Raw genomic sequence first — 55,777 nt, 5'->3', positions numbered from 1 at the left:
CGAGTTCACGAAGGCGCTGGCCAAGGCGCTCAGCAGGCCGGCGCTGGTCAAGCTGCCGTCGTTCCTGATCCGGCCGGCGGCCGGCGACCTCGCCCCGGAGCTGCTCGGCTCGGTGCGGGCCGTCCCCGCGGCACTGCTGGACAGCGGCTACTCCTTCGCCCACCCGGACATCACGGACACCGTCGCGGCCGCCCTCGCTGCCGGATGAGCGGAGGCCCGAGCCGCCTCACGCCTGGCTGACCGCCGCCACCCGCCACCGCCCTGCCGCGCGACGCAGCTCGACGAGGCGCGTGCTGGTCGAGTCCCTGGGCAGCGCCCGGGACCGCTCGGCGTCGTCGGCCACGCCGCCGGCGAGCCGCTCGGTCACCTGGAGGCGTACGACAGCCGGGTCGAGGTGGCGCACCCGTGCGTCCAGCACCTGCATCCGCAGGCCGCGGACCACGAGCCCACGGCCGAGGTAGGCCCGGAGCATCGCCACGTCGCGGGCGCCCGCCGGCGCGTCGTCGACGTAGAGGCCCCGCAGCCCCTCGACGTCACCGGCCGCCCACGCGCGGGAGCGCGCGGCGTCCCAGCGGTGGAGCACGTCCAGCGCACCCGACGCGTCGTGCGCCGTCCCGCCGGGTGGCCGGACCGCCGCCCCGTGGGAGTCGCCGGCCGCTCCGGCGTCGGTCCGCCCCGCCAGCACGAGGTACGTCCCGAGCAGCAGCGAGACGCCGCCGAGGGCCACCAGCCCCCACCACCGCCACCCGGTCTCGCTCATGGCGTCCACTGTGCCGCCACCGCGCCGGCCCGAACGCGTTATCCACAGGCGTACTGTCGCTGTCGTGGACGTGATCGACCTCGGCATACTGGACTACCGCGCCGCCTGGGACCGCCAGCGCGAGGAGCACGAGGAGGTCGTCTCCGGCGGCCCCGACCGGCTGCTGCTCGTCGAGCACCCGCCGGTCTACACCTGCGGCAAGCGCACCGACGCCTCCGAGCTGCCCACCGACACCGGTGGCGCAGAGGTCATCGACGTCGACCGCGGAGGCAAGATCACCTTCCACGGGCCCGGCCAGCTGGTCGGCTACCCGATCGTCCGGCTCCCCGACCACGTCAAGGTCGTCGACTACGTCCGACGGGTCGAGGAGGCGCTGATCGGCGTGTGCCGCGACCTCGGCGTCACGACCGCGCGGGTCCCGGGTCGCAGCGGCGTCTGGCTGCGGGCCGGCGAGGGCCGACCCGAGCGCAAGATTGCCGCGCTCGGGATCCGGGTCAGCCGCGGCGTGACCATGCACGGCTTCGCGCTCAACGCCGACGTCGACCTCGGCTGGTACGACCGGTTCGTCCCCTGCGGCATCGCCGACGCGGGCGTGACGTCGCTCAGCGCCGAGCTCGGTCGTGACGTGCCGGTGGCCGAGACCGTTCCGCTCGTACGACGTCACCTGGAGCGGCTGCTGGCCTGGACGTCGTACGACGCGACGCCGGACTACGAGCCCCGTCCCGAGCCCGGCCGCGGACCGCGGGTGCCGGTGCTCGGTGCCCGCTCCTGAACAGCGAGCGAACAACCGGTCCGATTTAGCCGGAATCCCTGTCCAACGGACCGTTCGGTGACCTACGCTTCAGCGGACGTCATCGGGTGCGGCTGCCCCGCCTCGGGGACGGTCGTCCCACCATCCGATGCAAGCCGCCTGGGAGCCTCATGTCACCCCGAACGGTCCGTACCTTCACCACCGGCGCCGTCGCCTCGGTCGCGCTCGCTGTGACGGGTACGGCGGTCGTCTCCGCCAACCAGGACGACCCCACGCGAACCATCCAGGCGACCTCGGAGCGACAGGCACCGGCCACCGTCGGCACGGACCGCGCCGCCAGCACCGCTCCGCGCGGACAGGCCGTCAGCGCGGGGCTGCGCGACAAGGCACTGCGGACCGCGTCGTTGACCGACATCCCCCCGGCCGCACTGGCCGCCTACCAGCGTGCCGCCGACTCGATGGCCTCGGCCTCTCCCGGCTGCCACCTGACCTGGCCCCTCCTCGCCGCGGTCGGTCAGGTCGAGTCCGACCACGGCCGCACCAGCGCACGCAACGCCAAGGGCATCGTCGGGGTGCCCCTGGACGGCAAGGGCGTGAAGCTGGTCGCCGACACCGACGCCGGCCAGCTCGACGGCGACAGCACGCACGACCGGGCCGTCGGTCCGATGCAGATCCTGCCCAGCACCTGGGCGACCATCGCGGTCGACGGCGACGGCGACGGCAAGCGGGACCCGCAGGACATCGACGACGCGGCCCTCGCCGCGGCGGTCTACCTGTGCGGCAACGGCGACGACCTCGCCACCGACGCCGGCACGAAGGCGGCGGTGCGCTCGTACAACAACTCCGCGTCGTACGTCGCCCTCGTCATGGCCGTCGCGCAGGCCTACGCCAAGGACCAGTCGGCGACCTACGCCGTCGGCGCGACGTCGAGCGGTCTGCTCGACTTCCGCTCGGCCGGGTCGTCGTACGCCGGGGCCGGCGCCAACGACGCCGACCGGCTGCCGGTCGCCAAGCCCACACACACGTCCAAGGCCAGGACCAGCACGACCGGGGCGGTCACGCAGGCACCCCAGCGTCCGAGCGCGCCCAAGCCGGGCAGCACGCCGCCCGTCGGCAACCACCCGACACCCGGCAACCCCGCGCCCGGCACGCCGAAGCCGCCGGTGTGGAAGACGCCTCGGGTGCCGGACGTCACGGCGCTGGAGGCGGAGAAGGCTCTGGAGAAGCTGAAGGCAGCCGGTTACCCCGGGGCGCGCACCGACGTCTACGACCCCACGACCATCGGACAGGTCATCACACAGAGTGTCGCGGCCGGTGCGCGAGCGAACCGCGGTACGACCGTCACCGTGACCGTGTCGTTGGGGCCGGTGCCGGACGTCGTCGGCCTGTCGTACGCCGCCGCCCTCGCAGCGCTACAGGGCAAGGGCCTCGTCGTGGCGGTGGACCCCGACGGGGTGACCGCGACCGACACAGCGGTGGTCACTGCGCAGACGCCGGACCAGAGCAGCACGAGGGTGGCCCAGGGAAGCACCGTCACGCTGACGCTGGAGGCTCCTCCCGCCGGCTGAGCGGGGCCCACGAGCGCAACCGCCGCGGCGTACGCTGGTCGGTGTGACTGCGACACCGGACACGTCCACCAGCCCCGCCCCCGAGGGTCGCAAGATGCTGCGGCTCGAGGTGCGCAACGCCGAGACGCCGATCGAGCGCAAACCGGCCTGGATCAAGACCAAGGCGTCGATGGGGCCGCAGTACAACGAGCTGCAGGCGCTGGTGAAGTCCGAGGGTCTGCACACGGTCTGCCAGGAGGCGGGCTGCCCCAACATCTTCGAGTGCTGGGAGGACCGCGAGGCGACCTTCCTCATCGGCGGCGAGCAGTGCACGCGGCGCTGCGACTTCTGCCAGATCGACACGGGCAAGCCCTCGCCGCTGGACCGCGACGAGCCGCGCCGGGTGGCGGAGTCGGTGCAGAAGATGCAGCTGCGCTACTCCACGATCACCGGCGTCGCGCGCGACGACCTGCCCGACGGCGGGGCCTGGCTCTACGCCGAGACCGTGCGCAAGATCCACGAGCTCAACCCCGACACCGGGGTGGAGAACCTCATCCCCGACTTCAACGGCAAGCCGGACCTGCTGCGCGAGGTGTTCGAGTCGCGGCCCGAGGTGCTCGCGCACAACGTCGAGACGGTGCCGCGGATCTTCAAGCGGATCCGGCCGGCGTTCACGTACGAGCGCTCGCTGGACGTGATCACCCAGGCCCGCGACTTCGGGCTGGTGACCAAGTCGAACCTGATCCTCGGCATGGGCGAGACCCGCGAGGAGATCAGCCAGGCGCTGCGCGACCTGCACGGCGCCGGCTGCGAGCTGATCACCATCACGCAGTACCTGCGTCCGACCAAGCGTCACCACCCCGTCGAGCGCTGGGTCAAGCCCGAGGAGTTCGTCGAGCTGCGCGACGAGGCCGACGAGATCGGGTTCGCGGGCGTGATGAGCGGGCCGCTGGTGCGCTCGTCGTACCGCGCGGGGCGGCTGTACAAGCAGGCGATCGAGGCCCGCGAGCAGACCGTTTCGGCCGAGCAGGCCGTCTGAGGGATACTCCACCCCGTGGCACGTGAGAAGACGAAGAAGCAGAAGTTGGTCAAGGACCCGAACAAGCCGGGGCGCGTCGCGCAGATCAAGCAGACCTACGACCTGACCAAGAAGACCGACCCCAACATCGGGCGGCTGCTGCTGGCGATCTTCGTCGTGGTCGGCGTGGTCGTCGGTGCGCTGTACTGGTTCTTCCTCGACAGCATCGTCTTCGCGGTGATCGTCGGGATCCTGGTCGGTCTGCTGGCCGCGATGATCGTCTTCGGTCGGCGCGGCCAGCGCTCGGCGATCTCGCAGATCGAGGGCAAGCCCGGCGCCGCCGCGGCCGTCCTCGGGATGCTCAAGCGGGGCTGGAAGACCGAGCCCGGCATCGCGTTCAACAAGCAGCAGGACGTCGTCACCCGCCTCGTCGGCCCACCCGGCATCGTGCTGATCGGCGAGGGCAACCCGAACCGGCTGCGCGGCCTGCTGACCGCCGAGCGCCGCAAGCACGAGCGGGTCGCCCGCGACACCACGATCACCGAGCTGGTCGTCGGCGACGGCGAGGGACAGGTGCCTCTCGGTCGGCTCACCAAGCACGTCACGAAGCTCAAGAAGACCCAGAAGCCGGCCGAGATGACCGACGTGCTCAACCGGCTCAAGGCGCTCGACGCGAGCGGCAGCAAGGTCCCGCTGCCCAAGGGCCCCGTGCCGACGAACATGAAGGGCATGCGGCAGAACATGAAGGGCCGCTAGGCCCGCCATATTTCTGAGCCGAGTCGCCGCAGTTGCGCTCCGCCGAGCGGAGCGAGGCCGTTGGCAAGTGCGACGACTCGGCGAGCGGGAGAGCAACGGCGAGGGCCGCTTGAGCCCCAGCCACCCGCCGTGGTTTCGACGTCCTCCCTCGCTGGCGCTCGTTCGGGCTCAACCACCGGCGGTCGAGCCCGATGCGAGCGCAGCGAGCGAGGCGGTGTCCTGAGCAGCGACCGAGGAACGAGGGCGCGCGTCGAAGGGACGTCGAGACCACCCACCACCCACGCACCTGCGCATCCCACCGATAGGTTCGACCCCGTGGAGACGATCGAGCACACGGCCTCCTGGCCGCGCCGGATGCTGGCGATCCTCGTCGACTGGGTCGCCTGCTCGCTGGTGGCGCTGCTGATCCTCGGGACGGACTCCTTCGGGAAGTCGACGTACTCCTGGGTGGTGCTCGGGATCTTCTGGCTCGAGTCGTCGGTGGGTACGGCTCTCGCCGGCGGCTCGTTCGGTCAGCTGGCCACCCGGCTGCGCGTGCTGACCACGAGCTACTCCCCCGTCCCCCTCATCGCGGCGGTCGTGCGTCAGCTGCTGATCTGCGTGGTCATCCCGCCGCTGGTGTTCCGCCCGGACGGGCGCGGCCTGCACGACCTCGCGGTGGGCTCGGCGACGTACGACCTCAAGGCGCTCGAGGCGCGCTGACCGCGGTCGTACCGCACCAGACGTAACACGTCTGAAACAAACCAGATACGGTCGGGAAACCGGTCCTTCCTAGGTTCACAGTGCCGTGATCGAGGGGTCCGGTCCGGCAGTGCCCATCACCACAAGACGACAAGTCGTCGGTCGCGCGCAGCGGCCAAGGAGGACGGATGTTCCAGAACAGCGACGAGCTGCTGAAGTACGTCAAGGACGAGGGCATCGAGATGGTCGATGTCCGCTTCTGCGACCTGCCGGGGGTGATGCAGCACTTCACCGTGCCGGTGTCCTCCTTCGACCAGTCGGTCTTCGACGACGGCCTCGGCTTCGACGGGTCGTCGATCCGCGGCTTCCAGGCCATCAACGAGTCGGACATGCAGCTCTACCCGGACCCGACGACCGCGTACGTCGACCCCTTCCGCACCGCGAAGACGCTGAACGTCAACTTCTTCATCCACGACCCGATCACCGGTGAGGCGTACTCCCGCGACCCGCGCAACATCGCCCGCAAGGCGCTGGCCCACCTGGCCAGCACCGGCGTCGGCGACACCGCGTTCTTCGCCCCCGAGGCGGAGTTCTACATCTTCGACTCGGTGCGCTACTCCACCGACGTCAACGCCGGCTTCTACGAGATCGACTCGGTCGAGGGCTGGTGGAACTCCGGCAAGGAGGGCGACGACAACCTCGGCTACAAGACCCGCCTCAAGGGCGGCTACTTCCCGGTCGAGCCGTACGACCACTACTCCGACCTGCGCGCGGAGATGGTCAAGAACCTCGAGCTGTGCGGCCTGACCGTGGAGCGCGCGCACCACGAGGTCGGCACCGCCGGGCAGGCGGAGATCAACTACAAGTTCGACACCCTGCTCAAGGCCGCCGACGACGTGATGAAGTTCAAGTACCTCATCAAGAACACCGCCTGGCAGGCCGGCAAGTCGGTCACCTTCATGCCGAAGCCGATCTTCGGCGACAACGGCTCGGGCATGCACGTGCACCAGTCGATCTGGAACGAGGGCGAGCCCCTGTTCTACGACGAGACCGGGTACGGCGGCCTGTCCGACATGGCCCGCTGGTACATCGGCGGCATCCTCAAGCACGCCCCCTCGCTGCTGGCCTTCACCAACCCGACGGTGAACTCCTACCACCGCCTGGTGCCCGGCTTCGAGGCGCCGATCTCGCTGGTCTACTCCTCGCGCAACCGCTCCGCCTCGGTCCGCATCCCGATCACCGGGACCAACCCGAAGGCCAAGCGCATCGAGACCCGGTTCCCCGACCCGTCGGCGAACCCGTACCTCGCGTTCTCCGCACTGCTCCTCGCGGGCCTGGACGGCATCCAGAACAAGATCGAGCCGGCCGACCCGATCGATAAGGACATCTACGAGCTGCCGCCGGACGAGATGGCCGAGATCGACCAGGTGCCGACCTCGCTCGGCGCCGTGCTCGACTCGCTCGAGGCCGACCACGAGTTCCTCACCAAGGGCAACGTGTTCACCCCCGACCTGATCGAGACCTGGATCGACTTCAAGCGAACCAACGAGATCGCGCCGGTGCAGCTGCGCCCGCACCCGCACGAGTTCGAGCTCTACTACGACATCTGACTCGTCGGTGGTTGGGCCGCGACCGAGCGCCAGCGAGGCGGTGCCCTGAGCAGCGCCTGAGGCACGAAGGCGCGCGTCGAAGGGGAGCGCGACGAAACCACCGCCACAGTCGTACGACGGCCCGCCGACGCCACCGGTGTCGGCGGGTCGTTCGTCGTCAGATCGATGTCGCCGATCTCCCGAACATTTCTCCGCCACCGCAGCGACGCGCCAGCACGCTCTGCAAGACGGACAGGAGTCACCTGGACGAGGCGACCAGGAACGTCAAGGTCGTGGCCGAGGAGCCGTTCACGCTGGGGTCGCCGACCTCGCCTTCGACGTGACCCGTCCGACGGCCCAGCTGCCGCGGGTGAACGGTGCCGACTGGCGAGCTACTGCAGGACCGCCCACGCGATCAGTGAGTCGAGGCGCCGGATGTCGGTCCCCTTTCCGACCTTGATCTTGATGTGCCCCGCCCTCGTCCACAGCTCGATCTCGGCGTTGACGTCGAGCAGCCGCCCGGCGTTCTCCGATGACCACATGTCGATGCGGCTGTACGGCAGCGAGTAGATCTCCACCTTCTTGCCGGTGATGCCCTGTGCGTCTCGCACAATCAGGCGCTTCGTCGTGAAGACGGCGCTGTCGCGGAAGGTCTTGAATGCCGCCACCGGTGTCTCCCCCTGCGTCATCAGGTCGGCGACATCGGCAGGGACCGGGATCTCCTGCATGAACGTCCACGCAGTGATCGAGGTCGTCTCCATTCCGCGATGCTCACACAGAATCGAAAGGACCGCCGCGATTGTTCGGTTCTTCCGTTGACGAACAGCGCCGGGGACTCGCAGAACTCGCGCGCACCCGACCGGTTCGGTCAACTGCCGTACGACGAGTGCCTATCCTTCGTGCTACCGGACGCGACGGGTCTCCGGCGACAGGACGATCGAGGAGATGGCGATGACGGTAGTGGTCGGGGTCGACACGAGCGAGACGGCAGGACGGGCGGCGAAGACCGCCGCCAGGCTGGCGGCCGGGCTGGGCACCGACCTCGTGGTGGTGTGCGCGGCGTCGTCGACGAACCGCACGGGGCCCTCGGTCCCCGACCGGCGGATGACGACGCCGGAGAAGGCGCTCGAGGTGGCCAAGGAGGCGGCCGAGACGCTCGGCAAGGACCACCCCGACCTGACCATCGAGGCCGACGCGAAGGAAGGCAAGCCGGCCGACGTGCTGATCGAGGCCGCGCAGGCGTACGCCGCCGAGGTCATCGTGGTCGGCAACCGCAACGCCCAGGGCGTCACCCGCGTCCTCGGCAGCGTCGCCAAGGACGTCGTCGGCAAGGCGCCGTGCGACGTCTACGTCGCCTACACCAAGTGAGCCGAGGGCTCCTCAGCTGACGCTGCGGCCGTCGGCGGTGACCGGGTTGTCCTCGTTGATCGCCAGGACGGCGTCGCTCGGGCCGGGCTCGACACCGGGCCGGGGGTCGAGGTGGATGCCGGCGATCATGCAGCGCACGGACCCTCCCGCGAGCTCGATCGTCGGGATGTCGACGGAGACGATCTCGCAGCTGCGCTCGATCACCTCGACCTGGTCGCTCCGCAGGCTGCGACGGGCGCGCTCGGACATCGCCAGGACCCGTCGCTGGCGGCCGTCGGGGTGGTGCCCGGTGAGCTCCACCGCGTTGCCGGCGAACTCGCGCACCTGCTCCTCGGTCAGCTCGACGACCGCGCGGCCGTGGACGCTGAGGCGCTCGCGCACCTGCTCACGTCGCACGACGTCGGGGATCAGGTCCAGCGCGAACAGCGCCAGCTCGGTGCCGACGCAGGCCATCACGTTGGTGTGGTAGATCGGCACTCCCCCGGCGTCGACGGCGTCGAAGACCATCGGCTCGTAGGTGAAGTCGGTGCAGAACCGCTCGAGGACGGCGGCGTCGGCGCGGTGGCTGCGGGCGACGTACGCCACCCGTGACTCGTTGTCGAGCACCATCGCGCCGGTGCCCTCGAGGAAGATCCCGTCCGGCTCCAGGCCGGAGTAGTCGACGATCGTCTGCACCCGGTAGTGCGACTTCAGCATCTCCAGGACGTCGCCGCGCCGCTCGTGACGCCGGTTGGAGGCGTACATCGGGAAGATGCCGACGACTCCCCCGGCGTGGGTGGAGATCCAGTTGTTCGGGAAGACGCTGTCGGGGCGGGTGTGGTCGGCGTCGTCGAAGACGTGGACGCGGACGCCGACCGCCCGCAGCGCCGCGGCCACGGCGTCCATCTCCATCGTGGCCCGCGCGGACAGCTCGGCCGCTCCCTGAGCGTCATCACCGCCGGGGGCGGCGGACTGGAACGCGTTGTCGGCGGCGGTCGCCGGGTTGGGCAGGAATCGGGTCGCTCGGATCAACAGCACGGACGAGGGGGCTTGGGCACTCACGGCGGGCCAATCTATCGGTGACGCACGCGCGCCTCAGGACATGTCGGCGTACGCCAGCCCCGTCCCGCAGTGGCGGCAGCGGAAGAGATAGGCCGAGAGGTCACCGTCCGCCCGCATCTGGTCGACGTCCGTCTCGTCCCAGCCGGCCGCGACGAGGGAGTCCACGGCGCCCGGGGTCGATCGCAGCTCGCGGGCGCCGGCGATGGTCAGGTACACGGCCGCGTCGCCACAGTGCGTCAACCAGCGCGGGGACTGCCAGGTCGAGACCCCGGGGGTGCGGTGCAGGATCTCCTCCCTGACCTCGGCCGGCACTCCGCGCAGCGCCGCGTCGCCGTCGTCGGTGAACTCGAGGTCGTGACGGGCGGCGGCACTCCCGTCGGCGATGCACCACGGACACAGCTCCTCGATGTCGGCGACGCCGAAGATCGGGCCGACGTAGAGATGCCCCCTCGTCCGCTCACAGGACTCGCACGCAGCATCGGACGGTACGACCGAGCCACTGGCGACCGGGTCGGGGTGGTAGGTGAACGTCGGGAGCGAGACCATGAACTCAGGATCCGGCCCCCGTCAAGGGGAGCTCAGCGGGTCGGAGGACAGCAGGCCGTGCAGGTGCTCGTCGTACGCCCGGCCGTCGCCGTAGACGTACCCCTCGCGCAGGGTCCCCTCGAGGGCGAAGCCCGCGCGCTCGGCGACACGGCACGACGCGGGGTTGGCGACGGCGTGGTAGAGCATCACGCGGCGCAGACCGAGCTCGCCGAAGGCGACGGCGCAGGCGGCGCGCACGGCGGCCGTACCCACGCCGCGCCCGCGCGCGTCGGGGTGGACGCGGTAGCCGAGCTCGACGGTGCCCTGCTCGTGGTCGACGTCGAACAGCGCGATCGTGCCCAGCAGCACGTCGGAGGCGTCGGTGATCGCGAAGGTGCGCGTGACCCCGTCGGCGATCTTGGCCCGCCAGGCGACCGGGTCGTCGGCGGGCTTGAACGGGTTCCACAGCCGGGTCCCCGGGTCGGCCGCCGTCTGGAGGATGCGTGGGTCGTCGGCCTCGGTGAAGTCGCGCAGCAGGACGGGCACGACACCGACCGTAGGCGCCGACCGGGCGCGCACGCTCGTCCTTTGCCCGTCACCGCGGCGTCACGTCGTCGTGGCCGGCACGTTCACCTCGCCCGGGACGCTGCGAGCATGGACGCGATCCAGGTGGCCCACCGCGGAGCGAGTGCCGTGGCCCCGGAGAACACCCTCGCCGCCGTACGTCGTGCCGTCGCCGACGGAGCGGACCTGGTCGAGGTCGACGTACGCCGCACCGCCGACGGCGCGCTGGTGCTGATGCACGACGCCAGCGTGCGGCGCACCACCGGCGCCGGCGGCTGCGTCTCGGAGCTGACCTTCGCACGGGTACGCACGCTCGACGCCGGCCTCGGTCAGCTCGTGCCCAGCCTGGACGAGGCGGCCGCGCTCGCGCCGCTGCTGATCGACGTCAAGGACGCGGCAGCCGACGGGATGGTCGAGGACCTCGCGGCCCAGGTGCCGTACGGGGCAATGGTCCAGGCCCGTGACTGGGGCGCCATGCGTGCGCTGAAGCAGCGTCGGGCCGACCTGACGGTCTGCGTCCTCGGGCGACCGACCGGCACCACGCTGACGGACGTCGCGTCCTGGGCGGACGGGGTGCACCCGCACCACTCCCGGTTGAGCCGCCGGTACGTCGACGCCGTGCACGCTCACGGGCTGCACTGCCTCACCTGGACGGTGAACCCACCGCTGCTCCAGGCGCGGGCCGTACGCCTCGGCGTGGACGGGGTGATCACCGACCGCGTCGGCGGCGTCGGAGCGAGTGCGAGGGCGACGCTGACACCCGGCTCGCCGTGGCCGGTCTCGACGACCGCTCCCTCGCTGGCGCTCGGTCACTGCTCGACCTCCGGTGGCGGCCCGGCTCTGCAGCCCTGACCGACCACCCCCGGGCAGCTCCGAGCAAGTGCGAGCCCGGCGCTGCCACCCACCTCACCGTGGCCGGTCTCGACGACTGCTCCCTCACTGGCGCTCGGTCACTCCTCGACCTCCGGTGGCGGCCCGGCACTGCGGCCGTGACCGACCGAGCTGTCACGTGCGGACTCGTACGGGCATGAGGGCAGCCTTTGCTTTGTTGAACTGATCCAGAAAAGCAGGCATCGTCTTTCCTGTCGTCAGTACGCACCACCCTCAGGAGGGTTTGCTCATGAGCACCACCAAGACCCCGTCCGACCTCGCCACCACCGCGGAGACCGCCGCCGGCGTCGCCCAGTTCCTCGCTCCGGTCGTCATCGACCTCGAGGCGCTCGTCGTCCAGGGCAAGCAGGCCCACTGGCACGTCCGCGGCACCGCGTTCGACGAGGTGCACCGCCAGCTCGACCAGATCGTGGCCAACGCCCAGGACTTCGCCGACACCGCCGCCGAGCGGATCGTGGCCCTCGGCCTCCCGCTCGACTCGCGGCTCGCGACCGTCGCCGAGAAGAACACCCTTCCGGGCCTCCCCGACGGCTTCTCCGGCTGGGAGGAGACGGTCGCGAACGTGACCGCTCAGCTCGACGCCGCCCTGGTCACCATCCGCACCGCCGTCGCCGAGCTGGAGACGATCGACATGTCCAGCCAGGACGTGGCCATCGAGATCGAGCGCGGCGTGACGAAGGACCGTTGGCTGCTGCAGGCGCACGTCGCCGGCTGAGGCACCGAGCGCACCGCGAGAGGGGGCGGCCCGTCGAGGGCAGCCCCCTCTTTGTGTGCCACACCTCTGGCAATACAGGTAAGGCTTACCTATAGTCGTACGCATGAGTCGCCGCCGCGCCCCGCTCGAGCACGTCCTGATCGCCGGGGACTCCTCCGAGATCGACGCTATCCGCGCGCTGCTGGCTCTGCTGCCGTCGACGACGTACGGACAGGTCTACGTCGAGACCATCTCCGGCACCGTCCTGCCCGAGATCTCGGCCCCCCGACGGGTCACCGTCACTATGCTCCCCCGCGACGCGGCCGACCTCGCGGGAGAGCGACTCGCCTCCGCCGTCGACGGCTGGCTGGCCGAGTGGATCCCCGAGGAGCCCGAGCCGGACCGCGACCTCACCATCTGGCTCGGCGAGGTCGCCGGCGCACGGGTCGAGACGTCGGCCACCTGCCTCGAGCGGCTCTGACGGGCTCTCTCGCGCGCGACGAGCCGGGTCAGCCGGCCCGCGGGGCGTGGTGCCCGAAGGGGACGTCCTCGGCGTAGCCGAGTGCCGCGAGCACGCTCGGGAGGATCGCCTTCGCGGTGCGCTTGTACCCCTCCGACGAGGGGTGGAAGCGGTCCACGGCGAACATCGAGTCGGGCTGGCTGAGGAAGAACGGACCGACCACGTCCGAGAGGGACACCGCCCGCGCGCCGAGGCGCAGCGCCTCGCGCTGCTGGGCGGTGGCGAGGCGGCGCGAGGACGTACCGGCCAGGGAGCGCAGCGGTTGCGGCAGCGCCGCCAGCGCGGACAGGTCGGGGCAGGTGCCGACGACGACCACGCAGCCGCTCTCCTGCAGCGCCTCGACCGCCTCACCGAGGTAGCGCACCGAGTCCGCGACAGGCACCCGGTGCGTCACGTCGTTGCCTCCGACGACGAGCACCGCCACGTCCGGGCGGTACGACGCCGGCAGCCCGGCCAGCTGCGCCAGCAGGGCGGAGCTCTCGGAGCCGACGACCGCGGCCGTGTGCAGGCGTACGGCGCGCTCAGTACGCCGCCCGAGCCGGCGGGCCAGCTGAGCGCCGAGCGTGTGCTTGGGCTTGGTGGCCCCCAGGCCCGCCGCGATCGAGTCTCCGAGGAGCAGCAGCTCGATCCGGTCACCGTGCTTCTTGCGCCAGGTCCGGTCGGCGGCCAGCGCCTCCTCCCCCAGCGGCTTGCCGATGACCGCCCGGGCAGCCGCGGCCTGGTGGGCGAGGCCCCAGCGCGCGCCCGCAGCAGCCGCGGCGAGAGCGCCGCCCGCAGCAGCCGCGACGAGGAGCAGCCGTCTCACGCGACCCGCTCGGCGGGGCGCAGCGCGACGGCGTCGTAGTGCTCGACGAGCTCGCCGACGACGGCGTCCCAGGTACGCCCGGCGACGCGGGCCCGACCCGCGGCAGCGATCTGCTGCCGGCACGCGGGGTCCGCGACCAGCGCAGCGACGTGCGCGCGGAACGACGCCGGCCGGGTCGGCTCGTGCAGCATCCCGCTCACGCCGTGCTCGACGAGGTCGACAGGGCCGCCGACGCCGGGCGCGACCACCGCGACACCGCTGGCCTGCGCCTCCTGGACGGTCTGGCAGAACGTCTCGGCCTCGCCGGTGTGGCAGAACACGTCCAGCGTGGCGAAGGCACGGGCGAGGTCGGTGCCACCGAGCATCCCGGTGAACACCGCGCCCGGCAGCAGCCGCTCCAGCTCGGGCCGCGCCGGGCCGTCGCCGACGACCACCAGACGACTGCCGGGGACGTCGGCGAGCTCGGCGAGGCGGTGCACCTGCTTCTCGTGGGCGAGGCGGCCGACGTACCCGACCAGCGCCTCGCCGTGCGGCGCCCACTCGGCGTGCAGCGCCTCGTCACGACGCGAGGGGTCGAACAGGTCCAGTCGGACGCCCCGCCCCCAGCGGTGCACGTCGCTCACGCCGAGGTCCGCGAGCTGGGCGGCGGACGCAGCCGACGGCACCAGGTTGCGGTGCGCGCGGCGGTGGATCTTCCCGATCCAGCGCGACAGCGGGACGTCGGCGTGGAACGGGTACTGCTTGGAGAACCCGACGACGTCGGTCTGGTAGACCGCCACCTGCGGCACCCCGAGCCGGCGTGCCGCGCGCTGCCCGACCTTGCCCAGCGCGATCGGCGAGGCAAGATGGACGACGTCGGGGGCGAACCGCGCCATCTCCCGCTCGAGCGCCCGGTCCGGCAGCCCGATCGGAAAGGTCGTGTAGCCCGGCAGGGCCACGCTGCGCACCCGCACCACCGGCACCCCGTGGTGCTCCAGCGGCCCTGGTCCGGGAGCGATCACCTGCACCTGGTGCCCGCCCCTGGTGAGCACCTCGACGACGTGCCGCACGGAGTTCGAGACCCCGTTCACCTGCGGCAGGAAGGACTCGGTCACCACGCTGATCCGCATGGCACCGAGGTTCCCGACGCCGCGTGAACAGACGTCGACAGGTGCGGCCGTGTCGGGTGGCCCGTGGACGAATGCCTCGACGGCGCCGTCGCCGCCCGTTCACCTGCGGTTGGGACCGTGCCCGCCGCGGTCGGTCCTCCCTAGAAGTCGTGGCCGCCGTCGCCCACACCCGGGAGGTCGGGGTGGATGCGCTGGAGATGGACCCGGCGGACCAGCCGGATCACCGGGCGGACCAGCATCTCGATGCTGCCGACGACGAAGAGCCACGTGCCGGCGTACGTCGTGGACTCCCCGAAGAACAAGAAGCTGCCCACCAGGAACCACACCCCGATGAGGACGTCGTTGACGATGCTGAGCGTCTCGTAGCGCTGCCGGATCACCAGCTCCTCGTGGCCGAGGTGGAGGGTCAGCGTCCGGGAGTCCTGCGTCGTCACGACGCCGATCATAGGATCGTCTGCGTGAGCGTCCTTCCCGTGCAGGACCCGTGGGCCGACGAGGTGTACGACGCCCGTCTCGAGCCCCGTCCACGCGGTCCGGTCCGCCGGGTCCTCGTGACCGCGCTGGACCTGTGGTGCGCCAACAACGGCGGCACGATGGAGCTCACGAGGGCGGCCGACGTCGTCGTCCGGCGCCGGTACGACGGCGTCGCCGAGCTGCGGATCCGGGTCCGGGCCGCCGACGACGCGCCACGGGTGCTCCACCGGGTGCGTCAGGACCTGCTCGACCTCGACCCCCAGGAGTTCCGCCAGGTCTGGTTCACGCCCTCCGGCTGAGTCTCAGGACCCGCTCGTGGCGACCAACCGCTGCAGGAACGCCGGCATCCGGTCCGGGTCGGAGTAGTCGTAGAACCGCGCCCAGGTCGGACGGATCGCGATCCGGGCCTGCTGGTCGAAGACGGTACGCACGTGGGCCTCGAAGTCCGCGGCGCTCTCCTCGCCCATCGTCCGGCGCGCGGCCATCAAGTACTCCGGCACGATCCCCTCGACGACCGTGATCTCCACGCGGCCCCGGACCGACAGCGCCTGCGCGCTCTCGGGGGTGTCGCCGGCCTCGACGGACAGCGCGACGTCGGGCCGCTCGCGCAGCGCGGCGACCTTCGGCGCCTCGGGTGCGGTGGAGACCACGAACTCCTCGCCGGTCCACCAGAAGCCGACAGGGACCGTCCGCGGTGTGCCGTCCGCAGCCACGTAGCCGAGGTGCGCGGCGGCCGTCGCGGCGAGCAGGTCGCGGGCGGCGTCGATCTCGGTCGCGATGTCGTCGGGCTGCACGGCGTCTCCTCGGGGTAGGGACCCGACGCTACGTCGGATCTCGAGCTGTCGACACCCGCCCAGCCGTGCCGACGACCTCAGCCGATCCGGGGACAAGCAGCGCGAGGCGAGACGAGGATGCCGCCATGATCCGTTTCGAGGCGCTCCTGGGCGTCGTCTCCCTGGCGCTGGCGATCTACTGCCTGATCGACGTCATCCGCACCCCCGACGCCGTCGCCCAGCACCTGCCGAAGATCGGCTGGTTGCTGCTGGTGCTGTTCTTCCCGTTCGTCGGTTCGGTGGCCTGGCTGGTCGCCGGCCGGCCCCGACCGACCACCCAGCCGCGCTCGACCTCGGCGTTCCCGGAGTACGACCGCCCGGGCCGGATGGTCGCCGCCGACCCCGAGGCCGACGACGCCTTCCTGCGGCAGGTGCGCGAGCGCGCGGAGGAGCAGCGTCGCCGCTACCGAGAGCAGCAGCGCCGCCGGGAGCAGGACGGCGCCTGAGGGACTCGGCTCAGTAGCCGCCCGACCGACGCAGCGGCGCCGGTCGCCCGTCCGGGTCGTGCAGCCAGAGGTACGCCGGCCACGCCAGCAGCCGCCGGTGCCAGGCCAGGTCCGGGGGCGACAGCCGGCGCAGCCGACCCGGCGGACGCTCCCCGGTCCGGCCGCCGCGGTGCCAGTCCTCCAGCGCCTGCGCCGTGCGGGCGAAGGTGTCGTACATCGCGACGGGGTCGACGCAGTCGGCCATCACCGACAGCAGCGAGTCCTCGTCGGTGGCGTCCACCTCGGGGTCGAACGGACGGTCGAGGTGCTCCGCGGCCAGCGCGAGACGCAGCCGCAGCGCGTACGTGCTCCGGTCGGCGGCGTTGCCGTCGTCGGGCCCCCTGTCCCGGTCGACGACGACCGCCGATAGCTCGGAGTCGTGCGTCCACGACCGGCGGTTGAAGTTGTCGGACCCGATGGTGGCCCACTGGTCGTCGACGACGCAGGTCTTCGCGTGGACGTAGACCGGCGTGCCCGCGTGGTTCTCGATGCCGTAGACGGCGACCCGGTCCGGCGCGACCGCCAGCATGTCGCGGATCGCGCGGTAGCGGCCCAGCACCTGCGCGGTGCGCGAGTAGCCCTCGACGTCGGGGTACATCGGGATCACCGCCATCACGTGCAGGTCGGGCTGCTCGCGCAGCGCGTCGGTGAAGACGTTCCCCACGTGGTGGCCCCAGAGGTACTGGTCCTCGACGTAGACCAGGTGCCGCGCCCGAGAGATCGCCTTGCTGTAGCCGCGGGCGACGCTGCGCTCACCGCCGCGGGCGAACGGGAAGTCCCGGCCGTGCCGCAGGTTCGGGTACGTCCGCAGCAGCTGCACCGCGTGCGTGCCGCCCTCCGAGTCCGCGACCTGCGGCGGGGGCGGCGCCTGGACGGGCAGCGGGTCGGGCGTGAGGTCCATGCCGCGCACCCGGTCGGCGACGACGTGCAGCTTGTTGCGGCTCAACGGCGTCGGGTCCTCCCAGCGCTCCCGGAACACCGTCTCCACGTCGTGCACCGCGGGCCCAGAGATCGCGGCCTGGATGTCGTGCCAGGGCGGGGTCGCGCCGTACTCCTGCGCCATGTCGAGGGCCTGCGGGTCGCCGCCGTGGTCGATGTCGTCGCGGCGGGAGTGGCACAGGTCGATACCGCCGACGTACGCGATGTCGCGGGCGGGGTCGTCGCGGTAGCGGATCACGACCATCTTCTGGTGGTGGGAGCCGCCGGTGCGCACGCGCATGTCCAGCAGCGCCTCGGCGCCGCGACGCTGCAGGGTACGGCCCAGCCGGCGGTTGCTGCCCGCGGTGAACCCGATCGCCTCGACGTGGGAGCGCCAGACCAGGCCGCGCACGTCGACGCCGCGCTCGTCGGCGCGGGCCAGCACCTCGGCCACCTCGCTGCCCGGCTCGCCGGTCAGACGCTCGTCGGCGTCGCCCTGCCAGTCCGTGAACAGCACCAGGTCGCCCGGGCGCGTGGCCTCGAGACGTTCGTACAGCTCGGCGAAGTACGTCGCGCCGTGCACCAGCGGGCGGACCAGGTTCCCCTCGGACCAGGCCACGTCCGGGTGGGCGGCGTCGATGCTCGTCCGCGGGTTGCCGCGCTCCTCACGGGTCAGGAACCAGTCCGTCGGCTCGCCCGTGCCCGCCCCGTTGCCCTGCCCCACTCGCCGGAGCGTACGCCCGCGCGGGGCGGCCACTGCCGGGCGGTCTGCGGCCGCCCTAGTTCCAGAACACCCGGTCCACGACGGCCGCCGCCTGACGCGCCCTGCGCTGGTAGTCGTTGAGCATCTCGTCGGTCTCCCCGGCGGAGTAGCGCAGCACCTGGGCGACCGCGGCCCGCTCACGGAGGTCGTGCGGGAGCTGGTCGGAGGGACGGCCGCGCACCTGGACGGTCGCGTTGCGGGCGCGGCTGGCCGCCAGCCAGGCCGCGGAGAGCACCTCGGAGTCCTCGGCGGAGAGCAGGTCCGCCGCCACCGCGGCGGCCAGCGCCTGCAGCGTCTTCGGCGTCCGGAGGCCGGGAACCGCGTGCGCGTGCCGCATCTGCAGCAGCTGCACCGTCCACTCCACGTCGGCGATGCCGCCGCGCCCGAGCTTGAAGTGGGTCGCCGGGTCGGCCCCGCGCGGCAGCCGCTCGGCGTCGACGCGCGCCTTGATCCGGCGGATCTCGACCACGTCGTCCTCGCTGAGCCCGTCGGCCGGGTAGCGCAGCGGGTCGATCAGCTGACGGAACCGCTCGCACAGGTCCCGGTCGCCGACGACCGGGTCGGCGCGCAGCAGCGCCTGGGCCTCCCAGACCTGGGACCACTTGGCGTAGTAGGCGGCGTACGAGCCGATCGTGCGCACCATCGGGCCGCCGCTGCCCTCGGGCCGCAACCCCGCGTCGACCTCGAGCGCGGGGTCGCTGGCCGGCAGCGAGAGCAGCCGTCGCAGCTCGGCCACCACCGCCTTGGCGTACGACGACGCCACCTCGGCCTCGGCGTCCGGCAGCGGGTCGTGCACGAAGATCACGTCGGCGTCGGAGCCGTAGCCGAGCTCGCCGCCGCCGTACCTGCCCATCGCGACCACGGCCATCCGCGTCGGCACCTCGATGCCGCGCGCCGTGGCGACCGCCCGCATGGCCACGCGCAGCGCCACCTCGAGCGTCGCGTCGGTGACGTCGGTCAGGGAGTAGCCGACCTCCGCGATCCCGAACGGCTCGGTCAGGTCGGCGACCGAGATGCGCAGCAGCTCCCGGCGTCGGACGGCGCGCACCGACCGGATCGCGTCCTCGGGGTCCTCGCGACGGTCGGCAGCGGCGACCATCTCCTTCTCGATGGCCTCACGGGTCAGCGGGGTCAGCGCACCGTCGCCGCCGAGGATCCGCACACCCTCGGGCTCGCGCTGCAGCAGGTCGGTGGCGTAGCGGGAGGTGGCCAGCACCTGCGCCAGCCGCTGGGCGGCACGGCCCTCGTCGCGCAGCATCCCGAGGTACCACGTCGTCTTGCCCAGCGCCTCGGAGATCCGCCGGAAGCCGAGCAGACCCATGTCGGGGTCGGGCGCGTCGGCGAACCAGCCCAGCAGCACCGGCAGCAGCGCCCGCTGGATCGACGCGGTCCGCGAGACCCCCTTGGTGAGGGCCTCGAGGTGGCGCAGCGCCGCCTGCGGGTCCTCGTACCCGAGCGCCTTGAGGCGCTCCACGGCCGCCTCCGGGGACATGATGTCGCCGTCCGGGACCTTGGCGACGGCGGCCAGCAGCGGGCGGTAGAAGAGCTTCTCGTGCAGCCGGCGCACCTCGCGGCGCTGCCGCTTCCACTCGGCGTCCAGCTCCTCGACGGGGCGCTTCATGAAGCCGAGCGAGCGGCCGAGGCGGCGCAGCGACTCCTCGTCCTCGGGCAGCACGTGGGTGCGCCGCAGGTCGAAGAGCTGGATGCGGTGCTCGAGGGAGCGCAGGAAGGCGTACGCCCGGTGCAGCGACTCGCCGTCCTCGCGGCCGACGTACCCGTACCGGATCAGCTGGGCCAGTGCGCTCAGCGTGGTGGGCGCACGCACCCGCTCGTCGCTGCGCCCGTGCACCAGCTGCAGCATCTGCACGGCGAACTCGACGTCGCGCAGCCCTCCGGAGCCGAGCTTGATCTGCCGGTCGGCCTCGTGCGCGGGGATGTGCTCGACGACACGGCGCCGCATCGCCTGCACGTCGCCGACGAAGCCCTCGCGGGTCGAGGCCGACCAGACGAACGGCTGCACGACCTCGCGGTACGCCTCCCCCACCTCCGCGTCCCCCGCGACCGGACGCGCCTTGAGCAGGGCCTGGAACTCCCACGTCTTGGCCCAGCGCTCGTAGTAGCCCTCGTGGCTGGCCAGGGTCCGCACCAGGGGCCCCTGCTTGCCCTCGGGCCGGAGCGCGGCGTCAACGGGCCAGATCGTCCCCTCGCGGGTGTGGTCGCTGCAGACCTGCATCGTCGTCGAGGCCAGCTTGGTGGCCACGCGCTGCGACCGCTGCTCGTCGGCGCCTTCGGCCGGCTCGGCGACGAAGATGACGTCGACGTCCGAGACGTAGTTGAGCTCGTGCCCGCCGCACTTGCCCATCGCCACCACCGCCAGCCGCGTCGACAGCGAGTCGTCGCCGACCTGGGCCCGAGCCACGGCGAGGCCGGCCTCCAGCGTCCCGGCCGCGAGGTCGGCCAGCTCGGCGGCGAGGTCGTCGACGCCGACCTCGTGGGCGAGGTCGCGCGCGGCGATCCGCAGCAGCAGCCGGCGGTACTCCACGCGCAGCGCGTCGGCGGCCTCCGCCGGCTCGAGGGTCGCCACCGGGGAGTGGTACGTCGGCGCCGCCCCGACGGCGCGGAGCAGGCTCGCGCGCACGGCGTAGGCGGCCGGTCGCGTGCAGCCCATCGTCGGGTCGGTGAGCTCGCGCCACTGCTCGGGGTGGCGTACGAGGTGCTCGCCGAGCGCGCGGCTGGCGCCGAGCACGCACAGCAGGCGCATCGCGGTGCCCTCGTCCTCCACGAGCTCCTCGAGCATGGCCTCCCGCTCCTCCAGCCGGTCGGCCAGGGCGCACAGCCCGGCCAGGGCCAGGTCGGGGTCGGCCGTCCGCGCCAGCAGGGGCACGAGCGGACCTGCCGCCGCTCCGAGCTCGGCGGCGTGCCGCTGCGCCTCGGCTCCGTCGAGGAACCCGGCGCGGACCAGCTGTGCGGACGTCGGGGTGGAGCCGGTGCCGCTCGGGGCCTGCGAGGGTGCAGGGTCGGAGGCCATCGGGTCAGGTTAGGCGAGACGGAGCGACGGTGATGCGCAGCCCTACAGCGTCGAGAGCATCTGGTCGCGCTCGTACGCGCTGACCTGCCCGCGGTAGGCCTCCCACTCGGCGCGCTTGTTGCGCAGGAAGAAGTCGTACACGTGCTCGCCGAGGGTGTCGGCGAGCAGCTCGGACTCCTCGGCCACCACGATCGCCTCCTTCAGCGTGAGCGGCAGCTGCTTGAGCCCCAGCGCGCGCCGCTCGGCCTCGGTCAGCGACCAGACGTCGTCCTCGGTCTCGCGCGGGAGCTCGTACTCCTCCTCCAGGCCCTTCATGCCGGCGCCGAGGATGGTCGCGAACGCGAGGTACGGATTCGCCGCGGCGTCCAGGCTGCGCACCTCGACGCGCGTGGACTGCCCCTTGTTGGGCTTGTACATCGGGACCCGCACCATCGCGCTGCGGTTGTTGTGGCCCCAGGAGACGTACGACGGCGCCTCGCCGCCGCCGATCAGCCGCTTGTAGGAGTTGACCCACTGGTTCGTGACCACGCTGATCTCGGCCGAGTGCCGCAGGATGCCGGCGATGAAGTGCCGGGCGGTCTTGGAGAGCTGGTACTCCGCGCCGGCCTCGAAGAACGCGTTGCGGTCGCCCTCGAAGAGCGAGACGTGCGTGTGCATCCCCGAGCCGGGGTGGGTGGTGAACGGCTTGGGCATGAAGGTCGCCCAGATGTCCTGGCTCAGCGCCACCTCGCGCACGACGGTGCGGAAGGTCATGATGTTGTCGGCCGTCGAGAGCGCGTCGGCGTAGCGCAGGTCGATCTCCTGCTGCCCCGGGCCGCCCTCGTGGTGGCTGAACTCGACCGAGATGCCCATCGACTCCAGCATCGTGATCGCCTCGCGGCGGAAGTCCGAGCCCATCGACTGCGCGGTGTGGTCGAAGAAGCCCGAGCGGTCCACCGGCACCGGCTCCTCGCCGTGCCCGGGCTTGCCGTTGAAGAGGTAGAACTCGATCTCGGGGTGGGTGTAGAAGGTGAACCCCTTCTCCGCCGCCATCGACAGGGTGCGCTTGAGCACGAACCGCGGGTCGGCGTACGACGCGGAGCCGTCGGGCATCGTGATGTCGCAGAACATCCGGGCCGTCGCGGGCGACTCTCCGCGCCACGGGAGGATCTGGAACGTCGCGGGGTCCGGCTGCAGCAGCATGTCCGCCTCGGTGACACGGGCCAGGCCCTCGATCGCCGAGCCGTCGAACCCGATGCCCTCGCTGAAGGCGCCCTCGAGCTCCTGGGGCGCCACGGCCACCGACTTCAGGTAGCCCAGCACGTCGGTGAACCACAGGCGTACGAACCGGACGTCGCGCTCCTCGAGCGCGCGGAGCACGAAGTCTTCCTGCTTGCCCATGCCGCGAGCCTAGGGCCTGACCTCGCCCAGCGCGCCCTGCGCCTCGCGCAGCGACGGACCCAGCGCCGCGCGCAGCCCGCGCAGGGCGCCGCCGAGCCGCTGGTACGTCTCGTGCCGCGCCGGGTCGGGGCTCGTCGGCGCCGTTCTCGGCACCATGGCCGCGACCGCCTCGGCGAACCCCGCGAAGACGCCGGTGCCGACGCCGGCGCAGATGGCCGCACCCCGGCCGGCGGCGCTGTCCGTGGCGTCACCGACGTGGACGGGGAGCCCCGTGACGTCGGCGACCACCTGCCGCATCACCGCCGAGCGCGCACCACCCCCGGTGAGCAGCACACGACGCAGCGGACGCTCCAGCTCGCGCGCCATGGCCGCGACGTGGTCGCCCATCGTCATCGCCAGCCCCTCGAGGAGCGAGCGGTGCAGGTGGCCCGCGCCGTGGCGGGCGTCGAGGCCGACGAACGCTCCCCGTCGGTGCGGCTCGTCGGGCGGCGCGAGCCAGTCCGGCACCGTCAGCAGGCCTTCGGCGCCCGGCGGGACCCGCGCGGCCTCGACCTCCAGCCGCTCCTCCCAGGACCCGTCTCCGGCGCCGAGCGAGGGCCCGACGAGGGCGCTCAGCCACGTGACGGTGCCCATCCCCTGCCGTACGCCGTGGCTCTCGTGGAGGTAGCGGCCGGGCTCGGACCCGAAGTTCGTCCAGGACGCGGTCAGCTCCGGCCGGTCGCGCTCGCCGGTGACCATCGCCGCGACGTACGTGCCCAGCGAGAGCAGGACGTCCTCCGGCTCGCGCAGCCCGGCGCCGAGCGCCTCGACGGCCTTGTCGTTCGAGGTCGCCACGACCGGCACGCCCGCCGGCAGGCCCGTGGCCCCCGCCGCCTCGGTGGTGACGGTGCCGAGCACCGCGCCCGGCGCGACGAGCGTGGGCAGCTGCGCGCGGCGCAGGCCGTACGACGCCACGACCTCGTCGTCGCGCGACCAGTCCCACCGGTCGGTGTCGACCGGCCACTGGCCGCGGCACGAGCCCGCCGCGTCCCGGGTCTCGCCGGTGAGCCGGCGGGTGAGGTGGCCCGACGCCGCGCAGACCGTCGCCGCCTCGCGCACCGGGTCGTGCGGCCGCGAGACGCGCTCGTCCATCCAGCTCATCACCGGGGCGCTCAGCCGGCCGTCCGACCCGACCAGCGCCCGACAGAAGCGGACGCCGCACAGGCCGACCGCGGCGATGTCGCCGCGCGCGTCCCCGAGACCGGACACCGCCTCCCGGCAGGCCGCCGCCGTCGCGTCCCACAGGTCGTCGTCGGGGTGCTCGGCGACCCCGGGCACGGGGCGGGCGAGGGGTCGCAGCGCCCGCCGTCCCTGCGCGACGACGCCGCCGGTGCTGTCGTGGACGACGACCTTCGCGCTCTGCGTGCCCAGGTCGATCCCGAGCAGCAGCGGGCCGCGCCGGGTCACCGCGGCCAGACGGTGCCGGGGTTCATCACGCCGTGGGGGTCGAAGACCTCCTTGAGCCCGGCCAGCAGGCGCCAGGAGGAGCCGTGCTCGGCCTCGACCCACGGCGTGCGGTACTTGCCCACCCCGTGGTGGTGCACCATCGAACCGCCGACCCGCAGCGCCTCCTCGACGATGATCGCGTTGAGCGGCTGGTGGTACTGCACGATCTCCTCGCGCGGCTCGCACCTGATGTCGTAGTCGTAGACGAAGTAGAGGTTCGTGCCGGTCTGGTAGCTGTGCGAGGAGTGCGCGCCGAGCATCGTCAGGTCGGCCACGTGCGGGAACTCCTCACGCACCCGGCGCAGCACGGACCCGTGCAGCTCGGCGACGCGCGACCACGCCACGGACACCTCGGTCGTGTAGCCGAGGTGGGCCCGGGTGCGCATCGCCTCCTTCTCGGCCTCGATCTTCTCCGGGCCCCAGTTCAGCGCGCCGAACCACTGCTCGACCAGCGCGGGGTCGACGCTCTCGGCGCCCGCCTCCAGGGCCAGCCGCTGCACCTCGGCGGCGGTGGCCGCCACGATCCCCCGCGGCCCCTCGGCGACGACGACGAGCACGCTGCGGTCGTTCCAGCCGGGCCACCCGGCGAAGTGCTGGGCGGCGTCGCCGGCGTCGTACACCCGGCACACCGAGGGCCGGAAGCCCGCCGTGACCACCTGCCGCAGGACGTCGGCCCCGGCGGCGAGGTCGTCGACGAAGTAGCCGAGGAACCGGCGCGTCTCGGGCAGCGGGTAGACCTGCACCGTCACCTCGGTGACGAAGCACAGCCCGCCCTCGTTGCCGATCACGACGTGCCGGACGTCCGGGCCCGCCGCGCGCCGCGGGACGTCGCGCACCCGCACCACCGCGCCGCCGGGCAGCACGGCCTCCAGGCCGGTGACCATGTCCTCGATGCCGCCGTACAGCGTCGAGAGCTGACCGATCGACCGGGTCGCCACGAGTCCGCCCATCATCGCCAGCGGCTGCGACTGCGGGGAGTGGCCGGTGGTCAGGCCCTCCGCGTTGAGCGCGACCTCCAGGTCCGCGAGGCGTACGCCGCACTGGACGGTCGCCTGCATGTCCACGGCGTCGATCGCGAGCACCCGGTCCATCGCGGAGCCGTCGAGCACGATGCTGCCCTCGACGACGACCTCCAGGCCCCCCTCCGTGCCCGTGCCGCCCGTGCGCGGCACCACCGGCACGCGCCGCTCGTCGGCCAGCGCGAGAACGGCGGAGACCTGCTCGGTGGAGCCGGCGCGCACGATGGCCGCGGGCTGCGGGCCGTCGTAGATGCCGTGCACGGACTGGTACTTCTTGAACCTGTCCTGGCTCATCTCGCGCAGGTGTGCCGGGTCGGTGTCGACCGCGGCGGCGCCGACGATCTCGGTGAGGCGGTCCAGCAGGTCGCTCACGGGTGCTCCTGGGGTCTGGTCGGTCATCGGACGAGGTAGCCGCCGTCGACGGTCAGGACGTGCCCGTTGACGTAGTCGGAGGCGCGCGAGCACAAGAACACCAGCGCGCCCATGAGGTCCTCCGGCTCGCCCCAGCGGCCGGCGGGCACGTGCGCGCGCACGGCGCTCTCGGCCTCGGGGTCGGCGCGGGTGCCGGCGGTCAGCGCGGTGGCGACGTACCCGGGCGCGAGGGCGTTGACCTGGACGCCGCTGCCGGCCAGCTCGTCCGCGTACGCCTTGGTGAAGCCGACCAGACCGTGCTTGGTGGCGGCGTACGCCGGCGACCCCCGCCCACCGAGGAACGAGAACACCGAGGCGATGTTGACGATCTTGCCGGCCCCCTGGCCGACCATCGGCACCGCAGCCTCGTGCGCGAGCTCGAAGGCGGCGGTGAGGTTGAGCGCGACCATCGCGTCCCAGGCGGGCCGCCCGAAGTCGCTCCAGGGGGCGACCACGTTGAGGCCGGCGCAGTTCACCAGCACGTCCAGGCGACCGAGCTGCGCGAGGCAGCCCTCGACGACCTCGCGAGGGGCGCCGGCGGCGGTGAGGTCGACGCGCACCTCGTCGTAGCGGCGACCGTGCGCCTCCACCAGCGCCCGGGTCCGCCCGCCGTCGTCGGCGAGGGTCGGCACCCACACGTCGGCGCCGGCCGCGGCCAGCGCCACGCTGAACGCCTGCCCGAGACCGCCGTTGCCGCCGGTCACGACGGCGACCTTCCCCGTCAGCGAGAACCAGTCGGTCGAGAAGTCCCCCACACCCACGTCGTCAGCGTGGCAGATCGGTGGCGCCGCTCGCGAGCCCGACCAGCGCCCGGGCCAGCGGCCGCCAGTCGCGAGCCAGCTCGTCGTGCCGCAGGGCGACCGCGGCGCTCATCGCCGCACGCTCCTGGGCCCCGGGTCGGTCGGCCTCGGCGGCGGCCCAGCCCGCGGTGATCGCCTCGTGCGCCTCGGGGTGGGCCTGCACGCCCCAGACGGTCGGCGCGAGGCGTGCGGCCTGCACCTCCCCGCGCGGGGCGCGCGCCAGCACCGTCGCGCCGGGCGGCAGCGCCTCGACGACGTCGCCGTTCCAGTGCACGACACCGGCAGCGGCACTCACCGGCCCCAGCAGCGGGTCCTCGGTCGCCTCGTCCGACCAGCCCACCGGCAGCACGCCGAGCTGACGGCCGAGGGGGTTGCGGTGGACGCGGCCGCCGAGCGCCACGGCGCAGACCTGGTGGCCCAGGCAGATCCCGAGCGTCGGCACCTCCTCCGCGGCGGCCGTGCGCACCAGTGCCGTCGCGGTGTGCACGTCAGGGTGGTCGTCGTACGCCGCCGGGAAGCCGCCCAGCACCACGACGGCGTCGTGCTCGGCCAGCGTGGCCGGGGGCGTCTCGCCGCGGTCGAGGTGGCGCACGTCGAGCACGGCACCCTCCTCGACCAGCCACTCGCCCAGCCAGCCGACGGGGGCGTCGTCCTGGAACTGGACCACCAGGACGCGAGGACTCGGGCCGCTCACCGCTCGGGCACCTTCTCGAGGTCGGCCAGCCACGCTGCGGCGTTGCCGTCGCTCGGCGCACGCCAGTCGCCGCGCGGGGACAGCGAGCCGCCCGCGGAGACCTTCGGCCCGTTGGGGATGGCGGAGCGCTTGAACTGGCTGAACCCGAAGAACCGCCGGCAGAACGACTCCAGCCAGTGCCGGATCGTGCCCAGGTCGTACGCCGGCCGCTCACCCTCGGGGTAGCCCGGCGGCCACTCCCCCTGCGCGGCGTCGGCCCAGGCGTGCTCGGCAAGGAACGCGATCCGGCTCGGGCGGGCACCGCGGCGCAGCACGTGGAAGAGCGTGAAGTCGGCGAGGGCGTACGGGCCGATCGCGTCCTCGGTGGACTGCGGCCGCTCCCCCTCGGCCACGGGCACCAGCTCGGGGCTGATCTCCGCGCCGACGATCTCCAGCAGCACCTCGTCGGTGGCTGCGTCGAACTGGTCGGTGGAGACCGCCCAGCGGATGAGGTGCTGGATCAGCGTCTTCGGCACCCCGGAGTTCACCGTGTAGTGCGACATCTGGTCGCCGACGCCGTACGTGCACCAGCCCAGCGCGAGCTCGGAGAGGTCGCCGGTGCCGAGCACGATCCCGCCGCGGTGGTTCGCGAGCCGGAACAGGTAGTCGGTGCGCAGCCCCGCCTGGACGTTCTCGAACGTGACGTCGTAGGTCGGCTCCCCGTCGGCGAACGGGTGGTCCAGGTCGCGCAGCAGCTGCTCGGCCGCGGGCCGGATGTCGATCTCCTCGAAGCTCACGCCCAGCGAGGTGGCCAGCCGCGTCGCGCGGTCCTTGGACTCCCCGCCGGTCGCGAAGCCGGGCATCGTGTAGGCGAGGATCTCCGAGCGGGGCCGGCCCAGCCGGTCCATGGCCTTGGCCGCGACGATCAGCGCGTGGGTGGAGTCCAGCCCGCCGGAGACGCCGATGACGACCTTCGGCTGGCCGATCGCGGTGAGCCGCTGGACGAGTCCGGCGACCTGGATGTTGTACGCCTCGTAGCAGTCGAGCGCGAGCCGGTCGGCGTCGTCGGGCACGAACGGGAAGCGGTCGACCTTGCGCCGCAGCCCGATGTCGCCGGCGGGCGGGTCGAGGGTGAGGTCGACCCGGCGGGCCGGCGGCGCTGCGGCCACCCGGCGGTTGTCCTCGAACGTGCCCTGGCGCAACCGCTCCTGGCGCAGCCGGTCCAGGTCGACGTCGACGACGGTGCGTCGCGGCCCGTCGGGGAACCGCTCGGTCTCGCCCAGCAGGTCGCCGCACTCGTACACCATCGTCTGGCCGTCCCAGGCCAGGTCGGTGGTCGACTCGCCCTGGCCTGCGGCCGCAAAGACGTACGCCGCCAGGCAGCGCGCGCTTGCCGAGCGCACCAGCAGCCGGCGGTCCTCGGCACGGGCGACGGTGATCGGGCTGCCGGAGAGGTTGGCCAGCACGGTGGCACCCGCGAGGGCGGCGTGCGCGCTCGGCGGCACCGGCACCCACATGTCCTCGCAGACCTCGACGTGCAGCACCAGCCCTTCGACGTCGGTGGCGTGGAACAGCAGGTCGGTGCCGAACGGGACCGTGGTGCCGAGCAGGTCGATGTCCGGCTCGGTGCCGTCGGGGGCGGCGTACCAGCGGGCGTCGTAGAACTCGCGGTACGTCGGAAGGTGCGCCTTGGGCGCCACGCCGAGCACGCGCCCCCGGTGGATCACGACGGCGCAGTTGTAGAGCCGGCTGCCGTGCCGCAGCGGCGCACCGACGACGAGCACCGGGCGCAGGTCCCGGCTCGCCTCGACGATGCCGCCCAGAGCCGCGAGCGTCGCGTCGAGCACCACGTCCTGCATGACGAGGTCGTCGATCGCGTAGCCGGTCAGGCCCATCTCCGGGAAGACGGCGACCGCCACGCCGTCGTCGTGGCAGCCGCGCGCCTGCTCCAGGACGGTCTCGGCACTCGTCGCAGGGTCCCCGATCGCGACCGGCACCGCGCACGCCGCCACGCGCGCGAAGCCCTGGGCGTACGCCGACCGGAAGTCCACGTCTTCATTCTCCCAGACGCGCGCCGCGCCGAGGCTCACGGCTGGTGCGCAGGCCGCGGAGGTCTCGACGCGCTCGCTGGCGCTCGCTGCTCGACCACCTCGGTGGTCGAGCCCGAACCGAGCGCAGCGAGGGAGGACGTCGAGACCCCCGCACCCGCGCACCGACACCACCGCGGTCCCACCAGCGCAGGCCCCCCTGGCGGTCCCCCGGGTCTCGACAAGCTCGACCACCTCGGTGGTCGAGCCCGAACCGAGCGCAGCGAGGGAGGACGTCGAGACCCCCGCACCCGCGCACCGACCGCGACCACCGGCGCTACCGTGCTCGCATGTCGAGCGAAGAGGCAGCGCCGTACGGCACCGGCAGCGAGTCGGCCCCGAAGCCGGTCCGCAGGATCCGTACCCACCACCTGCGCGAGATGAAGCAGCGGGGCGAGCGCTTCGCGATGCTGACCTCGTACGACCAGTACTCGGCGCAGGTCTTCGACGAGGCCGGGATCGAGGTGCTGCTGGTCGGCGACAGCGCCTCGAACAACGTCTTCGGCAACGCGACCTCGCTGCCGGTCACCGTCGACGAGCTGATCCCGCTGGCCCGTGCGGTGGCGCGCACCGCGTCACGTGCGCTCGTGGTGGCCGACCTGCCGTTCGGCTCCTACCAGGCCTCGCCGGAGCAGGCCTTCCACACCGCCGCCCGGTTCCTCAAGGAGGCCGAGGCGCACGCGGTGAAGCTCGAGGGCGGGCTGGCGATGGTCCCGCAGGTCCGCAAGCTGACCGAGGGCGGCGTCCCCGTCATGGCGCACATCGGGTTCACCCCGCAGTCCGAGCACAACCTGGGCGGCTACCGGGTGCAGGGGCGCGGCGAGGCCGGCGAGCAGGTGATCGCGGAGGCACGCGCGATGGAGGAGGCCGGCGCCTTCGCCGTCGTGATGGAGATGGTCCCGGGCGACGTCGCCGCCGAGGTGACGAAGGCGGTCTCGATCCCGACGATCGGCATCGGCGCCGGAGCGCAGTGCGACGGACAGGTGCTGGTCTGGGGGGACGCGTTCGGACTGCGCACCGGCCGGCTGCCGCGCTTCGTCAAGCAGTACGCCGACCTGCACGGCATCCTGCTCGACGCCGCGCGGACGTACGCCGCCGAGGTGAAGGACGGCTCGTTCCCCGGGCCGGAGCACACCTTCTGACCGGATTCCGGCGAACGACCCCGTCGGAGCCTCGTCGTTCCTAGGCTTCGTCCGTGAGGTCGACGCGCGCTCGGGCGCTGCCAGTCCTGTCCCTGCTCCTCGTCGGCGCACTGGGCACGGGCCCGCTCGCGCCGGCGAGTGCCGACGACAGCCCGGTGCCGGTCTCGCCGGTCGGTACGCCGGCACCCTCGGCGCCCGGAGGCGAGCCGACCCCCTCGACCCCGACCGCCTCGACGGCCCCGGCCGTCCCGACTGTCCCGACAGCCCCGCTGGCCGCCCCGACCGCGCCACCGGCTGCCGCGACCGCGACGGCCGCCAGGCCGACGATCACACTCGGGGCCACCGCACCAGGACGGATGGACCGCCCCACCACCCTGACCGCCACCGCCCGCGACGCGGGCGGCCGGCCGCTGCCCGGCAGGACCGTGCAGCTCGAGCGCGGCGGTGGCCGGCTGTGGACCCGCGTCGGCACGCTGACCACCGTCGCGGACGGGACGGCGACCCTCCCGACGCGCCTGCCGACGCCGTCCACGACGTACCGCGCGATCCTGATGCCGGCGGCGGCCGGGGACGTCGCCTACGCGAGCGCGCCCCGCACGGTCACTGCGCCGCCCGCTCCCACCACCACGACGCTCACCGCACCGGCCTCGGTCGTCGACGAGCGCACGGTGCGCCTGGACATCGCGAGCTCCACCACGGCCGACGGCGCCGGCGCGGGCGTCGCGGTCCCGGCCCGGGTCACCGTGGAGCGCCGGCTGGGGAACGGCGCCTGGACGCCGGCGGCGACCGTCCAGCTGAGCACCGCGGGCACCGGGTCGTTCACGTTCGCCCCGCGGGTGACGGCGTCGTACCGCGTGACCACGCCGGCCGGCGCCTTCTGGACGGGCTCGGTGTCCTCGCCGAGGACGATCACGAACCTCCCGCCGGGCACGGTCGTCCACCTCCCGGCCGGCTCGCCCCAGCCCCGCTCGATGGCGGCGCAGCCCCGGGCGACCACCGCCGGGGTCGGCGCCGTCGTCGGCGCGATCTCGAGCGCCCAGTGGGCACGGATGTCGGGGATCAGCTGGCACAGCGGCTGCCCCGTCGGCCGGTCGGGGCTGCGGACCGTCGACGTGAACTACTGGGCCTTCGACGGCTACCGCCGCCGCGGCCGGCTCGTCGTCAACGCGAGGGCCGTCAAGCAGTACGTCGCCGCCTTCACCGGCCTCTACAACGCAAGGGTCCCCATCCGGCGGATCTACCCGTCCGAGACGTTCGGCTACGCCAAGGCCTCGCACGGGGCGAACGACTACCTCGCCATGCAGTCGGACAACACCTCGGCGTTCAACTGCCGCTGGGTCACCGGCCGCCCCGGCGTGAACTCACCGCACTCGACCGGCTACGCCGTGGACATCAACACCTTCGAGAACCCGTACCACACCGTCAAGGACGGGTGGCTGCCGAACACCTGGTGGCCCGCGCGCTCCTTCGGGCTGATCGCCTGGCGCAGCCAGAGCGCGGTCGTGGTCTCGATCATGAGGCGCAGCGGGTTCGCCTGGACCTACGGCACCCAGGACTCCCAGCACTTCGACGTCCGGCGGTAGTCGTCGGTCACGGCCGGCGCGTACGTCACCGGGTCTCGACGTCGCTCGTCGCTGCCGCTCCTCACGGCTCGACCAACTACCGCGCGGCGAGCCACACGACACCGGCCCAGACCAGCAGGCCCGCCACCGGCAGCAGGAGCACCCGCCGCGGGGCCGGGGTGAACCAGCGGGCCCCGACGGCGAGGAGGACCAGCCACACGACCACGAGCGCGAGGACGGCGTACCACCGCAGGAACTCCACCGAGGCGAGGTAGACGAACAGCACGCAGGCCAGTGCGGCCATCCCGACGAAACCGCCCGAACGGTCCAGGTCGGGGAGCAGGCGGCGGCGCCGCGCCACGCGGGATCAGCCCTCCGACGAGGCCTCGTCGTTCCAGCTCGGGTCGTCGTCCCAGGCCTCGTTGCGCTCGGCGACCTTGTCGAGGGCGCGGGCGGCCTCCTCCGCGGAGTCGTAGGGCCCCAGCCGGTCGGCGGAGCGAGCCCCGTCGTCCCCCTCGACCTCGTGGGTCTTGAGATTGAACCAGTACTGATCGCTCATCCGGCCAAACTATCGCGCCCGCGGGCCCCCTCGGCAGGGTCGGCCGCTCTCGCTAGGGTCGAGAGCATGGATCAGCTTTTCGAGGGCTACACCGACGCCATGGGCGAGGCGTTCGACGAGATGTACGCCGGCACCGAGCTGCGCTCGTCGTACTCCCGCCTGCAGGCGACGCTCGCCGAGATGGGCCAGGGCGAGATCCGCTCACGTGTGGACTCCCTGGCCACCAGCTACCTCGACCAGGGCGTGACCTTCGACATCGGCGGCGAGGAGCGGGCCTTCCCGCTCGACATCCTCCCCCGGGTCATCGAGATGGAGCACTGGGCGCGGGTCGAGGCCGGCGTCCAGCAGCGGGTGCAGGTCCTGGAGAAGTTCCTCGACGACGTCTACGGCGCCGGCAAGGTCTTCGAGGACGGCGTCATCCCGCGCCGGGTGATCACCACCTCCTCGCACTACCACCGCGCCTCGGCCGGCATCGAGCCCGCCAACGGTGTGCGCGTCCACGTGAGCGGTATCGACCTGATCCGCGACAACGAGGGCGAGTTCCGGGTGCTCGAGGACAACGTACGAGTGCCCTCCGGCGTCTCGTACGTCATGACCAACCGCCGCGCCATCTCCGCCGCGATCCCCGAGACGGTCGGCGACCACCGGATCCGTCCCGTCGCCGGCTACCCCCAGAAGCTGCTCACCGCGCTGCGCGCCGCCGCACCGGCCGGCGTCACCGACCCGAACGTCGTCGTACTGACCCCGGGGGTCTACAACGGCGCGTACTTCGAGCACGCGCTGCTCGCCCGGACGATGGGCGTCGAGCTCGTCGAGGGCCGCGACCTGGAGTGCCAGCGCGGCCGGGTGATGATGCGGACCACCAACGGCCTGGAGCCGGTGCACGTGATCTACCGGCGCGTCGACGACGACTTCCTCGACCCGCTGCACTTCCGCGGCGACTCGATGCTCGGCTGCTCGGGCCTGATCAACGCCGCGCGCGCCGGCAACGTCACGATCGCCAACGCGGTCGGCAACGGCGTCGCCGACGACAAGCTCGTCTACACCTACATGCCCGACCTGGTGCGCTACTACCTCGACGAGGAACCGATGATCCGCAACGTCGACACCTGGCGGATGGGCGACGCCGACCACCGCGAGGAGGTCATGGACCGCCTCGACGAGCTCGTGCTCAAGCCGGTCGACGGCTCGGGCGGCAAGGGCATCGTCATCGGTCCCCGCGCGACGAAGGCCGAGCTGGACGAGCTGCGCACCAAGGTGCTGGCCGACCCGCGGTCGTGGATCGCGCAGCCCGTCGTCCAGCTCTCGACGGTGCCGACGTACATCGACGGCCGGCTGCGACCACGGCACGTCGACCTGCGGCCGTTCGCGGTCAACGACGGCAACCGCGTCTGGGTGCTGCCCGGCGGTCTGACCCGCGTCGCGCTCGGTGAGGGCGAGCTGATCGTGAACTCCTCGCGCGGCGGCGGGTCGAAGGACACCTGGGTGCTCGCCGGGCCGGGGCGCTCCCAGCAGCAGGCGCAGGCCCTGCTCCAGGGACATGCCGACCACGTCTCCCCCGCGCCGCCCGAGCCCGGTCCCGCGCTGGTCGACGAGACCGGCGAGGCGCCGGCCGAGGCCCAGCAGGAGCAGCAGCAGCAGCAAGCCGCGGACGCGAGCCGAGGAGGTGAGGCGACGTGCTGAGCCGCATCGCCGAGTCGATGTTCTGGATCGGCCGCTACGTCGAGCGCGCGGACGACACCGCCCGCATCCTCGACGTCCAGCACCAGCTGATCCTCGAGGACCCGTCCGTCGACGTCACCGAGACCGTGGCCAACCTGCTCTCGGTCATGGGCGTCGAGACCGACGGTCCGGTCGACGAGCACCAGATGATGGACATCCTGGCGTACGACCGGACCAGCCCGGCCTCCGTCGCGGCCGTCCTGGCCGCCGCCCGGGAGAGCGCCCGACGGGCCCGCGAGACGCTCTCCACCTCGATGTGGGAGGCGGTCAACACCACCTGGCTGGCCATCCCGTCGGGGCAGTTCCGCTCGATGCGGGCGCCGAGCGCCTTCGCCTGGGTGCGGGACCGCGCGGCCCAGATCTACGGCATCGCCGACGCCACGATGACGCGCGACGAGGGCTGGCAGTTCCTGGTCCTCGGTCGCTCGATCGAGAGGGCCGACATGACGGCGCGGCTGGTCGCCACGGCGTCGCTGGGCTCCGGGTCGGCGTGGGGCAACTCCCTGCAGGCCTGCGGGGCGTACGAGGCATTCCTGCGGACCTACAAGGGCCTGGAGACCGAGCGCGGCGCCGCCGAGTTCCTGCTCCTGGACCGGCTGTTCCCCCGCTCGGTGGTGTTCAGCCTCGCCCGCGCCGAGCAGTGCCTGTCCAACCTCGAGATCGGCGGCTCGCGCGCCGGCATCAGCAACGAGGCGATGCGGCTGATCGGCCGTACTCGCAACGAGCTCGAGTACCGCTCGCTCTCGGACGTGGTCGAGGACCTGCCGAGCGAGATGGAGCGGCTCCAGGTCACCTGTGCCCTTGCCACCGACGCGATCACCAAGCGGTTCTTCGCCGGCGCGGAAGCGACGGCGTGGGCCGGAGGGAAGGTCTCCTGACATGCAGCTGCGCATCGTCCACACCACCGGCTACACCTACGACGCCCGCGTCGGCGCCTCCTTCAACGAGGCACGGCTGACGCCGCAGACCTCGACCGGGCAGATCGTCAGCTACGACCGGGTCGAGGTCTCCCCCAAGCCGTGGGTCTACACCTACCGCGACTACTGGGGCACGGCCGTGACCGCGTTCGAGGTCTTCGACCCGCACGACTCGCTGACCGTGACCGCCACCGCGACCGTGCACACCGACCGCGCCCCGGCACCGGGGCCGACCCTGACGTGGACCGACCTGGCCGACCCGGACCTGCTCGACGAGCACACCGAGTACCTCACCGTCCCCGCGCGGGTCGAGCCGCCGACCGACCTGGTCCAGCGGTGCCGCGAGCTGGTCGGCACCCAGGCGCCGTCCGCGGTCGCCCGCGCCGTGTGCGACCTGGTGCACGACGAGATCGAGTACGTCTCCGGCTCCACCGATGTCGCCACCTCGGCGGCCGATGCCTGGACCCGCCGCTCCGGCGTCTGCCAGGACATCGCCCACCTGGTGATCGGGGCGCTGCGGTCGCTGGGCATCCCCGCGCGCTACGTCTCCGGCTACCTCCACCCCGACGCCGAGGCCGTCGTCGGCGAGTCGGTCCGCGGCGAGTCGCACGCCTGGGTCGAGTGGTGGGACGGGCAGTGGGTCGGCTTCGACCCCACCAACGCCACCGGCATCGACGACCACCACGTCGTCGTCGCCGCCGGGCGCGACTACGACGACGTACGCCCGCTGCACGGGATCTTCTCGGGCTCGGGGTCGTCGGAGATGTTCGTCGACGTCGAGATCACCCGCGTGCACTGAGCCTGCACGCAGACTCGGCGGCTCAGGCCTCCGGCTCGCGCTCGGTGCCCTCGGGGTCCGGTGGGCCGGAGGCCGGCGTCCGCAGCCGTCGTACGACGCCCACGGCCGTGGCGAGCACGACCAGGAGGGCGAGCACCACCCAGCCCAGCCAGTAGTTGCGGTCCAGCAGGGTCGGGTTGTCGGCCTTCGCACCGAAGCTCCCCAGCACCGGTACGGCCAGCAGCGTGACCGAGCCCAGCACCACCAGCCCTGCGACGACGGGCCCGCGTACCCGCGCGGGGACCACGGCGACGACCAGCAGGGCGACCCCGAGCAGCGCGACGCTGAGCACGAAGTCGTGCAGGATCACGCCGCCGGCCAGCCAGTAGACCGCGGCCAGCAGGTTGTCCCAACCGAGGCCGAGCAGCAGGTAGGCGCCGTACGCACCGACGAGGACGCCGACGGCCCCGATCCCGACCCGCGCCCTCACGTGCGCACCTCGAGCCGCGCGACCCACTTCGTCTGCAGCACGCCGGGCCGGTTCGGCGCGATCACCCGGCAGGGGAAGCCGTGGTCGATCGAGAGCCGCTCGCCGGAGAGGTGGGTGGCCAGGAGCGTGTTGTCGGCCGCGGCGAAGTTCCCCGGCAGGAGCGTGGTGGTGTACGGCCCGCTCGGCTGCAGCGACCGCACCACGACGTCGGCACCCTCGGGGGCGTCGACCAGCGCCATGAGGTCGCGGATCCGCGGGCCCGCCCAGGTGCCCTGCGCGCTCCACCCCTCCACGCACGCGATCGGGAGGTCGTACGTGTGCCGCCGCATCGAGGTGAGCCGGTCCAGGTCGACCTCGACCTCCCGGTCGCCGTTGGCGACGACGAGGGTGTAGTCGCCGGCCGTCGCGAGCGCGGTCACCCGCGCCGCCCGCGCCGACCGGTTGATCGGGATGCCCCCCGGCCCGTCGCCGGAGCGGACCCCGAAGACCGAGACCTTGCGCAGCAGCGGGACCGTGGCCCCGGCGGTGGAGAGCACGGCGACGGCCGCGGCGGCGTACGCCGTCCCCACCAGCCCGCGGCGTGTCATGCCGCTCGCGCGGTGCGCGGTGCCCGGTCGGTCGTTCTCCGTGGAGTCGATGTCCGCTCCGAGTGCGCCGCGGATCAGCGGCAGCTTCACCATGATGTGCACGACCAGTGCACCGATCGCCACCCAGGCCAGGGCGTAGTGGGTGAGGCGGAAGGTGAAGCTCCACGGGTACCACTGGGCCGAGTTCGCGATGCCGGTGGCGAGCATGAAGATCCCGGACGCCACCAGGACCGCGATCGACCCGCGCTCGAGCGCGTTGAGCAGAGCCGCCCGCGGCTTGCGGAGGTCGGGCAGCGCCGCGAACAGCTTCGGGTAGACCGTCCACAGCTTCACCAGCAGCAGCGGGATCGCCGCGGTGCCGCTCGCCACGTGCAGCCCCTGGGTCAGCCGGTAGCCCCAGACCGGTCGCGTCGGCGGCGGGAACCACGCGTCCGGGTTCTGTTGCCAGTGGCTGTAGAGGCCGGTGAGGAAGGCCAGCCCGAAGCAGATCCCGAGCGCCAGGCCCACCCGCGAGGCGACCGCGGGACTGCGGAGGAAGGAGGTGAAGTCCCGCTCGCTCGGCGGTCGGGGACGCACTAGGAGGCCGGCTTGGTGAGGACGGCGAACCAACGGCCGTCGTACTCCTCGGTACGCGAGAGGGTCAGGCCGACGGAGGCGCCGAGGTCACCGACCTCGTCGGCCCCGACGATGGCCCACGGGAAGGGGTCGGAGAGCAGGCCCTCGCCGGAGAGCTGGTGGGTACGGACGGTGCCGACCCGGCCCGGGGCGACGACGTCGACCACGACGCGCCCGCCGGGGGCCAGCACCTCCTCGACGCGACCCAGCAACCGTCCGGGGTCACCGCCGATGCCGATGTTGCCGTCGGCGAGCAGGATCGTGTCCCACCGGCCCTGACCGGGGATGTCGTCGAAGATGTCGCGGAGCAGTGCCTGACCGCCGCGCTCACGCGTCTGCCGGACCGCCTCGGGGACGACGTCGATGCCGAGGGCGACGTAGCCGGACTCGGTCAGCACGGAGGTCATCCGCCCCGGGCCGCACCCGACGTCGAGCGTGGCGCCCTCGCACGCGGCGATCACGGCGTGGTCCGAGGCGTCGGTGGTGTTCCAGCGCAGCACGGCGAGCGGTCGCGAGGCGGTGCCCTCGACCAGGTCGACGGCACCGCCGCGCAGGGCGGCGGCGAACAGCCGGCCCGGTGAGCAGGTGTGGACGTCCACGGTCATGGGTGCCTCGCTGGGTCGTTGAGCTCGCGCCACGCGGCGGCGAACCGGGTCTGGGGCGCGTCGTGCGCCGAGCGCTCGGCCTCGGCCACGGTGTCCACGTCGTACGAAGTGGATGTCGTGACGACGTCGATCTCACGCGCCAGAGCCTCGAGCGTACGGGCTCCGGTGTCGTCGTTCGAGGTGGGAACCTCGGAGATCAGTGCGGCGCGGGCCGGATCGGCGAGCCCGAGCACCCACCACCCGCCGTCCTCGGCGAGCCCGAGCACGGCCTCGTGGGCGGCCAGGGAGTCGCCCGCCTCGCTGAGCAGCGTCGGGTGCAGGTGCGGGGTGTCCATCCCGATCTGCAGGACCGGCCCGTCGACCAGGCCGTGCGCGTGAGCGATGCGCTCGCCGAAGGTCGCCCCCACCTGCTCCTCGACCCGCCAGGCCGTGAGCACGTCCCGCAGCTCCTCGCCGCGCTCGGCCTCGGAGAGGTCGCCGGCCATCGCGACGACACCCGCGGCGTCGGGATAGGCCTCCCGGCACAGGTCGAGGGTGTCCAGCAGCGCCGCCGCGGCGAGGTCGGCGGACGCGCGCATCCCGACGTCGGCGCCGAGGCGGGTCTTCACCTGCCCCTCGACGGGGGCCTTGGCCAGCACGAGGAGGGTCGGCGTCATCGGGGCAGCACCCTCGCGAAGTCGCGGGCCGCACGGACCGTGCCGCGCACCGACCCGGACACCTTCGACCTGGTGCCCTCGGCCCGCGGCCGGTAGGAGATGTCGCGCTCGACCAGCCGCCACCCGGCCGCCTGGGCCTTGGCCAGCAGCTCCACGGGGTAGCCGAAGCGCCGGTCCTCCACCCCGAGCGCCAGCAGCGGCTCGCGACGGCAGACCCGGACGGGCGCGATGTCGTGCAGCGACAGGCCCGTACGACGCCGCAGCCACCACAGCACCGCGGCGTTGCCGGCGCGTGCGTGCCAGGGCCACAGTCCCGCCCGGACCGGTCGGCGGCGACCGCAGACCATGTCGGCCTCGCCCGCCTCGACCAGGGCGACGAACGCAGGCAGCTCGCGGGGGTCCATGGAGCCGTCCCCGTCGAGCACCGCGACCAGGTCGGCCCCGGCCGCCTCGACGCCGGCGTGCACGGCCGCGCCGTACCCCGGCGTCGGCTCGGTGACCACCCGCGCGCCCAGCGACGCCGCCACCTCGGCGGTGCCGTCGCTGGAGCCGTTGTCGACCACGACGACGCCGTACCCCTCCGGCACGAGCGCAATCAGCGCGGGCAGCGCGGCCGCCTCGTCACGGCAGGGCAGCACGATGTCGCAGGAGGTCACCGGGACAACGTATGTCCTCGCGCGGCGCACGCCCGCATCCGCGGACACGCGGGAGCGTCGAGTGGTGACCGGCATGGAGGTGGTTCGGAGCCACCCCCTAGGTTCGATGGCATGGCGACGACTTCCCCCGCCCGTCCGTCGGCCGAGGAGTCCTCCCGCCCTCCCGTGGCGGCGGCCGCCGGTCTGGTCGTCGCGGTGCTCGTGGTGGTCGCGGCCTTCGTCGTCCCTCCGCTCCTCGGCTGGGACGTCCGCGCCCGTGTGGACCAGAACGGCGCGGCCCCGACGCACGGCTACTGGGAGGCGAAGGTCGGCATCGGGACCATCCCCGCGGTGCTGCTCGCGGTGCTCGGGGTCCGGTACGCCACCGGGCTGGCGCAGCGGCTCACGTGGCGGTGGCTGCTCCTCGCGGCGTTCGTGGCCGGGTTGGCCTGGATGCTCGCGCTGGCGTACGTCGACGGCTCGTCGGGGATGACGCGCGTGCTGGGCAACGCGTACGAGTACCTGCCCACCGCGCGCGACGTGACGAACCTCCCAGGCACCATCGACGACTTCATCCGCCGGATCCCGTACGCCGCCGGGGACAACTGGGTGACCCACATCGCCGGGCACCCGGTCGGGGCGCTGATCACCTTCGTCGTGCTGGTACGGCTCGGGCTGGGCGGTGACTACTCCGCCGCGATGGTGGTGACCCTGGCCGCGGCGACGATCGCGCCCGCCGTGCTCGTGACGCTGCGCCGGCTGGGTGCGGAGCCACTCGCCCGCCGCGCCGCGCCGTACCTCGTGCTGACGCCGGCAGCGGTCTTCATGGCGGTCTCGGCCGACGCGCTGTTCGCCGCGATCGCGGCGTGGGGCCTGGCCGCCCTGGCGTGCGCCGCGACATCCGCCCGTACCGGCCCGATGATCGGCTGGGCGGGCCTCGCCGGGCTGCTGCTGGGCTGGTGCGTGCTGCTGTCGTACGGCCTGCTCCTGCTGGGTCTGCTGGCGGTGGCGGTGCTGCTGGTCGCCCGGTCGTGGAGGCCGCTGCCGGTGGCTGTCGTGGCGGCGCTGGTGCCGGTGCTGGTGCTGGCCGCGATGGGGTTCGCGTGGTGGGACGCCTACCCGGTGCTCGTCGAGCGCTACAACGACGGCGTCGCGATGGACCGGCCGATGGCGTACTGGTGGTGGGGCAACCTCGGCGCGCTGCTGGTCAGTGCCGGCCCCCTGCTCGGCGCGGGCCTCGGACTGTGGGCGGCGCGACTCGGCGGCATGGGGAGGGCGGTCCGCGCACGGCTGCGCGAGTCCCCCGAGCGCGCCGTGCTGATCCTCGTCGGCGCCGCGGTGCTGACGATCGCGCTCGCCGACGCCTCGGGCATGAGCAAGGCCGAGGTCGAGCGGATCTGGATCCCGTTCATCCCGTGGCTGACGATCTCGCTCGCCCTGCTCCCCCGCCGGTGGGGGCGGTGGGCGCTGGGCGGCCAGGTGGTCTTCGCCCTCGCGGTCCAGCACCTTCTGTACACGAGCTGGTAGTCCCTGACGTTAGCGTCGTCGTACGGGCCTCCGGACCGCTGGAACGTCCTGGACTATCCCGCCCTGGCGCGCAGCGGGGCGTCGCGGAACGCCACGATCCCCTCGGCGGGCGCCACCTCGGCGGTGAAGCCGATCTCGGCGGTGGCTCGCTCGGGCGAGGCGACGACGTGGCGTACGTCGCCCGCGCGGAACTGCCCGGTCACCTCCGGCGCGGGGCCGTCGCCGGCGAGGATCCGGGCCACCTCGATGATCGGGATCGGCTGCCCGGAGGCCACGTTGTACGCCGCGAAGCTCTCGGCCGGTGCGCCGGCGACCGCCTCCAGCGCCTTCACGTTGGCTCGCGCGACGTCGTCGACGTGGACGAAGTCCCGCATCTGGCCGCCGTCCTCGAAGACCTTCGGCGCCTCCCCGTTCTCGAGCGAGGACCGGAAGATCGCCGCGACGCCGGAGTACGGCGTGTCCCGCGGCATCATCGGGCCGTAGACGTTGTGGTAGCGCAGCGCGATCGCGATCGCGGCCGCCGGCGCCTGGCGTACCCACGCCTTCGCGTAGTGCTCCTGCGCCAGCTTGCTCGCGGCGTAGCTGCTGCGCGGGTCCATCGGGGCGTCCTCGGGCACGAGCGCCCACGCCAGCGGCCTCCCGCACAGGTCGCAGAAGTGGTCGAAGTGACCGGCCTCCAGGTCGGGGACGCTGCGGGTGCCGGTGAGGCGGACGCCGTGCTCGGGGCACTCGTAGCGGCCCTCGCCGTACACCACCATCGACGAGGCGAGCACCAGCCGGTCGCGCCCGTGCCGGCTCATCGCGGCGAGCAGCTCCGCGGTGCCCCAGTCGTTGTGGCCGGCGTACGAGGGGAGGTCGGCGACCGTGACGCCCGCGCCCACCATCGCCGCCTGGTGGCACACCGCGTCGACGTCGTCGAGCAGGTGCTCCCAGGGGCCCGGCTCGCGCACGTCGCCGGCGACGACGCCGTCGGGCAGCTCGGACGTGGCCGAGTGTGCCTCGGGGATCAGCGCGTCCAGGCCGACCCACTCGTGGCCGGCCAGCTCCAGCTGCCGGGTGATCGCGGTGCCGATGAACCCGGCGGCACCGGTGACGAGGATCCTCATGCGGTCGGTCCGGGGACGTCGTAGGGCAGGTCCATGCCGTCCATCCAGGTCGAGCAGGTGCATCCGTCGGGGTCGGGCAGGGTGCCGATCACACGCTCCAGCATCTCCTTGAGGCGCTCGATGTTCTCGCCGAACATCGCGAACACCTCCTCCTGGTTGACGCCCTCGCCCTCCTCGAGGCCGGCGTCGAGGTCGGTGACCAGTGCCAGCGCCGAGTAGCACATGCCCAGCTCGCGGGCGAGCGGCGCCTCCGGCACCCCGGTCATGTTGACCAGCGCCCAGCCCTGGGCCGCGTACCACTGCGACTCGGCCCGGGTGGAGAAGCGCGGCCCCTCGATGACCACCATCGCCCCGCCGCCGGTGACGTCCGGCTCGGTGGCGAGGACGTGGGCGGCGGTGCGCGGGCAGTACGGGTCGGCGTACGGCACGTGCGAGGCGCCGGAGTCGACGTACGTCTGCTCGCGGCGGTACGTGCGGTCGACCAGCTGGTCGGGCAGCACCAGCGTCCCGGGCCCCAGCGCGGGCTGCAGGCTGCCCACGGCGCACGGCCCGAGCACCTGGCGCACGCCGACGGTGCGCAGCGCCCAGAGGTTCGCGCGGTAGTTGATCCGGTGCGGGGGGAACTCGTGGTGCTCGCCGTGGCGCGGGAGGAACGCGACCCGACGTCCGGCGACCTCGCCGGTCGAGACCTTCACCTCGCCGTACGGCGTGGCGACGCGGTGGTCGGTCGGGTCGGCGAGGAAGGAGTAGAACCCCGATCCTCCGATGACGGCGATGTCGGCGCGTGGATCAGGCATGCAGGCGAGTCTTCCACCTCTACACTGAGCGCTGCGGACGGGCTGGCCGGGCGACCGCGCCACCTTCGGGTGTCGAGGAAGGTCCGGACTCCACAGGGCAGGGCGGTGGGCAACACCCACCCGGGGTGACCCGCGGGACAGTGCCACAGAGAACAGACCGCCGCCGCGACCTCCGGGGAGCGGCGGTAAGGGTGAAACGGTGGTGCAAGAGACCACCAGCGCGGCGGGCGACCGTCGTGGCTAGGCAAACCCCGCCCGGAGCAAGGTCAAGAAGGGCTGACTCCGGTCAGCCTGCGTGGATCGAGCGGCCCGCTCGAGGATCCACGGGTGGACTGCAGGAGGCGGCCGGCAACGGCCGTCGTAGATGGATGGTCGCCGAACGGGGAAGGCAACGACCCCGGGAACAGGATCCGGCCTACAGGCCAGCCCGTCCGCACCCCCTGCCCGTTGAGCTGCGCCTTCTGCTGGGCCGAGTTGCGGCTTCTGCTGGGCCGAGTTGCGGCTTCTGCAGGTCGCACTGCGGTTGCGTGCGGTCTCGGGGACGACGAGCGCCTCGCGCGCCCGCAGTACTGCCGACTCACGCCTGCAGCGGGCGCACCTCGACGGGTGGTCAGGCCGACGCGCCCGGCGGGCCGACGACCAGCGCAAGGGCGGTCAGCACGGCGACCGCGACGACGAGGACGCCCACCGCAGCCAGCGGGCGCCGCAGCAGCAGCGCCTGTCCGTGCTCGAGCGGGCCGGAGGGCTGCTCGTGCAGCAGGCGCCAGCCCCCGTCGAGCCGCCGCCGACGCTCGGCGAGGACGTCGAAGAGGATCGTCACCAGCGGCGGGACCGACGACAGCAGCGCCAGCACGCCGGTCGCCGGTCGCCAGCGCTGGTTCACCCAGACGAAGACGGTGACCAGCACGTACGCCACGAAGACGATGCCGTGCAGCATCCCGAAGACGCGGACGAGCGCGTCGGTCGGGCCGGCGTACTTGACCACCATGCCGACGAGCAGCAGTGCCCAGGTGATCGCCTCGGCGACGGCGGCGGTGCGGAAGAGACGGCGCGGGGTCAGAGCAGTCACAGCGTGAGCTCCACCTTCCGGGTGGTGGGGTCGGCGGTCGTGAGGGTGGCCCGGACCTGCTCGCCCACCGGCAGCGGTCGCTCGGACGTCAGGCGCGCCTGGACGGCGGGGTCACCCAGCTGGATCTCGCCGCGGGTCGGCCTGTCCTCGTCCGCCTCGAGCACCACGCCGGCGAGCTGCTCGCCGACGCGGTCGGCCAGCACCGTGGCCTCGACGAGGTCGACGACGGCCCGCTCGTACTGTCCGGCCCTGCGGCCCGAGTCGCGCATCTCCTCGGGCAGCGCGGGCAGCGCGGTCCGTACCCAGTCGGGGACCGCCGTGCCGGCGCACAGCGCCGCACAGGTCTCCAGGGCGTACCGGTCGACCAGGCGCCGCAGCGGCGCCGTGACATGGGCGTACGGGGTGGCCAGCGCCGCGTGCTCGGTGACCTCGGGCAGGTCGCCGTCGAAGGCGGCGTACCCGGCGCCGCGGAAGAGCGTCGTGCACGCGACGGCCATCGCCGCGTCGGCCGGGCGGGTGGGGTCGAGGGTGCGTACGAAGGCCGGGTAGTCCAGGTCCGCGGGCCAGTCGACGCCCAGCGCCCGTGCCGTACGGCGCAGCTTCTCTAGCGCCTGCGGCGGGGCCGGCGGCAACGTGCGTACGACGCCGACCTTCGCCTCGAGCATCATCCGGGCGGCCGCGATGCCCGTGAGCAGCGAGATCTGCGCGTTCCAGGACTCGACCTCGGACCCCGCGCGCAGCTCCAGGCGCATCCGTCCGTCCTCGACCACGACCTCCTGCTCGGGAAGCGGCAGCGAGACCCCGCCGCGGGCGGTCTCCTGCTCGAGCCGCAACCGTCCGATCTCGCCGAGCAGCGCCATCATCGGCTCGGCCCGGCCCGCGGACACGTCGGCCTGCACGGCGTCGTAGGCGAGCTTCGCCCGCGAGCGCACCAGCGCCCGCTCGACCGACGCCTCCCCCAGCGCTCCGTCGCCGTCGAGCCGGATGGTCCACACGAACGCCGGGCAGACCTGGTCGGGCAGGAGGGAGGCGGCGCCCGCCGACAGCACGGGCGGGTGCAGCGGCACCATCCGGTCGGCGCCGTACATCGACTGCCCGCGGCGGTGCGCCTCGAGGTCCACCGGGTCGCCCGGCGCGACGAAGGCGGCGACGTCGGCGATGGCGTAGTGGACGAGGTACCCCGACCCGTCGCGTACGAGGTGCATCGCCTGGTCCAGGTCGGTCGAGGACGCCGGGTCGATGGTGACGAACGGGAGGTCCGTCAGGTCGGTCGTCGGCAGCCGCGGCTCGGCGGCGGCCGCCCGCGCGGCCGCCTCGACGTCGGCGGGGAACTCTTCATGCAGGTCCAGCTCCGCCTGGATCGAGGTGATCGACTCCTCCAGCCCGGCGGCCTCGGCACCGCGGAGGACCCGGACCGGCATCAGGCGGTGCGGCGGCGTCGCAGGAACGGGTCGGCGAGCGCGTCGGGGACGTAGCCGGCGTCGCCCGACGAGACGTTGCGTCCCGGCGGGACGATCTCGTCGATCCGGTCCAGCGTCTGCGTCGAGAGGCGTACGTCCGCCGCGCCCAGCTGGGAGGTGAGCTGGTCCATCGTGCGCGGCCCGATGATCGGTGCGGTGACGGCCGGGTGCTGCAGCACGAAGGCAAGCGCGAGGTCGATCAGGCTGATGTCCAGCTCCTCGGCCAGCAGCGCGAGCTGCTCGACGGCGTCCAGCTTGGCCTGGTTCTCGGGGTCGGAGAGGTCGAAGCGGCCGCCCATCATCTGTGCGCGGTGCGTCTGCGGGACGTCCTGCCCCTTGCGGAACCGGCCGGTCAGCCAGCCGCCCGCCAGCGGGCTCCACGGGAGGACACCCATGTGGTACTTCTCCGCGACCGGGAGCACGTCGGCCTCGATGCCCCTGGTCAGCAGGGAGTACGGCGGCTGCTCGGTGACGAACCGGCCGAGGCCGCGCTTCTCGGAGATCCACTGCCCCTCGACGATCCGGTACGCCGGGAACGTCGAGGACCCGAACGCGCGGATCTTGCCCTGCCGCTGCAGGTCGGTCAGCGCCGCGATGGTCTCGTCGTCGTCGGTGCCGGTGTCGGGGCGGTGCACCTGGTACAGGTCGATCCAGTCGGTCTGCAGACGCCGCAGGCTGTTCTCGACCTCCTGGACGACCCAGCGACGGGAGTTGCCGCGCTTGTTGGGGTCGCCGCCCGGCTCGCCCATGCCCACGTCCATCGGGCCGTGGAACTTGGTGGCCAGCACGACGTCGTCGCGCCGGCCCTTCAGCGCCTTGCCGACGATCTCCTCGGACTCCCCGCGCGAGTAGATGTCGGCGGTGTCGACGAAGTTGATCCCCGCGTCGAGCGCGGCGTGGATGATGCGTACGGACTCGTCGTGGTCGGGCTCGCCCCAGGCGCCGAACATCATCGCGCCGAGGCACAGCTCGCTGACCTGCATTCCGGTGTGGCCGAGGTTTCTGAACTCCATACCCTCGAACCTAGCCCGCGTCGGGCAACGACCCGCGAGCGCGGACGCCCAGGTCTCCACCACTGTCGGAGCCGGCACCTAGCGTGCCTGTATGGCACTTCCGACGACCGACCGACCGACGATGCCGGACGGGTATGGCATCCCCTCCGGAGCTCGTGGTCTGCTGACCTGGGACCAGGTCGAGGCAGAGCTGGTGAGCAGCACGCACTACTGGCTGGCGAGCGTGCGGCCGGACGGTCGTCCGCACGTCGTCCCGCGCTGGGGCGTGTGGCTCGAGGGCGCCTTCTGGTACGACGGAGCGCCGACCACACGCCACGCCGTGAACGCCGAGGCCAACCCGGAGGTGGCGCTGCACCTGGAGAGCGGTGTTCGTGCGGTCGTCGTCGAGGGACGGAGCCGACGCACGCGAGCCGACCCAGCAGGCCTCGGCGTACGTCTGGCCGAGGCGTTCTCCAAGTACCACGACCTGGGCTACCAGCCCGGGCCGGAATCCTGGTCGGGCAGTGACGGCGGCGGTCTGCGGGTGATCCGACCGAGACGAGCACTGTGCTGGTTCGACTTCCCGACCGACTGCACCCGCTTCCGGTTCGTCTGATCGCCCCGCCCTAACCTGTCCGGCGTGCTGATCCTGCTGCCGCCCTCGGAGGGCAAGAACGCACCGCGACGGGGCGCCCGGCTGGACCCGGCATCCTGGCCCGACGACCTGTCCGCTCCACGCCGTCAGGTGCTCGACAGCCTGGTCGAGGTCTGCCGCACGGACCCCGAGGACGCGGTGCGCGCGCTCAAGCTGTCGGCAGGCCTCGCCGGAGAGGTGCAGCGCAACGCCGAGGTGTACGACGCGCCGACCGCGCGCGCCGACCACGTCTACGCGGGCGTCCTGTACGACGCCCTCGACCTGGCGTCGCTGGACGAGGCCGCGCGACGGCGTGCGACCCGGTGGCTGGCCGTCACGTCCTCGGTCTTCGGGCTCCTGCGCCCGGCGGAGCGGATCCCGGCGTACCGCCTCTCCGGCGACGTCACCCTCCCCGGCCTCGGCAGCGTCGCCGGCCACTGGCGTACCCACCTCGGCCCGGTCGTCGAGCGGATGGTCGGCGACGGCCTGCTGGTCGACATGCGCTCGGGGACCTACCAGGCGTTCTGGCGGCCGGGGCCCGAGCTCGCGCCCCGTACCGCGACCGTGCGGGTGCTCCACGAGGCCGGTGGGAAGCGCTCGGTGGTCAGCCACTTCAACAAGGCGACGAAGGGCAGGATCGTGCGCGCGATGCTGGTCGACGGCACCGCGCCCCGCACCCCCGCTGCCCTCGCCGAGCACCTGACCCGGCTGGGCTGGCGCGTCGAGGTGGCGCCGGAGAAGTCCGGCACGCGACTCGACGTGGTCGTCACCGAGGTGTGAGCGCGTCGGCCCGGCCACGGCCGGCGAACGCCGGCCCGGCCAGGAACCAGATCGCGGTCACCACGGCCATCAGTGTGAGCGAGCCCCAGTACGGGTCCTTCGATGCCGCGTCGAGACCGTCCGGGACGCCGACCCCGCGCACGGCGATCATGCCGAGCACCAGCACGGCGGCGATCGCCACCGCGCCGACCACCCGGAACCACTCGACCCACAGCGCGCGCACCGCGTCGCGCGAGCCCTTGGCCGGCTTGACCGGCGCCGGCCCGCCGGCGAACCGGTGCCGGAAGCGCACGTCCGCCCAGGCCACCATCGAGTGCCCGAACATCACCGTGACGCCGAGGTAGATCGCGGCCAGGGCGTGGCCCTGCGAGGGCGGCGCGCCGGCGGCGATGTCGATCACGACGAACGCCAGCAGCAGCACGTCGACCAGAGGCACGCACAGCAGCAGCACGCGGCTGAGGCCGGGGCGACGCAGGACGTAACGGCTCAGCAGCCCGGCACCGAGGACGACCCAGAAGGCGACCTCGGCGGCGGCGATGGCGACGATCACGACGAGCTCCTCTGCTCCGACGAGACGGTGGGGTCGGACAGCGACGAGAGGTGGTCCCGCAGGGCCTCGCGGGCCCGGTCGGCGGTGAGCAGCCGTGGCGCGAGGACGAGCTCGAACGCGAGCCCGTCGACCAGGGCGCACAGTGCCGTCGTGGCGACGTCGAGGTCGACGTCGTCGCGGACCTCGCCGGCCTCGTCGAGCCAGTCCAGCGCCGCGCGGCACACTCGCCGGATCCCCGCGAAGCTCTCGTCGGCGAGGTCGGTCAGCGCGGGGTCGAAGCGCGACTGGGTGGCGAGCTGCAGGTGGGCCGACGCTTCGGCGTGGCTGGCCTCGGTCAGTGGGAGGAGCTCGACGAGCACCGCGGTGGAGCGCCGGACCGGGTCCTCCTCCTGTGCCGCCTCCGCCACCCGGACCCGCACCGCGTCGATCAGCTCGCGCATCGCGAAGGCGATCAGCTCGCTCTGGGTGCCGAAGAAGTGGCGGACCGACCCGGCCGACAGCCCGCTCTCGGCGGCCACTGCCCGCACCGAGGCGGCCGCGAGCCCGTCTCGGCGTACGAGCCGCCACACCGCCTCGGCGAGCTCACGACGCCGGGCGTCGCCATTGATGCGTCGAACCACGTCCTCAAAGTAGCACAGCCGTACTAGTCTGAGGTCAGGTCCGGTTGAAGGCCCGCAGCGACGGCTCGGGGTAGTAGGCGATTTCGCTGACCGCGGCCGGCGCCAGCTCCATCCGGTAGACCGCCTCCAGCGGCGCGCCCACCGCGTCCGCGACGAGGATCTTGATGGGGGTCACGTGGGAGACGGCGACCACCGTCCTCCCGGCGTACGACGCCAGCAGCCGGTCCCGTGCCGCGAGCACGCGGTGCTGCACCACGCGGAAGGACTCCCCCGTGCCGCCCGCGGGCTCGTCCAACGACCCCAGCCAGGCGTCGAGCTGCTCGGGGTGACCCGCACGGACCTCACCGAACGTCAGCCCCTCCCAGCCGCCGAAGTCGGTCTCGGCCAGGCCGGGCTCCTCGACCGCGTCCAGGCCCAGCCGCTCGGAGAGGATCGCGGCGGACTCGACGGTGCGGCGCACCGGGGAGGTGACGAGGGCGTCGACGGACCCGTCGAGCAGGGTCGCCGCCGAGGCCACCTGCGCCCGCCCCTCGTCGGTCAACCCCGGGTTCACGCCGCTCAGCCCTCCGGAGAACCGCTTGTCCGCGGTGTGCGCGGTGACGCCGTGCCGGACGAGGACCAGCCTGGTCGGCTCGGCGCCGACCCCCCAGCCACGAGAGGGTGGCATCAGATCGGGCTCGGCAGGCCCGACTCGGCGGTGCGGACGAGGATCCGGCCGCACTCCTCGCAGCGGACGACGTCGTCCTCGGGTGCCTTGACGATGGCGGCGAGGTCGGCCTGGTTGAGCGTGAGCCGGCACCCGCCGCACTCCTTGCGCCGCAGCAGCGCCGCTCCGGTGCCGCCCTTGGAGGCGCGCAGCTTCTCGTACAGCGCGAGCAGGTCGGCCGGTACGTCGGGCACCACCTGCTCCCGCTCGCCGGCCACCCCGCGCAGCTCGCCCTCGAGCGCGGTGCTCTTCTCCTGGCGCGCCGCTGCGGCCGACCCGGCCCGGTCCTTGGCCGCGTCCAGGTGCCGCCTCACGTCGTCGAGCTTGCCCTGCGTCTCCTCGAGCCGCTCCATCACCTCCAGCTCCTCGTCCTCGAGGGTGGCGATGCGCCGCTGCAGCGACTCCAGCTCGCCGGTCATCCGCTCGAGGTCCTTGGGGTTGGTGACCTGCCCGGCATCCATCCGACCCTGATCGCGCTCGCGACGCGCCTTGACCTGCTCGACGTCGCGGTCGGCGCGCTTCTGCTCCGCAGTCAGGTCGTCCACGGCGATCGCGAGGTCGCGCTGGGCGTCGAACAGCGTGCGGTACTCGGCCTCCGCCTCGGCCTGCTCCGCGATCTCGGGCAGGGTGCGCAGCCGGTGGCTCAGCGTGTCGGCGCGGGTGTCGAGCTCCTGCAGGTCGAGCAGGCGGAGCTGGGCGGCGGGATCGGCTTTCAGGGGATGCTCCTCTGGTGGTCTCAGACCCGGAAGGTCCACGGGTCGCTGGGGGTCGTACTGACCGAGACCGCCACGCTATCGCCCAGCGCGACGGCGAGCTTGTCGCGGAGCACCGGCAGCCAGGTCCACTCGGCCGCCCAGTGGGCGACGTCGACGAGTGCGGGCGCGTCCTCGTGCTCGCCGTGCTCACTGGCCGGGTGGTGGCGCAGGTCCGAGGTGAGGTAGACGTCGGCCCCCCGTGCCCGCGCCGTGTCCAGCAGGAAGTCCCCCGCTCCGCCGCACAGCGCGACCCGGCGTACCTCCCGGTCCGGGTCGCCGGCGACCCGGACCCCGTGCGCGGTGGTCGGGAGTGCCCGGTCGACCCGCTCGGCGAAGGCCCGCAGCGACTCCGCCTGCGGCAGCGTCCCGATCCGGCCCGACCCGCGGTCGGGCTCGTCGTCGGGCTGCAGCCGGACGACGTCGTACGCCGGCTCCTCGTACGGGTGCGCCTCCCGCATCGCGCGCACCACCGCGTCGGTCAGCGCAGGCGGGCAGACGACCTCGACGCGCACCTCGTCGACCACCTCGGCACGACCGACCTCGCCCACGGCCGGCGACGCGCCGTCCAGCGGCCGGAACCGTCCCTCACCGGACGAGGACCAGGACGCGTCGGCGTAGTCGCCGATCCGTCCCGCTCCCGCCGCGGCCAGCGCCTGCCGGACGGCTTCCGCGTGGGTCGCCGGGACGAAGGCCACGACCTTGTCCACGGGGTCGGTCACGTCCGGCTGCAGCGGCTCGATCCCGGTCAGCCCGAGGGCGAGCGCGAGGGACTCCGACACACCGTCGGCCGGGGAGTCGGCGTTGGTGTGGGCGGCCAGCAGCCCGCACCCAGCCGTCAGCAGCCGGTGCACGACCTTCCCCTTCGGCGTCGTCGCCGCCACGGAGTGCGTCCCGCGCAGGAAGAGCGGGTGGTGGGTGATCACCAGGTCGGCGCCGCTCGCCACCGCCTCGTCGGCGACCGCGAGGACCGGGTCGACGGCGAGCAGCACCCGTCGTACGTCGGCCTCCGGGTCGCCGCAGACCAGCCCGACGGCGTCCCAGTCCTCGGCCCAGCGGGCGGGGTACCAGCCCTCCATCCGCTCCAGCACGTCACGCAGCGCCACCATGGGCGGCAACCTACCCAGCCCTCGCCCGACCGGGTCTCGACAGGCTCGACCTCCGGTGGTCGCCGCCAGCGTCGAGCCATTCGGGCACCTAGTTGACCTGGCGCTCGCGGCCCTCCCAGTACGGCGCGCGCAGCTTGAACTTCTGCAGCTTGCCGGTGGCGGTCCGGTCGAGGACGTCGCGGAACTCGACGCTGGAGGGCGCCTTGTAGCGGGCCACCTTCGACTTCACGTGGTCGATCAGCTCCTGCTCGGTCAGGTCGGACCCCTCGGCCTTGACCACGAGCGCCTTGATGGTCTCGCCCCACTTCTCGTCGGGGACGCCGATGACGGCGACCTCGGCGACGTCCGGGTGGGAGAAGATCGCGTCCTCGACCTCGATCGAGGAGACGTTCTCGCCGCCGGTGATGATGACGTCCTTCTTGCGGTCGGCGATGGTGAGGTAGCCGTCGTCGCCCACGGTGCCGCCGTCGCCGGTGTGGAACCACCCGTCGCGCAGCGAGGCCTCGGTCTCCTCGGGCTGCTCCCAGTAGCCGGTCAGGCAGGTGTTGGAGCGGGCCAGCACCTCGCCCTCCTCGCCGATCGAGATGGTGCACCCGAGTGCGGGCTGCCCGGCGCGGGTGAGCTTGCCGGCGCGCTCCTCGGCCGAGAGGTCGTCCCACTCGGCGCGGGTGCGGTTGACGGTCAGCAGCGGCGAGGTCTCGGTGAGGCCGTAGATCTGGATGAACTCCCAGCCCAGCTCCTCCTCGACCCGTGCCACGGTCTTGGTCGGCGGCGGCGCTCCCGCCACGATGATCCGCACCCGGGCGGCGCCGGGGATCGAGCCGTGCTTCTCGCGCCACTCGGGGGCGGCGTCGAGAACGGAGGCGACCACGGCCGGAGCGGCGCACATGACGGTGACGCCGTACTCCTCGATCCGGCGCAGGATCTCGGTGCCGTCGACCTTGCGGAGCACGATGTGCTGGGCGCCGACGCCGGTGGCCACGAACGGCCAGCCCCAGCCGTTGGCGTGGAACATCGGCAGGGTGTGGAGGTAGACGTCGCGGTCGCTCGCCTGGGTGTGCAGCCCGAAGGTGGTCGCGTTCGTCCAGATGTTGCGGTGGGTGATCTGGACGCCCTTGGGGCGCGCCGTCGTGCCGGAGGTGTAGTTGATCGTCGCGGTCGCCTCCTCGTCGGGCTCCCAGGCCCTCGGCTCGGCGTCGAAGTCGTACAGGTCGTCGTCCTCGCCGAGCACGAAGACGTGCTCCGCCGGCAGGTCGCTCAGGGCGTCCTTCAGCTCGGGGTCGACGTAGACCACCGAGGAGCCCGAGTGCTCGACGATGTAGCGCACCTCGTCGACCGAGAGCCGGAAGTTGACCGGCACCAGCACCCGCCCGTAGCCGCAGACGCCGAAGAAGGCGGTCAGCAGCCGCGCCGAGTTGTGTGAGACGAACGCGACCCGGTCGCCGACACCCAGTCCCAGCGCGTCGTGCTTGGCGGCCATCGCGCGGGCGTGCCGGCCGACGTCGGTGTACGTCAGGTCACCGAGGCCGGGAGCGGGCTGGTCCGGCTCGTCGACCACCCCGATCCGCTCGCCGTAGACGGCGAGGGCACGGTGCAGGAAGTCGTTGACGCTGAACGGCACGATCACGGGTGGCCTCCGGATGACGCAGAGCGAGTGTGACGCCAGCCACTGTAGAGCGCGCTGCCGACATCGGGCGTGACGAGGACCTCGTTGACCTGAGCGGGTGTCCGCGACATCGTGTCTAAGACACCGAGTCACACGTACTCGGTGGTCGTCGAGAGACCCGAGGAGATCGCCGTGACTGTCACCGCCGACCGCACCGCCTCCGCCAGCACCGCCGCTGACACCGACGCCGAGAAGAGCGTCGCCGAACGCCTGCTGGACTCCAGCCGCCAGCTGTCCTACGACCCCCAGACCGAGGTCGACTGGGACGCGCCGCTGGACACCAGCTTCCACGGCACCAGCCCCGAGTGGTCGACGCTGTACGGCACCGCCTACTGGGACGAGCTCACCGAGGCCCAGCGCACCGAGCTGACCCGCCAGGAGTCCGCGTGCGTCGCCAGCACCGGCATCTGGTTCGAGCTGATCCTGCAGCAGATGATGCTGCGCGACATCTACGCGATGGACCGCACCTCCGCCGAGTTCCAGTGGGCGCTGACGGAGATCGCCGACGAGTGCCGGCACTCGATCATGTTCGCTCGCGGGTCGGAGCGGCTGGGCGCTCCGGCGTACCTCCCCAAGCGCCTCACGATGGAGCTCGGCCGCTTCTTCAAGACCGTCGCGCAGGGGGAGGCGGCGTACGCCGCGATCCTCGTCGCCGAGGAGGTGCTCGACGTCATGCAGCGCGACTGGATGCGCGACGAGCGCGTCGTCCCGATGGTGCGCACCATCAACAACATCCACGTGGTCGAGGAGTCACGGCACATGAAGTTCGCCCGCGACGAGACGATCGAGCGGATGCGGGGCATCGGCGCGCTGCGCCGCCACTACAGCGCGATCTCCGTCGCCTCGGCGGCGTACTTCATCGTGACCAGCATGGTCTCCGACGAGGTGTACGAGGTCGCCGGCCTCGACGTCGCCCGGGCCAAGCGCGAGGCCAAGGCCAACGCGCACCACCACTCGATGATGCGCTCGAGCTGCCGAGGCCTGATGGAGTTCCTGGAGAGCGCCGGCCTGCTGACGAGGCCCGCCGCGGCGATCTACCGTCGAGCACACCTGCTCTGAGTCCTACGGTGAGGCCGGGACCCCGCGACCGGGTCCCGGCCTTTCCTCTGCCCGAGAGAACCGAGAGACACCGTCGTGGCCTTCGTCATCCTCCAGAACTGCTGCAAGGACGCCTCGTGCGTCGCGGCGTGCCCGGTCAACTGCATCCACCCGGTCCCGGGTGAGGACGGCGACTACGACACCGCCCCCATGCTGTACGTCGACCCGCGCGTCTGCATCGACTGCGGCGCCTGCGCCGACGCGTGCCCGGTCGACGCGGTCGTGCCCGCGGACACGCTGAGCGGGCCGGAGCTGGCGTACGCCGAGATCAACGCCGAGCACTACGCGGGGACGCCGCTCGAGGCCTCCGGTCTCCGGCCGGACCGGCCGACCTTCCGCGACTGGGGCCGGCCGAGCTTCGACTGGTCGCTGCCCAGCGACTTCGCTCCGCTGCACGTGGCCGTGGTCGGGACCGGACCGGCGGGGATGTACGCCGCCGAGCACCTGCTGCTGCACACCGCCTCCCGGGTCACGCTGATCGACCGGCTGCCGGTCGCCGGCGGCCTGGTGCGCTACGGCGTCGCGCCGGACCACCCCGGCACCAAGCGGATCGGCGACACCTTCGCCCGGCTCTACTCCCATCCCCGGGTACGGATGCTCCTCGGCGTCGAGGTCGGCACCGACGTGTCCTTCGCCGAGATCGGCGAGCACGTCGACGCGGTGGTCGTGGCCACGGGCGCCTCCGAGGGGCGTCGGCTCGGGGTGCCCGGCGAGGACCTCGGCGGCAGCCTGAGCGGGCCGGAGTTCGTCGGGTGGTACAACGGCCACCCGGACGTCCCTGCCGATGCCGTACGCCTGGACCGCGAGCGTGCGGTGCTGGTCGGCACCGGCAACGTCGCCCTCGACATCGCCCGCATCCTCTCGGTCGACCCGGAGGTCCTGGCCGGGACGGACCTGGCCGACCACGCCCTGGCCGCGCGCCTCGAGAGTGCGGTGCGCGAGGTCGTGGTGCTCTCCCGGCGCGGGCCGGAGCACGCGGCGTACACCGCCCCGGAGCTGCGGGCGCTCTCCCACCTCGCGGGGGTCGAGCTGGTCGTCGACGACCACGACGGCGCGGCCGGTGCGACCATCGACGCCGCGGCGCCCGGAGACCACGCCGCACTGCTGCAGGGTGTCCCCCGTCGTACGGTCGACGTGTCCGGCGCCCCGGCTCCAGGTCGCCGGATCGTGCTGCGCTTCGGGGCCGAGGTCGCCGAGGCCGTCGGGTCGGCGGGGCCGGACGGGGCGGCACGTGTCGAGGAGGTCGTGCTGCGCGACGGCACCCGCGTCCCCGCCGGGCTGCTGGTGACCTCGATCGGCTACCGCGGGCGGCCGATCCAGGGGCTGCCGTACGACGACGAGCGCGGCACGGTGCCGAACGAGCACGGTCGTGTCGACGGCGCCGCTGCGACGTACGTCGTCGGGTGGGCCAAGCGTGGCTCCTCGGGCGGCATCGGTGACAACCGCACCGACGCGGCGGCCACGGTCCGCACGCTGCTCGACGACGCGGTGGCCGGACGCCTCGGCCCGCGCAAGCGCAGCACCCGCGCTCTCGGCCGGGCGGTGCGCCGCGCCCGCCCCGACGTGCTCGACGCGAAGGACCTCGCCCGCATCGAGCGCACGGAGCGCGCGGCAGGCACCGCGCAGGGGCGCCCCCGGGTCAAGCTCACGACGACCGCCGACCTGCGC

Annotated in this window: 58 protein-coding genes and 1 other RNA gene (1 of these 59 cut by a window edge); 24 read left to right on the top strand and 35 right to left on the bottom strand. The window is 72.8% G+C overall.

Going from position 1 to position 55,777, the window contains the following annotated elements; all coding sequences use genetic code 11:
- Positions 1-208 carry the end of a TIGR01777 family oxidoreductase gene (locus IEX42_RS00295; RefSeq protein WP_188777164.1) on the top strand. Its footprint begins 695 nt before the window's first position, so the window shows 208 of its 903 coding nt (coding positions 696-903); its start codon lies off the left edge, out of view; its stop codon occupies positions 206-208.
- 18 nt (positions 209-226) lie between these two features.
- Here IEX42_RS00295 and IEX42_RS00290 read toward each other — a convergent pair whose 3' ends face one another.
- A complete protein-coding gene (locus IEX42_RS00290) occupies positions 227-760 on the bottom strand; it encodes a hypothetical protein (protein ID WP_188777162.1) in 534 nt (177 codons plus the stop codon).
- Between IEX42_RS00290 and lipB the strand changes: the two genes are divergently transcribed.
- The 6 genes from lipB to glnA all read left to right on the top strand — a co-directional run bounded on the left by lipB (position 759) and on the right by glnA (position 7,123).
- Entirely contained in the window at positions 759-1,532 is a 774-nt protein-coding gene (gene lipB / locus IEX42_RS00285) for a lipoyl(octanoyl) transferase LipB (RefSeq protein WP_188777160.1), read from the top strand. The two genes, IEX42_RS00290 and lipB, sit on opposite strands and share 2 nt — an antisense overlap.
- A gap of 149 nt (positions 1,533-1,681) precedes the next feature.
- Positions 1,682-3,079 (top strand): lytic transglycosylase domain-containing protein, encoded by a 1,398-nt coding sequence (locus IEX42_RS00280; protein WP_188777158.1) that lies wholly within the window; start codon positions 1,682-1,684, stop codon positions 3,077-3,079.
- A gap of 94 nt (positions 3,080-3,173) precedes the next feature.
- Positions 3,174-4,097, top strand: a complete 924-nt coding sequence (gene lipA / locus IEX42_RS00275; RefSeq protein WP_188780781.1) for a lipoyl synthase — start codon at positions 3,174-3,176, stop codon at positions 4,095-4,097.
- Between the two features lie 15 nt (positions 4,098-4,112).
- The gene (locus IEX42_RS00270; RefSeq protein WP_229660459.1) at positions 4,113-4,832 is read left to right on the top strand and encodes a DUF4191 domain-containing protein; all 720 of its coding nucleotides are present in this window, start codon (positions 4,113-4,115) and stop codon (positions 4,830-4,832) included.
- Between the two features lie 315 nt (positions 4,833-5,147).
- Entirely contained in the window at positions 5,148-5,534 is a 387-nt protein-coding gene (locus IEX42_RS00265) for an RDD family protein (RefSeq protein ID WP_229660458.1), read from the top strand.
- A 167-nt stretch (positions 5,535-5,701) separates the two neighbouring features.
- Positions 5,702-7,123, top strand: coding sequence for a type I glutamate--ammonia ligase (gene glnA, locus IEX42_RS00260; RefSeq protein WP_188777157.1), 1,422 nt, complete (start codon positions 5,702-5,704; stop codon positions 7,121-7,123).
- 371 nt (positions 7,124-7,494) lie between these two features.
- Here the strand turns inward: glnA and IEX42_RS00255 are convergent, their stop codons facing one another.
- On the bottom strand, positions 7,495-7,863 hold the full coding sequence (locus IEX42_RS00255) for a PH domain-containing protein (protein WP_188777155.1): 369 nt from the start codon (positions 7,861-7,863) through the stop codon (positions 7,495-7,497).
- A gap of 190 nt (positions 7,864-8,053) precedes the next feature.
- Here IEX42_RS00255 and IEX42_RS00250 point away from each other — a divergent pair, with 190 nt between their 5' ends.
- Entirely contained in the window at positions 8,054-8,470 is a 417-nt protein-coding gene (locus IEX42_RS00250) for a universal stress protein (protein WP_229660457.1), read from the top strand.
- Positions 8,471-8,482: 12 nt separating this feature from the next.
- On the opposite strand, the gene ctlX is transcribed toward IEX42_RS00250, so the two are convergent.
- Genes ctlX through IEX42_RS00235 form a run of 3 tightly spaced genes read right to left on the bottom strand, consistent with a single transcriptional unit; the run spans position 8,483 to position 10,582 of the window.
- The gene (gene ctlX / locus IEX42_RS00245) at positions 8,483-9,511 is read right to left on the bottom strand and encodes a citrulline utilization hydrolase CtlX (protein ID WP_188777151.1); all 1,029 of its coding nucleotides are present in this window, start codon (positions 9,509-9,511) and stop codon (positions 8,483-8,485) included.
- Positions 9,512-9,544: 33 nt separating this feature from the next.
- Entirely contained in the window at positions 9,545-10,057 is a 513-nt protein-coding gene (locus IEX42_RS00240) for a CbrC family protein (protein ID WP_188777150.1), read from the bottom strand.
- 21 nt (positions 10,058-10,078) lie between these two features.
- On the bottom strand, positions 10,079-10,582 hold the full coding sequence (locus IEX42_RS00235; protein ID WP_229660456.1) for a GNAT family N-acetyltransferase: 504 nt from the start codon (positions 10,580-10,582) through the stop codon (positions 10,079-10,081).
- 108 nt (positions 10,583-10,690) lie between these two features.
- Between IEX42_RS00235 and IEX42_RS00230 the strand changes: the two genes are divergently transcribed.
- From IEX42_RS00230 to IEX42_RS00220, 3 genes are all read left to right on the top strand, one after another.
- A complete protein-coding gene (locus tag IEX42_RS00230; RefSeq protein ID WP_188777146.1) occupies positions 10,691-11,452 on the top strand; it encodes a glycerophosphodiester phosphodiesterase in 762 nt (253 codons plus the stop codon).
- Positions 11,453-11,720: 268 nt separating this feature from the next.
- Positions 11,721-12,206, top strand: coding sequence for a Dps family protein (locus IEX42_RS00225; RefSeq protein ID WP_188777145.1), 486 nt, complete (start codon positions 11,721-11,723; stop codon positions 12,204-12,206).
- A gap of 103 nt (positions 12,207-12,309) precedes the next feature.
- A complete protein-coding gene (locus tag IEX42_RS00220; protein ID WP_188777143.1) occupies positions 12,310-12,666 on the top strand; it encodes an SIP domain-containing protein in 357 nt (118 codons plus the stop codon).
- 28 nt (positions 12,667-12,694) lie between these two features.
- On the opposite strand, the gene IEX42_RS00215 is transcribed toward IEX42_RS00220, so the two are convergent.
- From IEX42_RS00215 to IEX42_RS00205, 3 genes are all read right to left on the bottom strand, one after another.
- The gene (locus IEX42_RS00215) at positions 12,695-13,510 is read right to left on the bottom strand and encodes an SGNH/GDSL hydrolase family protein (protein WP_188777140.1); all 816 of its coding nucleotides are present in this window, start codon (positions 13,508-13,510) and stop codon (positions 12,695-12,697) included.
- Positions 13,507-14,619: a glycosyltransferase family 4 protein gene (locus tag IEX42_RS00210; RefSeq protein ID WP_188777138.1), complete on the bottom strand. Its 1,113-nt coding sequence runs from the start codon at positions 14,617-14,619 to the stop codon at positions 13,507-13,509. The genes IEX42_RS00215 and IEX42_RS00210 overlap by 4 nt, the downstream gene beginning before the upstream one ends.
- A 140-nt stretch (positions 14,620-14,759) precedes the next feature.
- Complete coding sequence (locus tag IEX42_RS00205; protein ID WP_229660455.1) at positions 14,760-15,053, bottom strand: YrhK family protein; 294 nt, start codon at positions 15,051-15,053, stop codon at positions 14,760-14,762.
- A gap of 24 nt (positions 15,054-15,077) precedes the next feature.
- Between IEX42_RS00205 and IEX42_RS00200 the strand changes: the two genes are divergently transcribed.
- Complete coding sequence (locus tag IEX42_RS00200) at positions 15,078-15,392, top strand: hypothetical protein (protein ID WP_188777134.1); 315 nt, start codon at positions 15,078-15,080, stop codon at positions 15,390-15,392.
- A gap of 3 nt (positions 15,393-15,395) precedes the next feature.
- Here the strand turns inward: IEX42_RS00200 and IEX42_RS00195 are convergent, their stop codons facing one another.
- Positions 15,396-15,887, bottom strand: a complete 492-nt coding sequence (locus IEX42_RS00195; RefSeq protein WP_188777132.1) for a pyridoxamine 5'-phosphate oxidase family protein — start codon at positions 15,885-15,887, stop codon at positions 15,396-15,398.
- 125 nt (positions 15,888-16,012) lie between these two features.
- Here IEX42_RS00195 and IEX42_RS00190 point away from each other — a divergent pair, with 125 nt between their 5' ends.
- Positions 16,013-16,372, top strand: coding sequence for a PLD nuclease N-terminal domain-containing protein (locus IEX42_RS00190; RefSeq protein ID WP_188777130.1), 360 nt, complete (start codon positions 16,013-16,015; stop codon positions 16,370-16,372).
- A 10-nt stretch (positions 16,373-16,382) separates the two neighbouring features.
- Here IEX42_RS00190 and IEX42_RS00185 read toward each other — a convergent pair whose 3' ends face one another.
- The 8 genes from IEX42_RS00185 to IEX42_RS00150 are packed head-to-tail and all read right to left on the bottom strand — an operon-like array spanning position 16,383 to position 28,939.
- A complete protein-coding gene (locus IEX42_RS00185) occupies positions 16,383-18,053 on the bottom strand; it encodes a phospholipase D family protein (RefSeq protein ID WP_188777128.1) in 1,671 nt (556 codons plus the stop codon).
- 55 nt (positions 18,054-18,108) lie between these two features.
- Positions 18,109-21,120 (bottom strand): bifunctional [glutamine synthetase] adenylyltransferase/[glutamine synthetase]-adenylyl-L-tyrosine phosphorylase, encoded by a 3,012-nt coding sequence (locus tag IEX42_RS00180; protein WP_188777126.1) that lies wholly within the window; start codon positions 21,118-21,120, stop codon positions 18,109-18,111.
- Positions 21,121-21,162: 42 nt separating this feature from the next.
- Positions 21,163-22,500, bottom strand: coding sequence for a glutamine synthetase family protein (locus IEX42_RS00175; protein WP_188777124.1), 1,338 nt, complete (start codon positions 22,498-22,500; stop codon positions 21,163-21,165).
- A gap of 9 nt (positions 22,501-22,509) precedes the next feature.
- The gene (locus IEX42_RS00170) at positions 22,510-23,946 is read right to left on the bottom strand and encodes an FGGY-family carbohydrate kinase (RefSeq protein ID WP_188777122.1); all 1,437 of its coding nucleotides are present in this window, start codon (positions 23,944-23,946) and stop codon (positions 22,510-22,512) included.
- Positions 23,943-25,376, bottom strand: coding sequence for an FAD-binding oxidoreductase (locus IEX42_RS00165; RefSeq protein WP_229660454.1), 1,434 nt, complete (start codon positions 25,374-25,376; stop codon positions 23,943-23,945). The genes IEX42_RS00170 and IEX42_RS00165 overlap by 4 nt, the downstream gene beginning before the upstream one ends.
- Before the next feature lie 23 nt (positions 25,377-25,399).
- Complete coding sequence (locus IEX42_RS00160) at positions 25,400-26,176, bottom strand: SDR family oxidoreductase (RefSeq protein WP_188777118.1); 777 nt, start codon at positions 26,174-26,176, stop codon at positions 25,400-25,402.
- A 4-nt stretch (positions 26,177-26,180) separates the two neighbouring features.
- Entirely contained in the window at positions 26,181-26,909 is a 729-nt protein-coding gene (locus IEX42_RS00155) for a type 1 glutamine amidotransferase (protein WP_188777116.1), read from the bottom strand.
- Positions 26,906-28,939, bottom strand: a complete 2,034-nt coding sequence (locus IEX42_RS00150) for an NAD(+) synthase (protein WP_188777114.1) — start codon at positions 28,937-28,939, stop codon at positions 26,906-26,908. Before IEX42_RS00150 ends, IEX42_RS00155 begins: the two co-directional genes overlap by 4 nt.
- A gap of 326 nt (positions 28,940-29,265) precedes the next feature.
- On the opposite strand from IEX42_RS00150, the gene panB reads away from it, so the two are divergent.
- Both panB and IEX42_RS00140 read left to right on the top strand, forming a co-directional pair.
- The gene (panB, locus tag IEX42_RS00145; protein ID WP_188777112.1) at positions 29,266-30,117 is read left to right on the top strand and encodes a 3-methyl-2-oxobutanoate hydroxymethyltransferase; all 852 of its coding nucleotides are present in this window, start codon (positions 29,266-29,268) and stop codon (positions 30,115-30,117) included.
- Positions 30,118-30,170: 53 nt separating this feature from the next.
- Positions 30,171-31,700, top strand: coding sequence for a M15 family metallopeptidase (locus tag IEX42_RS00140; protein WP_188777109.1), 1,530 nt, complete (start codon positions 30,171-30,173; stop codon positions 31,698-31,700).
- Positions 31,701-31,776: 76 nt separating this feature from the next.
- Here the strand turns inward: IEX42_RS00140 and IEX42_RS00135 are convergent, their stop codons facing one another.
- Together IEX42_RS00135 and IEX42_RS00130 are read right to left on the bottom strand one after the other, a co-directional pair.
- On the bottom strand, positions 31,777-32,040 hold the full coding sequence (locus tag IEX42_RS00135; protein ID WP_188777107.1) for a hypothetical protein: 264 nt from the start codon (positions 32,038-32,040) through the stop codon (positions 31,777-31,779).
- Between the two features lie 6 nt (positions 32,041-32,046).
- Positions 32,047-32,238 (bottom strand): hypothetical protein, encoded by a 192-nt coding sequence (locus tag IEX42_RS00130; protein WP_188777105.1) that lies wholly within the window; start codon positions 32,236-32,238, stop codon positions 32,047-32,049.
- A gap of 66 nt (positions 32,239-32,304) precedes the next feature.
- On the opposite strand from IEX42_RS00130, the gene IEX42_RS00125 reads away from it, so the two are divergent.
- The 3 genes from IEX42_RS00125 to IEX42_RS00115 are packed head-to-tail and all read left to right on the top strand — an operon-like array spanning position 32,305 to position 35,676.
- A complete protein-coding gene (locus IEX42_RS00125) occupies positions 32,305-33,921 on the top strand; it encodes a circularly permuted type 2 ATP-grasp protein (protein ID WP_188777102.1) in 1,617 nt (538 codons plus the stop codon).
- Positions 33,915-34,838, top strand: a complete 924-nt coding sequence (locus IEX42_RS00120; RefSeq protein WP_188777099.1) for an alpha-E domain-containing protein — start codon at positions 33,915-33,917, stop codon at positions 34,836-34,838. Before IEX42_RS00125 ends, IEX42_RS00120 begins: the two co-directional genes overlap by 7 nt.
- Position 34,839: 1 nt before the next feature.
- The gene (locus IEX42_RS00115) at positions 34,840-35,676 is read left to right on the top strand and encodes a transglutaminase family protein (protein WP_188777097.1); all 837 of its coding nucleotides are present in this window, start codon (positions 34,840-34,842) and stop codon (positions 35,674-35,676) included.
- A gap of 22 nt (positions 35,677-35,698) precedes the next feature.
- Here the strand turns inward: IEX42_RS00115 and IEX42_RS00110 are convergent, their stop codons facing one another.
- Genes IEX42_RS00110 through IEX42_RS00090 form a run of 5 tightly spaced genes read right to left on the bottom strand, consistent with a single transcriptional unit; the run spans position 35,699 to position 39,264 of the window.
- Positions 35,699-36,145, bottom strand: a complete 447-nt coding sequence (locus tag IEX42_RS00110) for a hypothetical protein (protein WP_188777095.1) — start codon at positions 36,143-36,145, stop codon at positions 35,699-35,701.
- Positions 36,142-37,308 (bottom strand): molybdopterin-dependent oxidoreductase, encoded by a 1,167-nt coding sequence (locus tag IEX42_RS00105; protein ID WP_188777093.1) that lies wholly within the window; start codon positions 37,306-37,308, stop codon positions 36,142-36,144. The genes IEX42_RS00110 and IEX42_RS00105 overlap by 4 nt, the downstream gene beginning before the upstream one ends.
- Entirely contained in the window at positions 37,308-37,952 is a 645-nt protein-coding gene (locus IEX42_RS00100) for a methyltransferase domain-containing protein (protein WP_188777091.1), read from the bottom strand. Before IEX42_RS00100 ends, IEX42_RS00105 begins: the two co-directional genes overlap by 1 nt.
- Complete coding sequence (locus IEX42_RS00095) at positions 37,949-38,608, bottom strand: TIGR04282 family arsenosugar biosynthesis glycosyltransferase (RefSeq protein ID WP_188777089.1); 660 nt, start codon at positions 38,606-38,608, stop codon at positions 37,949-37,951. Before IEX42_RS00095 ends, IEX42_RS00100 begins: the two co-directional genes overlap by 4 nt.
- On the bottom strand, positions 38,605-39,264 hold the full coding sequence (locus IEX42_RS00090) for a glycosyltransferase family 2 protein (RefSeq protein WP_229660453.1): 660 nt from the start codon (positions 39,262-39,264) through the stop codon (positions 38,605-38,607). Before IEX42_RS00090 ends, IEX42_RS00095 begins: the two co-directional genes overlap by 4 nt.
- Before the next feature lie 111 nt (positions 39,265-39,375).
- Between IEX42_RS00090 and IEX42_RS00085 the strand changes: the two genes are divergently transcribed.
- Positions 39,376-40,770, top strand: a complete 1,395-nt coding sequence (locus tag IEX42_RS00085) for a hypothetical protein (protein WP_229660452.1) — start codon at positions 39,376-39,378, stop codon at positions 40,768-40,770.
- Positions 40,771-40,823: 53 nt separating this feature from the next.
- On the opposite strand, the gene IEX42_RS00080 is transcribed toward IEX42_RS00085, so the two are convergent.
- Both IEX42_RS00080 and IEX42_RS00075 read right to left on the bottom strand, forming a co-directional pair.
- Positions 40,824-41,876: an NAD-dependent epimerase/dehydratase family protein gene (locus IEX42_RS00080; RefSeq protein ID WP_188777085.1), complete on the bottom strand. Its 1,053-nt coding sequence runs from the start codon at positions 41,874-41,876 to the stop codon at positions 40,824-40,826.
- Positions 41,873-42,673, bottom strand: a complete 801-nt coding sequence (locus IEX42_RS00075; protein ID WP_188777083.1) for an S-methyl-5'-thioadenosine phosphorylase — start codon at positions 42,671-42,673, stop codon at positions 41,873-41,875. The genes IEX42_RS00080 and IEX42_RS00075 overlap by 4 nt, the downstream gene beginning before the upstream one ends.
- A 38-nt stretch (positions 42,674-42,711) precedes the next feature.
- Between IEX42_RS00075 and rnpB the strand changes: the two genes are divergently transcribed.
- Positions 42,712-43,107: RNase P RNA component class A (gene rnpB / locus IEX42_RS00070), an RNA gene on the top strand.
- A 176-nt stretch (positions 43,108-43,283) separates the two neighbouring features.
- Here rnpB and IEX42_RS00065 read toward each other — a convergent pair.
- From IEX42_RS00065 to IEX42_RS00055, 3 genes are read right to left on the bottom strand one after another with little or no spacing between them, the layout of a single operon-like run.
- The gene (locus IEX42_RS00065) at positions 43,284-43,742 is read right to left on the bottom strand and encodes a DUF3817 domain-containing protein (protein ID WP_229660451.1); all 459 of its coding nucleotides are present in this window, start codon (positions 43,740-43,742) and stop codon (positions 43,284-43,286) included.
- The gene (locus tag IEX42_RS00060; protein WP_188777081.1) at positions 43,739-45,163 is read right to left on the bottom strand and encodes an RNB domain-containing ribonuclease; all 1,425 of its coding nucleotides are present in this window, start codon (positions 45,161-45,163) and stop codon (positions 43,739-43,741) included. The genes IEX42_RS00065 and IEX42_RS00060 overlap by 4 nt, the downstream gene beginning before the upstream one ends.
- The gene (locus IEX42_RS00055; RefSeq protein WP_188777079.1) at positions 45,163-46,215 is read right to left on the bottom strand and encodes an aldo/keto reductase; all 1,053 of its coding nucleotides are present in this window, start codon (positions 46,213-46,215) and stop codon (positions 45,163-45,165) included. The genes IEX42_RS00060 and IEX42_RS00055 overlap by 1 nt, the downstream gene beginning before the upstream one ends.
- 91 nt (positions 46,216-46,306) lie before the next feature.
- On the opposite strand from IEX42_RS00055, the gene IEX42_RS00050 reads away from it, so the two are divergent.
- Positions 46,307-46,810: a pyridoxamine 5'-phosphate oxidase family protein gene (locus IEX42_RS00050; protein WP_188777077.1), complete on the top strand. Its 504-nt coding sequence runs from the start codon at positions 46,307-46,309 to the stop codon at positions 46,808-46,810.
- A gap of 24 nt (positions 46,811-46,834) precedes the next feature.
- On the top strand, positions 46,835-47,608 hold the full coding sequence (yaaA, locus tag IEX42_RS00045) for a peroxide stress protein YaaA (RefSeq protein ID WP_188777075.1): 774 nt from the start codon (positions 46,835-46,837) through the stop codon (positions 47,606-47,608).
- Here the strand turns inward: yaaA and IEX42_RS00040 are convergent.
- The 6 genes from IEX42_RS00040 to IEX42_RS00015 form a co-directional block, all read right to left on the bottom strand.
- A complete protein-coding gene (locus IEX42_RS00040) occupies positions 47,595-48,158 on the bottom strand; it encodes a hypothetical protein (RefSeq protein WP_188777073.1) in 564 nt (187 codons plus the stop codon). The genes yaaA and IEX42_RS00040 overlap by 14 nt on opposite strands.
- The gene (locus IEX42_RS00035; RefSeq protein ID WP_188777072.1) at positions 48,155-48,778 is read right to left on the bottom strand and encodes a TetR/AcrR family transcriptional regulator; all 624 of its coding nucleotides are present in this window, start codon (positions 48,776-48,778) and stop codon (positions 48,155-48,157) included. Before IEX42_RS00035 ends, IEX42_RS00040 begins: the two co-directional genes overlap by 4 nt.
- A gap of 34 nt (positions 48,779-48,812) precedes the next feature.
- On the bottom strand, positions 48,813-49,445 hold the full coding sequence (locus tag IEX42_RS00030) for a histidine phosphatase family protein (RefSeq protein WP_188777070.1): 633 nt from the start codon (positions 49,443-49,445) through the stop codon (positions 48,813-48,815).
- Positions 49,445-50,239, bottom strand: a complete 795-nt coding sequence (locus IEX42_RS00025) for a zinc ribbon domain-containing protein (protein ID WP_229660450.1) — start codon at positions 50,237-50,239, stop codon at positions 49,445-49,447. Before IEX42_RS00025 ends, IEX42_RS00030 begins: the two co-directional genes overlap by 1 nt.
- Complete coding sequence (locus tag IEX42_RS00020) at positions 50,221-51,345, bottom strand: Nif3-like dinuclear metal center hexameric protein (protein ID WP_188777068.1); 1,125 nt, start codon at positions 51,343-51,345, stop codon at positions 50,221-50,223. The genes IEX42_RS00025 and IEX42_RS00020 overlap by 19 nt, the downstream gene beginning before the upstream one ends.
- A gap of 88 nt (positions 51,346-51,433) precedes the next feature.
- Complete coding sequence (locus IEX42_RS00015) at positions 51,434-52,972, bottom strand: AMP-binding protein (RefSeq protein ID WP_188777060.1); 1,539 nt, start codon at positions 52,970-52,972, stop codon at positions 51,434-51,436.
- A 171-nt stretch (positions 52,973-53,143) separates the two neighbouring features.
- Here IEX42_RS00015 and IEX42_RS00010 point away from each other — a divergent pair, with 171 nt between their 5' ends.
- Complete coding sequence (locus tag IEX42_RS00010) at positions 53,144-54,070, top strand: AurF N-oxygenase family protein (RefSeq protein ID WP_229660449.1); 927 nt, start codon at positions 53,144-53,146, stop codon at positions 54,068-54,070.
- Positions 54,071-54,145: 75 nt separating this feature from the next.
- A partial coding sequence (locus tag IEX42_RS00005) for an FAD-dependent oxidoreductase (RefSeq protein ID WP_188777058.1) occupies positions 54,146-55,777 on the top strand: 1,632 nt, incomplete at its 3' end.

Source organism: Marmoricola endophyticus (assembly GCF_014644415.1).
Lineage (GTDB): Bacteria > Actinomycetota > Actinomycetes > Propionibacteriales > Nocardioidaceae > Marmoricola > Marmoricola endophyticus.
Note: the sequence above shows the minus strand (reverse complement) of the source record. Positions and strands in the feature narration are given on the sequence as shown.

Excerpts from the sequence above, each read along its gene's own strand:
- IEX42_RS00125 (WP_188777102.1), top strand. The coding sequence starts at position 32,305 with ATGGATCAGCTTTTCGAGGGCTACACCGACGCCATGGGCGAGGCGTTC.
- IEX42_RS00175 (WP_188777124.1), bottom strand. The coding sequence starts at position 22,500 with ATGGGCAAGCAGGAAGACTTCGTGCTCCGCGCGCTCGAGGAGCGCGAC.
- IEX42_RS00230 (WP_188777146.1), top strand. The coding sequence starts at position 10,691 with ATGGACGCGATCCAGGTGGCCCACCGCGGAGCGAGTGCCGTGGCCCCG.
- IEX42_RS00100 (WP_188777091.1), bottom strand. The coding sequence starts at position 37,952 with ATGACCGTGGACGTCCACACCTGCTCACCGGGCCGGCTGTTCGCCGCC.
- IEX42_RS00225 (WP_188777145.1), top strand. The coding sequence starts at position 11,721 with ATGAGCACCACCAAGACCCCGTCCGACCTCGCCACCACCGCGGAGACC.
- panB (WP_188777112.1), top strand. The coding sequence starts at position 29,266 with ATGTCGAGCGAAGAGGCAGCGCCGTACGGCACCGGCAGCGAGTCGGCC.
- IEX42_RS00075 (WP_188777083.1), bottom strand. The coding sequence starts at position 42,673 with ATGCCTGATCCACGCGCCGACATCGCCGTCATCGGAGGATCGGGGTTC.
- IEX42_RS00085 (WP_229660452.1), top strand. The coding sequence starts at position 39,376 with ATGGCGACGACTTCCCCCGCCCGTCCGTCGGCCGAGGAGTCCTCCCGC.
- IEX42_RS00115 (WP_188777097.1), top strand. The coding sequence starts at position 34,840 with ATGCAGCTGCGCATCGTCCACACCACCGGCTACACCTACGACGCCCGC.
- IEX42_RS00290 (WP_188777162.1), bottom strand. The coding sequence starts at position 760 with ATGAGCGAGACCGGGTGGCGGTGGTGGGGGCTGGTGGCCCTCGGCGGC.
- IEX42_RS00220 (WP_188777143.1), top strand. The coding sequence starts at position 12,310 with ATGAGTCGCCGCCGCGCCCCGCTCGAGCACGTCCTGATCGCCGGGGAC.
- IEX42_RS00210 (WP_188777138.1), bottom strand. The coding sequence starts at position 14,619 with ATGCGGATCAGCGTGGTGACCGAGTCCTTCCTGCCGCAGGTGAACGGG.
- IEX42_RS00240 (WP_188777150.1), bottom strand. The coding sequence starts at position 10,057 with ATGGTCTCGCTCCCGACGTTCACCTACCACCCCGACCCGGTCGCCAGT.
- lipA (WP_188780781.1), top strand. The coding sequence starts at position 3,174 with ATGCTGCGGCTCGAGGTGCGCAACGCCGAGACGCCGATCGAGCGCAAA.
- IEX42_RS00080 (WP_188777085.1), bottom strand. The coding sequence starts at position 41,876 with ATGAGGATCCTCGTCACCGGTGCCGCCGGGTTCATCGGCACCGCGATC.
- IEX42_RS00050 (WP_188777077.1), top strand. The coding sequence starts at position 46,307 with ATGGCACTTCCGACGACCGACCGACCGACGATGCCGGACGGGTATGGC.
- lipB (WP_188777160.1), top strand. The coding sequence starts at position 759 with ATGGCGTCCACTGTGCCGCCACCGCGCCGGCCCGAACGCGTTATCCAC.
- IEX42_RS00250 (WP_229660457.1), top strand. The coding sequence starts at position 8,054 with ATGACGGTAGTGGTCGGGGTCGACACGAGCGAGACGGCAGGACGGGCG.
- IEX42_RS00095 (WP_188777089.1), bottom strand. The coding sequence starts at position 38,608 with ATGACGCCGACCCTCCTCGTGCTGGCCAAGGCCCCCGTCGAGGGGCAG.
- IEX42_RS00030 (WP_188777070.1), bottom strand. The coding sequence starts at position 49,445 with ATGCCACCCTCTCGTGGCTGGGGGGTCGGCGCCGAGCCGACCAGGCTG.
- IEX42_RS00280 (WP_188777158.1), top strand. The coding sequence starts at position 1,682 with ATGTCACCCCGAACGGTCCGTACCTTCACCACCGGCGCCGTCGCCTCG.
- IEX42_RS00255 (WP_188777155.1), bottom strand. The coding sequence starts at position 7,863 with ATGGAGACGACCTCGATCACTGCGTGGACGTTCATGCAGGAGATCCCG.
- IEX42_RS00055 (WP_188777079.1), bottom strand. The coding sequence starts at position 46,215 with ATGGAGTTCAGAAACCTCGGCCACACCGGAATGCAGGTCAGCGAGCTG.
- glnA (WP_188777157.1), top strand. The coding sequence starts at position 5,702 with ATGTTCCAGAACAGCGACGAGCTGCTGAAGTACGTCAAGGACGAGGGC.
- IEX42_RS00020 (WP_188777068.1), bottom strand. The coding sequence starts at position 51,345 with ATGGTGGCGCTGCGTGACGTGCTGGAGCGGATGGAGGGCTGGTACCCC.
- IEX42_RS00060 (WP_188777081.1), bottom strand. The coding sequence starts at position 45,163 with ATGCCGGTCCGGGTCCTCCGCGGTGCCGAGGCCGCCGGGCTGGAGGAG.
- IEX42_RS00190 (WP_188777130.1), top strand. The coding sequence starts at position 16,013 with ATGATCCGTTTCGAGGCGCTCCTGGGCGTCGTCTCCCTGGCGCTGGCG.
- IEX42_RS00180 (WP_188777126.1), bottom strand. The coding sequence starts at position 21,120 with ATGGCCTCCGACCCTGCACCCTCGCAGGCCCCGAGCGGCACCGGCTCC.
- IEX42_RS00130 (WP_188777105.1), bottom strand. The coding sequence starts at position 32,238 with ATGAGCGATCAGTACTGGTTCAATCTCAAGACCCACGAGGTCGAGGGG.